Origin of the sequence: uncultured Clostridium sp. (assembly GCF_947072515.1) — a bacterium.
GTDB lineage: Bacteria > Bacillota > Clostridia > Clostridiales > Clostridiaceae > Clostridium.
This window is the reverse complement of the sequence record NZ_CAMTIG010000014.1, coordinates 1-57,671: the sequence shown is the minus strand read 5'-3', so window position 1 is coordinate 57,671 and position 57,671 is coordinate 1. Positions and strand designations below refer to the sequence as shown.

The window sequence follows — 57,671 nt, the reverse complement described above, 5'->3', positions numbered from 1 at the left end:
GAATATAGACGACTTGTTATAGATGCCTACAAGGAATCTACTAAAAAAGACAATAAGAACGTTAAAGACGATGCTAATGCAACTGTAGACACTACCAAAACAGAATCATCTAATAAATCTGATTCTATAACTGAAAAAAATACAGAAATAAATGAAGTTAAAGCTAAACCTATTAAAGAAGAATTAAATGAATCATTACAAACTAAAGAAAAAATTGCACCGAAGGAATCAACTACTCCTGAAGTTGTAGAAATAAACAAAGAACCTTTAGTTTCAGAATCTAAAGAGGTTAAAAAGGAAGAACCATCTGTTTCTGAATCTGTAAAAGTTTCTGAGCCTAAAAAAGTTAAAGAGGAAAAAACTTCTGTTTCAGAACCTGTTAAAGTTTCTGAGCCTAAAGAAGTTAAAAAGGAAAAACCTTCTATTTCAGAACCTGTTAAAGCTTCTGAGCCTAAAGAAGTTAAAAAAGAAAAAACTTCTGTTTCAGAACCTGTTAAAGTTTCTGAGCCTAAAGAAGTTAAAAAGGAAAAAGCTTCTGTTTCAGAACCTATTAAAGTTTCTGAGCCTAAAGAAGTTAAAAAGGAAGAACCTTCTGTTTCCAATTCTACAGATGCTAAAAAAGAAGATTCTCAAGCTGAAAATACTCAATTTGAGAAAATTTCCGTTGCAAACAGACGCTCTTCATCCGTTAACAGAAAAAATACCTTTAACAAAAAGATAATTGCTGTTATCGTAGCCGTTATAGTTGTTGTAGCTGCTGGTGTTTTAATCTATAAATCATCCTCTTCTACATCATCTAAGCCAAAAACTGAAGCTACTAAACCAGCTCCTGAAGCCCCAAAGATTGATTGGAACTCTTTTAATAGTGATATGAAAAATGCAATAAATTCTCAAAATTATAATGAGATTTATACATTATTAGATAAAGCACCTCAAAATGAAGTTCCACAAGCAGAATCTGCTGAATATCAAGCCGGTCTTCAAGCAATGCAAGATAACGGAATTGAGTATTTCTATAATCAAGGTATGACTGCTTATAATAATAAACAGTATAGCCAAGCTGTAGATTTATTTACTAAAGGATTAAAATATGCTAATGGTAATTACTTAGCACCTCATTTAACTTATTATATAGGTGCTTCTTATTCTGGTCTTGATAATCACGATAAGGCTGTTGAATACTATAAACTATATTTAAAGAATTTCCCTAATGCAAATATTTATAATTCGGGATGTCTTTATATCTTAGCTAAATACTATTATTCACAAGGTCATGTTAAGGAAGCTCAACAATATGCTCAAGAGTTACAAAACCAATTCCCTAACTCTCCTTATAATAATAACGATATAGCCAATATTTTAGCTAATAAATAGAAAATTTAAAACTACTTCCTAATCTGGAAGTAGTTTTTTTATTTTCATGTAATAAAATAGCCTAAAAAAATTAACACTATTATAAAGTTTTGTTTTATTTTAATAAGGAAATATATAGTATAATTTATCTTATGCTTATTAAAAAAATGTCTATATTTATATAGACTTTCGGAGGTATGAACTTATGGATAGAAATATTCAACGTGAAGAAATTGAAAAAATATATGGGAAGATAAGTCCCTTTGAATTTAAAAATAAACTTATAGGCCTTGCCACAGAGGAAAAAGGAGCACGTACTCTTTTAGATGCTGGAAGAGGTAACCCTAACTGGACATGTGCTACTCCTCGTCAAGCCTTTTTCACTTTTGGGCAATTTGCTGTTAATGAAACTCAAAGAACTTGGCAAAACTGGGATTTAGCTGGAATGCCAACAAAAGAAGGTATCTATGAAAGATTTTTAGATTTTGCAACTGAAAACCCTACTCTACCTGGAATTGATTTACTAAAGGAAATGATTCATTATGGTGTCGAACAAAAAAACTTTAATCCTGATGATTGGGTTTTTGAATTAGCAGATGGAATAATTGGAGATAACTATCCATTTCCTGATAGAATGCTTCACCATATAGAAGAGATAGTTCATGACTATCTTGTTCAAGAAATGAAATACAGAAGCAATCCAGACGATAAATTTAATATTTATGCAGTTGAAGGAGCAACTGCTGCAATGTGCTATCTTTTTGATTCCCTTAAAGTTAATCATATTTTAAATGAGGGTGATACCATTGCAATTATGACTCCTATTTTTACACCATATTTAGAAATTCCTATTTTACCTAACTACAACTTAAAAGTAGTTACAATAAATGCAAGTGAAAGTAGAAAAGGTGAACATACTTGGCAATACCCAAAAGAAGAGTTAGATAAACTTAAAGATCCAACTATTAAAGCATTATTTATTGTAAATCCAAGTAATCCACCATCTATCTCAATTAGTGATAGATGTAGAAATCATATAGTTTCTATAGTGAATGATCACAATCCAAATTTAATAATAATTTCTGATGATGTTTACGGTACTTTTGTTAAAGATTTCCGTTCCTTAATGAATGATCTTCCATATAACACTATTGGAGTGTACTCTTTCTCTAAATATTTTGGTGTAACAGGTTGGAGACTTGGAACTATAGCCTTACACGAAAATAATATTTTAGATAAACTTATAAGAGAATTACCAATTGAACATAAAAATACTCTTAATAGACGATATGGAGATATGTGTAAAGATCCTTCAACAGTTCCATTTATCGATAGAATCGTTGCCGATAGTAGACAGGTAGCTTTAAATCATACTGCTGGTCTTTCTACTCCACAACAAGTCCAAATGGCATTTTTCTGTATGTTTGCAGTATTAGATAAAAATAATAGATATAAAAATAAAACAATGGATATTTGTCATCACAGAAAAAAATTACTTTTTGAAGGTTTAGATTTAGTTTTACCAGAAGATAAGTATGATGCAGCTTATTATACTCAATTTGACCTTTTAGAATGGGCTAATAAATATTATGGTGCTGAGTTTGCAACTTACCTTCAAAAGTATCATAAGCCATCTCACATCCTTTATCGTCTTGCCGAAGAATCATCAATAGTTCTTTTAAGCGGTAGTGGATTCCAAGGGCCTGAATGGTCAATAAGAATATCTTTAGCTAATTTAGATGATAATTCTTACTCTAAGATTGGTAATATTCTACACAATATCTTAGAAGAATTCGTTAAGGCTTGGGAAAATTCAAAAATGACAAAATAATAAGGAACTATTTTTAGTTCCTTTTGGATTTATTATAAATAAAAAAAGATAGAAAACCTAGTTTTCTATCTTTCTTTATTTTATTGCATAGGTGAATTTTCAATAACTTTAAAGCTATATCCATGATCCTTATACCACTGAATTACCTGTGGTAATGCTTCAACAGTTGTTTTCTTAGCTGCAGCATCATGCATTAATAATATAACATGATTTTCATTTGTTGATTCTTTTATAGCTGTACTTACAAGCTTATTTACTGGTAAGTTATTTCCTGTTGCATCTCCTGTTTCAGCATCCCAGTCTATTGAAACTATTCCAGTTTCTTTAAAGGCTTCATTTAAAGCATTTAAATTTTTATCATGATAATATGCTCTAGACATATATCCTCCTGGCATTCTTATAACTCTAGTATTGAAATTACTTCCTAGAATATTTCTCATCATATCATCAGTTTGTGCTATTTCTTTCATAAATACATCTACATTTACATTATTTCCTGGATATAATTTTTTGAAATTATGTGAATATGTATGGTTTCCTATAGCATTTCCGTCATTATAAGCTTCTTTCAAGTAACCTCTATTTGCCTCTGAGTTTAAATTATTTCCCATTGCAAAAAATGTTGCATGTACACCATACTTATTTAATATATTTAAAATTTGTGGTGTATTTTCACTTGGTCCATCATCAAATGTTAAGAATACTTCTTTCTCATTATTAACCTTATTTTTAGTTTCTATCATATCAAATACTTGATTTGCTGGAACTGCATAAGATTTAGCTGATGCTATAATATTATCTCCATTCTCTGGATAACCAAATTTATTTTTTGCTACATCTGTATTCGTATTTTTACTACTATCTTCCTTATTATTACTACTATTAATTGATTGTTCTGTAGTTTTACTTACAGTAGAACTGTTTTCTTTTGCTTGAACTGTTTTATTTTTACTAGCAAAATATACTACTCCCCCTACAATGATAACTACCACTATTAGAATTGCTATTACCAATCTAATATTACCTTTTTTTCTTTTTCTTTTGTATCTGTGCATTATTTTCCCCTCCACAAGATAATTCCGTCTTCCTAATCATTGTACTAACTTTTTAAAGATAAAAAGTTAAAATTTTAAGACAAACAGGCCTTTTTTTATTAATATTTTGTAATTTTTTCTACAACTTTTGTTTGATAACGTTTTTATTCATTTTAATATCCTTTATTTCCTTTATAATTATAATTAATTAATATTTATTTAAATATACACTATCAAAGGAGGTGGATAATTAATGAATCGACCAATGTCATTATTACTTAATTTTCTTATAGTTTTAATAATTTCATTTGGATTATTTTACTTTTTTAAATCTACATATCAACCTAATAATTTTAAGTCTCCTTCTCATACTCAGACCGAAACTTATTATAATACTACTAATACCACTTCAATTGGCAGTGCACAAAATTTCAGAATGCCTTTATTTAATTTTAGTATTTATCATCCACGAAGAATTCATCATTCACTCTTTGGCGGAACTTTCCTTTTTAAATTTGTAACTTTAACAGCTCTCTTTATAGTAATATTACTATTTATTTATTTTTGTTTTTTTTAGTTGATAAAATTCTAAGAAGATTTTATCAACTTTTCAAACATAATGCATAATATTATGTTAATATTCAATTAACTTATTTTCAGTATCGATTTTTATATTTATAAGAGAACAACTATTTTTATCATTATTTTTTCCTCTCTATTTTTCTTTATTTATTTACTATTTATATTTTATTTATTAACTTTATTTACTTACATACCCATATTATATATTTTAGTAATTTTATTCATTAAAAATTATCATTATCCATTTTACATTCTTGACTCTTCTTAAACCCTTACTCTCACTTGTTTATCCACCCCTCTCCATACCAATTTCAATAGCATTCTAAAGTATTTCTATGTTTTTCAAAGTATTCCTGCTCTTTTTCCTTTTTTTTCACCTTTTTCACTGTATTTTAGCCTTTTTTTTATTTTAATTAAACTTTTATAGCAAGGTATAATCTTGTTATGTTATGTTAATAATTCTATATGGATACATATAATTTTAAATTTAAACAAGAGGTGAATAAAATGGCAATGGATAAAGTAATTGTTAAATCATTCTGTAAAAAACTAAGTGATCAACCATTTACACTTAAGTTATGGGATGGAGAAGAAATAAATTATGGAGAAGGAACTCCAAAATTCAAAGTAGTAATTAATGAATTTCCTACTAAAAAAGAACTTTTAGCTGATGCAAGTATTGCACTTGGTGAAGCTTACTTAGACGGAAAAATAGATTTAGAAGGAAATCTTCAAGAAATATTTGAAAGTATAATGAGACAAAGCGATAGTTTCTTAAATGAAAGTATTCTTTTAAAATTTGTTGGTAAAATAGCTTCAAACTCAAAAGCTAAATCAAAAGCTGATATTGCTAGCCACTACGATATCGGAAATGATTTTTATAGTATTTGGTTAGATGAAACTATGAGTTATTCATGTGGATATTTTAAAAATGAAGATGACTCTCTTTATGATGCCCAAATGAATAAAATACACCATATCTTAAAGAAATTAAATCTTAAAGAAGGCCAAACTCTTCTTGATGTAGGATGTGGATGGGGTTACCTTATAATAGAAGCTGCTAAACTTTACAAAGTTAAAGCTATGGGAATCACTTTAAGTGAAGAACAATATAAGAAAGGTCAAGAAAGAATTAAAGAACAAGGTTTAGAAGATTTAGTAGAAATCAAACTTATGGATTACAGAGACCTTAAGAAAAGTGGACTTGAATTCGATAGAGTTGTAAGTGTTGGTATGGCTGAACACGTTGGTCACAACAACTTACCATTATACTTTGAAAACATCCACGCTGTTCTTAAAAAGAGCGGATTATTCCTATTACACAATATAACTAACCCAATTGAAACTGAAGGAAATCACTTTATCACTAAGTATATTTTCCCAGGTGGATATTTACCAACAGGAAGAGAAGAAATGCATATTGCTGCTGACTTAGATTTCAGAGTAATTGACGTAGAAAGTTTAAGACTTCACTACATGAAAACTCTTATGCACTGGTTAGATAATTTTGATGCAAATATCGATAAAGTTAAAGAAATAGAAATGTGTGACGAAAGATTCATAAGAATGTGGAGATTATATCTTGCATCTTGTGCTGCTGCTTTCCATTACTGGACTATAGATATACATCAAATGTTATTCTCAAAAGGAACTAACAACAATCTTCCAATGACTAGAAAATATCTTTACGAAGATTAATTTTTAAATAAAAGATACATCAAAAGATGTATCTTTTTTCTTTTTCCTTATTTTTTAACTATTTATTAATTCTCTAGATATTTAATTAAAATATCATCTATTTTCTACAATGTTTGTTCAATTAATATAATTTCTGCCACTACTTTTCATATATTTTTAACTATTTCTATTTGCATATTTTTCTTTTTGAGTTATACTACTAATTAGAGAGGAATTCTATGATTTATCAGAGAATTCCTAATATTAAATTTTTAAAAGTATATGGAGGTTTTGTACATGTTAGTTTCAGCAAAAGAAATGTTACAAAAAGCTAGAGAAGGTAAATATGCTGTTGGTCAATTCAACATAAACAACTTAGAATGGACTAAAGCTGTACTTTTAACAGCACAAGAAAATAATTCACCTGTTATCTTAGGAGTTTCAGAAGGTGCAGGAAAATACATGACAGGATATAAAACAGTAGCTGCTATGACTACTGCTATGATAGAAGAATTAAACATCACTGTTCCTGTTGCTTTACACTTAGACCATGGTTCATATGAAGGATGTTTTAAATGTATTGAAGCTGGATTCTCATCAATTATGTTTGATGGATCACACTACTCAATCGAAGAAAATATCGCAAAAACAACTGAATTAGTTAAAATAACTAATGAAAAAGGATTATCTTTAGAAGCAGAAGTTGGTTCTATTGGTGGAGAAGAAGACGGAGTTGTTGGTGCTGGTGAAATAGCTGACGCTAATGAATGTAAACAAATCGCTGATTTAGGAGTTACAATGTTAGCTGCTGGTATCGGAAATATCCACGGTAAATACCCTGCAAACTGGACTGGATTAGATTTTGACGCTTTAGCTAAAATCAATGCTGCTACAGGAAACATGCCTTTAGTATTACACGGTGGAACAGGAATCCCTGATGACATGATTACTAAAGCTATATCTTTAGGAGTTGCGAAAATCAACGTTAACACTGAATGTCAATTAGTTTTCGCTGATGCTACTAGAAAGTATGTCGAAGCTGGTAAAGATTTAGAAGGAAAAGGATTTGACCCAAGAAAACTTCTTAACCCTGGTTTTGAAGCTATCAAAGCTATCGTTAAAGAAAAAATGGTTCTTTTCGGATCAGTTAACAGAGCTTAATTTAAGTTATAAAAAAGCACCTAATTTTAGGTGCTTTTTTTATTTCCTTTTATTGTCCTCTATCCCTTTATTTTAGGCTTCTTTTCTCTTAGCTATATAATTGCCTATCTTCTCTCTTTATTCTCCAATATGCCCCTATATTTGAGTTTTTTCAACTACTCTAGCTATTTACCTATATCTTTTCTTAAAATCGCTCTTTTAAGACCACCATATTTTAGTTTTTCTTTTTCTATTTTAAATCCATTTTTCAAAAATGTATTTAAACTATATGGATTATCTGGAGAAGCTGTTGCCATTAGAATTTTAAAACCATCTTCTATAGCTAATTCTTCCATCACTTCACAAATTATACCTTGTAATTTATTTCCTCTATAATCTTTATGAACTACTGTAGCTTCTATTTGTGCTATTTCTAAAAGTTCATCTCCTTCAATTTCTATATCATATCCATAATTATGCCCATCTTTTCCATGATAGCAATATGATCCCATAGCAATAAGGCTTTCCTCTTCATTAAAGCACCCTATAAGTTTCCCTCTTTTATTTTCTCCATTTAAAAGATTATAATATTCTTCTTCCTTTGGTGGTGAATATAAATCCTTATCTGATAACCATTCCATTACTTTAGTTTGTAATTCTATAATTTTCTCTAATTCTTCTTTTTTTATAAACCTTATATTTCCTACTTCATTTATATCATTTTCTCTATTTATAATTTCTATTTCTCTAAGCATACTCTCATCCTTTCTACATTTATTAACTATCAATTATACTTCTATATTAATTTATTTTTCAAAAATAGGAATGTATATTATACATTCCTATTAAAGTTATTTATTTTTATTACTTACAATAAGCATTTCTCTTAAAACCTTACATGCAACAGCCGTAGATGTTCCTGATGTGTCATATTGTGGTGATAATTCATTTATATCTATTCCCACAATATTTTTCAGCTTAGAAAATGTCATTATTCCATTCATAAGCTCTTTAAATGTCACTCCCCCAGCCTCTGGTGTTCCTGTACCTGGGAATATTGATGGATCTAAAACATCTAAATCTATTGTTATATATACTGGCTTATCTTTAATCTTCTCTACTATATCCTCTAAAGTATCTAAATTAAATTTATTTGTATACATATGATCTTTTGCCCAATAAAATTCTTCTCTTTCTCCTGAACGGATTCCAAATTGAAATATCTTATTATCTCCAGTAAGATCCCACACTCTTCTTATAACAGATGCGTGTGATAATTTTTCACCTAAATAATTATCTCTTAAATCTGTATGTGCATCAAAATGTATTACATGTACTTCAGGATACTTCTCATATATTGCTCTAAAAGCTCCAAGAGTTACTAAATGTTCTCCTCCAATCATAAGAGGTGTTTTATTATCATTTAATACTTCTCTTGTATATTCTTCTATCATATCTAACGCTTTAGGAGGATTCCCAAATGGTATATCTAAATCTCCTCCATCATATATAGATAAATCTTCTAAATCTACATCTTGGTAAGGGCTGTAAGTTTCAAGTCCATAAGATTCACTTCTCATTACTTTGCTTGCAAATCTTGTTCCAGGTCTAAAAGATGTAGTCCCATCAAACGGTGCTCCGAAAATTACTGTAGTTGCTTCTTTATATTCTGCTTCACACCCTAAGAATGTTTCTATATTTCTATTCATTAACACTTTGGAGCATTTCCTTCACATAGTTTGGTAACGCGAAGCAACCTCTGTGTAAGTCTGTATTATAATATTTAGTTTTTAATCCTAAATTATTCCATGACTCAATTTCAGCTGTTAATGGATCATATTTTTTCGATGCAAATCCAAATAACCAGTGTCCTGATGGATAAGTTGGTATATGTGCTTGATATACTCTACAAACTGGGAAACACTCTTTAATTCTTTTATGTGCTCTCTTCATTGATTTTGCATATCCTTCATAATATGGACTTTCATGTTGATTAACAAGTATTCCATCTTCTTTTAAAGCTTTAAAACAATTTCCATAGAATTCTCTTGTAAATAATCCTTCTCCTGGTCCAAATGGATCAGTTGAATCAACTATTATTAAGTCATATTTATTTTCTACAGATCTAACAAATTTTAATCCATCTTCAAAGTATAAAGTAACTCTTTCATCATCTAATTTTGCTGCTGTTTGAGGAATAAACTTTCTACAAACATCTACAACTAATTTATCTATTTCAACCATATCAATTTTTTCTATAGTATTGTATCTTGTAAGTTCTCTTACAGTTCCACCGTCTCCAGCACCTATAACTAAAACATTTTTAATGTTTGGATTAGTTGCCATTGGAATGTGAACTATCATATCATGATAGATAAACTCATCTTTTTCAGTTACCATCATTAATCCATCTAGTGTAAAGAAAGTTCCAAATTCTTTTGATTTAAATACATCAATTCTTTGAAATTCACTTTTATCACTATATAATTGCTCATCTACCTTTATTGAAAAACGTGCCTCTGGTGTATGTTCCTCTGTGTACCATAATTCCATATTAAAATCACTCCTTAAATAAATTATTTATTTTAAAACTTGTAGTTTATCAATATCCATATCTTCTGGCCCTGTTACTAAGCTTCCTTTTTCCTTAGCTGCCATAATACATTCTATAGATTCTTTCGTAATAAGCTCTCCTGGTGCAAGTATTGGAATACCTGGTGGATAACACATTACAAACTCTCCCGAAATTCTTCCTTCACATTTTTCTAAATCAATACTTTCCTTAATTGCATAGAAAGCTTCCTTAGGAGACTTTTTAACTATAGGGTTTATATATTCATGATCGAATATACCTTTTTTATCTTTAGTATGAATTCTTTTTATTTCACTTAAAGCCGATACTAATCTTTCAATATTATATCTAGTATCTCCTACTGAAATTATAGAGAGTATATTTCCAATATCTCCAAGTTCAATTTGAATTCCATAATCATCTCTTAATATATCATAGGCTTCAATTCCTGCAAGCCCTATATCTAGAGTATTGACTGTTAATTTAGTTACATCAAAATCATATATATTATCACCATTCACTATTTCTTTTGAAAATGCATAATAACCTTCAATCTTATTTATTTCAGTTCTTGCATATTCTGCAATAGAAACAACTTCTTCAAAAATTTCTTTTCCATGAAGTGCTAAATTTCTTCTTGCTATATCTAATGATGATAATAAAAGATAAGAACCACTAGTAGTTTGAGTTAAATTTATAATTGTTCTAACATAATGTGGATTTACCCTATTATTTTTCATAAGTAACATAGAACTTTGAGTTAAAGATCCACCTGTTTTGTGTATACTTACTGCTGCCATATCCGCTCCTGCTTCCATAGCAGATACAGGTAATCTTTCATCAAAATAAAAATGTGTTCCATGAGCTTCATCAGCTAATACATACATCCCATGCCTATGTGCAAGCTTAACTATTTCTTTTAAATCAGAACAAATTCCATAGTATGTTGGATTATTTACAAATACAGCCTTTGCATCTGGATTCTCTTTTATAGCTTTTTCTATATCCTTTAAAGACATTCCTAATGAAATTCCAAGCTTACCGTGTATACCTGGATTTATATATATAGGATTTGCCCCAATAAGAATAAGTGAATTAATAGCTGATCTATGAACATTTCTAGGCATAATAATCTTATCCCCTTCTTTGCATACACTCATAATCATAGCTTGAACTGCTGAAGTTGTACCATTAACCATAAAGAAAGCATTGTCTGCACCAAAAGCTTTTGCTGCTAATTCTTCTGCTTCTTTTATGACCGATGTAGGATGGCAAAGATTATCTAACGGTTTCATTGAATTTACATCTACTGAAAGACAATCTTCCCCTAAGAATTGTTGAAGTTCTTTATTTCCTCTCCCTTGTTTGTGTCCTGGTACATCAAAAGGAACTATCCTTTGATTTTTATACCATTTTAATGCTTCATATATTGGAGCTTTACTTTGAAGAGACTCATTCTTCATTTTCATTCCCCCCTTAATAAATATTCACACCACCATAAATTTCTATCATTTCTTTTGATAATCTATCTCTAATTTCTCTTCTTTCATGTGGAGATAATTCATACTGGTCTGAATTAAATAAATAATTATTTAATTTAATATCATTAACCATCATCTTAGTGTGGAACATATTTGCTTGATATACGTTCATATCTATGCAATCATAATTTCTTAGTGTTTCATTATCTATATAATCTTGTATTGATCTTATTTCGTGATCAATATAATATTTTCTACCTGCTATATCTCTAGTAAATCCTCTTACTTTGTAATCCACTGTAATCACATCTGAATCAAAGCTAGAAATCAAATAATTTAAGGCATTAAGTGGTGATATTTTTCCACATGTAGATACATCAATGTCAACTCTAAATGTTGTTATATCATTATTTGGATGACATTCTGGATAAGTGTGTACAGTTAAATGACTTTTATCTAAATGTCCCATAACACTATCTCTTAATCCCATATATGAAAATTCACCTTTATTACATGAAGGGTCTATAAGTGCTACTGGTAGTGCTTCTTCTGTAATTAAAACATTTACGCTAGCTCCCTGAGGCTCATAGTCCTGTTTTGAAATATTTAAAACATGGGCTCCTATAATCTCAGTTACATCACATAATATTTTGGTTAATCGTTCTGAATTATAATGCTCATCAATATACCTTATATAATCTTCTTTTTCTTTTTCAGTTTTGGCATAACAAACATCATAAATATTAAAACTTAAAGTTTTAGTTAAATTGTTAAAGCCATACAATGTTATTTTTTCTTTCAAAACTAACTTCAAATCCTTTCATTTTATATTTTTTCCAAAGTTTCAGTTCCTTTTAAGTAAATTTTCTTCTAATTTTCTTAATATTACTAAACACTCCAAAGTTTAGTATCTATACTATTTTCAGTATTCCTCTTAGTTTTTAAGCTAGAAATACTAAATATAAAACTTGATATTACTAAACTTCTTTTCAAAAATTTTTTTTAATTATTACTATTTCTTTAATACTTCATCTATTGTTAATTTTTTCAATACCTTCGATAATTATATAATAGCCCTTTTTATTAGTCAACGCAAAAAAATAAAGTTTTTTTTTTATTAAAAAGAATAACTTTTTAGATTTATTTCTCACAAATTATATACATTTACTAAAGCTTTTTATAAAGAAATTAGATGTATAATTTCTTTATACATCTAATTTTACTCTCTCTTTATTCTATTATACAATAAATACTATTTATTGTGCTAAAAATCTTCTTCTTGCATTATTTGCAATTGGTGCAAGTGGTATTGCTATAATAAGTCCTACTACAACTTCTGATAAATCTCCAACAAAATGTGATGCTGCATAAAGAATACTTCCCATCAATCCTGTTGTAGCTCCTGTAATAACTCCTCCCATTATTGCATTTCCAATAAAATATCCAATTAAATTAACTATTGCTCCTACTATAAATGCACCTATGTATAATTTCATACTTCTTTTTTCTTTTCTATCTAATATAGCTGCTACTGTTAAAACCATAAGTCCTTTTATTATAAATGTAAATGGAGCCCACATTAAATATCCTGCTCCTATATCTACTAAAGCCATTCCTACAGCTCCAGCTACAAATCCTTTTTTCTTGCCAAGTAAAACTGCACTAGTAAATACCATACAATCTCCTGGTTGAATAAATCCATTAAAAGTTGGAATTCTTATTATACTTCCTGCTATAAATACTAAAGCTATCATAAGAGCTGTTAATATAAGTCCCATAGTTTTAGTGTGTTCTTTACTTCTTCCGCTTCCCATCTTTTTTCCTCCTCATTTGTGTATAAGGTTAATATAACTGTATAAGATTTTTTTTTCAATCCTCTCCCCCCTCCATCATAGTTTGTTTACATTTTTTTAAAAATAAAACCTTCTATCTTTAAGTAACTACAAAGCTTTTCTACTACTGTATAGTTTATCTCTATAGTTTCATTTTTATTTTAGAAACATTTTTGTACCGGTTCAATTTCAAGTGTAAAAAAACACACCTTAAAATTTTAAGGTGTGTTTTTGTCTTTAATAATTACATATCTTTTAAATCAGCTGCTGGTCCAAACATTTCATAATTTATATCTTCTTCTTTAACTCCCATAGCAGTAAGAGTATTATAAATGTGTTTCATAAATCCTAAAGGTCCACAGAAGTAGAATTCTGCATTTTTAGGTAATGATTCAATCCATTCTTTTGACATAAATCCTTCAAAATCATAATCTTCACCTTTAACATCATTTTCAAGTGGTGTTTGATAGAATATTGCAGATTTTACATTTGAATGTTCATCTTTAATCTTCTCTAATTCTTTCTTGAATGTATGCGCTGTTGAATTTAATACTGCTTGTGCAAAAGTCACATCTCTACCTTCTCCTGATGCTTTATATAACATTGACATCATTGGAGTAACACCTATTCCACCGCTTAATAAAACAAGTGGTCTATTATTATTTCCTTCTTTTAGAATAAATTCTCCAAGTGGGCTAGTTGCTTCAACTATATCTCCAACATTTAAATTTTCATGTATATATCTAGAAATTAAACCTTTTTCTTCTTTTTTAATACTTATTCTATAAAAATCTGATCCTGGTCTCATAGATAAACTATATTGTCTTACTTCATCTATATTTTCTCCAGATTTTACTGGTTTAATTGAAAGGAATTGTCCTGCTTTATGTGCTTTTAAATTTTCTCCATCTACTCTTTTAAAATAAAATGAAGTTATTAAATCATTTTCTGCCTGTCTTTTTATTAATTCATATTTTTTAAATTCAAAAGGATCTTCACTATCTACTCCAAAGTATCTATCTAAAAGACCTTTAAATGCTCTTCCATGTCTAGCTTCGTCTTTACACATTTCATGTACAGTATCATGAATTGCATCTAAGTTTAATTGTTTAGCTAAAGTTGCTAAATCTTTCTTTCCTTGACATGCACCAAATTCTGCATCTACTCTCGCTTGTAGATTAGCTTTAGTATCCGCAACAACTACTTCTCCTAAAAGCTCAGCAAATTTTGCTGCATGTTCTGCTTCTTCAAATGCAATTCTTTTATATGCTTCTCCAACTTCTGGATGTCCTTCTCTATCTGCTTGTCTTGACATAGCTAAATACATTCCAACTTCTGTACATTCACCCATAAAATTAGCTCTTAATCCTTCGATTATTCTTTCATCTACACCTTGTGCGACTCCAACTTTATGTTCATCTGCCCATGCCATTTCTCCAATTTGTTCTTTAAATTGGTCTGGTCCTACACCACATACTGGACATTTTTCTGGTGGCATATCACCTTCATGTATATAACCACAAACTACACAAATAAATTTTTTCATATTCTTTTCCTCCTGAACTTTTTATTTATATTAATTTCTTTATTTTCTTAACCTATAGTCAAATTATATTATAATAATTATTTTCTGTCAATAATTATTATTTATTAATAAAATTAAATTTTCTGATTTTTCAAACTAAATAATTAAAGGAATCAAGTGAATTTGATTCCTTTAATTTATTATTCTATTATTTTTTTATTATTCCTAAAATATATGATTTAAATTCTTCAAATGTGCTATCAACTATTGATGCGCCCTTATTTAATTTTTCACTTTGAAAATTATATTCTGCTGAACCATAATTAAATGCAGCACTTAGTACTAATAATGATAGTTCATTTAATCTATAATTTATTCTAGCAGTCATTAATTCTTTTAAGAAAAGAACTAAGCTTTCTAATGTTCCAACTCTACCTTCTTCAGTTAAAACTACTGCTGCTTTGAAAAAGCTAAATCCACCTAATAGAGGAATCATCTCTCCATTTTTCATAAAAAATACTTTATCTGTCTTTAAAAAGTATTTTAACCCTTCAAATTCTAAACTTTTAAACTCATTATTGATTATTATTTTTTCTTCAACATTTTTAAGAGTTACTAGCATATTTTGCCATTTACCTTCTTCACTATTATCTAGTTCTTTTATTTTTGCTTCAAATGCTTTTAAAGCATCTTCATATTTACTAAATTCTTGTATCATCTCTCCTGATATATCTAATCTATAAGTTTTATTTTCATATATTAACGCAATCTTGTTATCCATACTATCTTCTCCTCTTTTAACTAATAATAATTATTATATAATAAAAAGAGTTGCAAATGCAACTCTTTTTTATTTTTCCACTTTTATTCTTTTATATACTTATTTAAGAAAGATTTAACAGAATTCCAATATACTTCTGGATTTGTAGTCCCAGCCTCAGCATGTCCAGCTCCATGAATAGTTATCATTGCTTTTTCACATTCTGCTGCATTATACAACTCTTCCATCATCTCATAAGGTACAAATTTATCTTCATCTCCATGAATGAAAAGAATCGGAGTTTTTGATTTTGCAACTTGATCAATTGCTGATGCCTGTTTTATAGAATATCCTGTTTTGGCTTTGCTAATAGCATTAGCTCCATCCATTAATGGAAAACTTGGTAATCTATACAACTCTTTTAATTGATATTTAAATTGTTCCCACGCTGATGTATATCCACAGTCTTCAACTATTGCTTTAATATTCTCAGGTAATTCTTCTCCTGAAACCATCATAACAGCTCCAGCTCCCATAGAAACTCCATGTAAAACTATTTCTGACTCCTTGTCCATTTTAATTAGATAATCTATCCATAATAAAATATCTAATCTATCTGGCCATCCCATTCCTATATAGTCACCTTCACTTTTTCCATGCCCTCTTAAATCTAACATAAGAATATTATATCCCATTTCATAATAATATCTTGCTATTCTTGACATATAAATCGCGCTACTCATATATCCATGAACTACAACAACCCACTTATGAGTTTCTACTTCATTATTTATTTTATAACTATGAAGCTTTAAATTATCATCAGATAAAATATAAACATTTTTTTTATCTCCACGACTTTTAAACCATTCTAAATCTTCTTTGTTTAGCAGTCCACTAGTTTCATCTATACTAACGTCCTTTTCTGATGGTCCAAAGACTTTATCTTTATTTGTCTTTGTGCTAATTGCTAGTTTAAAAAGGTAATTGCTTCCTATTGCAAATGCAGCTCCACCTACTGCAAGTCCTCCTAATGCTAACTTTGCTATATTTTTCTTTTTCATTTAAATCGCTCCCTTCCATTGACTAATGTTTTTAGCCATACAACTCAGTATATATTTTAAAGTTATCTAGCACTTTAGTTACATATCCTCTTGTTTCTGTAAATGGTATATAAGTTAAATGTATTCCATCTGGTGAATACTCAGAATTACCTAACCAATTTACAACATTTCCTCTTCCTGCATTATAAGCTGCTGATACTAAAGTTGGATCATTATTAAATTGGTTAACTAAACTTGCCAAATAATATGTTCCAAATTCAATGTTTGTCTGTGGGTTATATAACATACTTGGTGTAAAATTTTGCACTCCTAATTTTTCTGCTATATCACTACCCGTTTCATCTGTAATTTGCATAAGTCCTTTAGCCCCAACATTAGATGTTGCATTTGGATTAAAGTTACTTTCTGTTTTTATTATAGCTCTAACAAACATAGGATCTAGTCCATATTCATTGCTATATTTTATTACATACGAACTATATTTTTCTGGATGTGTTATATACAGATATTTCGTATAGGCCTTTTGTATAATCCATTTCCCTGCAAATATCGCTAAAATAATTATTACAATAACTAAAATTAATCTTCTTATTTTTTTCATTTGTTTATAAACCCCATATAGTTATAGACTTTTGTCTATATAAATTTCTTTAATTTAATAGTATCATATTTATTTGTTTTTTTGTTATTTACTACAATATTTTTATAAATTTATTTAAACAAATTTTATTTTTAAGTATAAAATCTCATTTTATTAAAATCACTTCAATACTATTTTTAATTTAATAAAAAAATAATCATAAGAAGAAACATTCTCCTTATGATTATTTTATAATTTTAGTGTTCGTATTTATCTACATTTTGGATTAAACTTTGGATTATTTCTGTTGCATCCATAAATTTAGCAATAGATTGTCCTTTATTTAATCTTCTTATGATTCTAGCTATGAATTCTGACATATCAACTTGCTTGAACCATTCTGCTTCTCTTAAATTTTGTGGCACATAAGTTAAGTTTGTACAATAAACTCTCTTTAAAGTACCATTATTATAATACTTATTAAATTTTTCTAATCCTTCATTGAATAAACCAAATGTTGTTGCTACATATACATTTCTTACATTTCTTGATTTTAACTCTTTAGCTATATCAAGAACTGATTCTCCTGATGCTATCATGTCATCAACTATTAAAACGTCTTTTCCTGCAACATCTCTTCCCATATATTCATGTTCAACTATTGGATTCTTTCCATTTACTACAACAGTATGATCTCTTCTTTTATAGAAAAGTCCTACATCTACACCTAATACACTTGAATAGTAAATTGCTCTATCCATTGCTCCAGTATCTGGACTAATAACTAAAAGTTTTTCTTTGTTTAATTCTAAATCTTTTTCTTCTGTAACTAAATTCTTAACTATATCATATGTTGGATATATATTTTCAAAAGAAAGTAAAGGTATTGCATTTTGAACATTAGGGTCATGAACATCAAATGTGATTATTTCATCAACTCCTAAGCTTTCTAATTCTTGAAGTGCCAAAGCACAATCTAAAGATTCTCTTCCTTTACGTCTATGTTGTCTTGATTCATATAAAAGCGGCATAATTACAGTAATTCTTGCTGCCTTTCCTTTTATAGCCGAAATAGTTCTTTTTACATCTTGAAAATGTTCATCTGGTCCTTTATGATTTTCAAACCCAAACATTTTGTATGTGCAGCTATAGTTTCCAATATCACACAGAATATAAATATCTTTTCCTCTCACTGTTTCAGAAATTTTTACTTTTCCTTCACCATTAGCAAATCTTACTTGTTCTGTTTCTACAAGATATGATTCTGTAGTATTGTTTTTTTCTGCAATGTACTTATCAATAGCACCTCCAACTTCTTTAAAGCTGTCTAATACTATTAATCCAAGATCATGAGTTAGTTCCATAATTAATCTTCTCCTTTTAGGCATTAAAAATTTATTAAGTTTCTGTTTCTAGTATATATTAAAAATTCCTCTTAATAAATATTTTTCGATAAATTTCTTCATTTTTTTCATATTTTTCTTTTATAATATATACTATTTGTTTTATTAAGCTATCTTAAGTACTTTATAGTATATACTATAAAGGCAAATAAATAAATAAGTCAAATTTATTCTATCTCTTTTCTAAAAAAAACTATCTTATTTTTTATTTATGACTTCAATTTTATTTTTATTTAACTTTTATACATATTTTTTCTCTTTACATTTCCGCTTTAATGAATTAAAGTATTAACATACTAAAGAACATTTTGAGGTGATTATTATGGAAAATAAAAATTTGAAAAAGGATATAGGCATTTTTATAGCAACCGCTTTAGTTGCTGGTAATATGATGGGATCTGGTATTTTTATGTTACCTTCTTCCCTAGCTGCTGTTGCAGGGCCTGGTTCTACATTACTTGCATGGATATTAACGGGAATAGGTTCTATATTTTTAGCTCTTTCATTTGCTAAACTTGGTTCTAAAATCCCTAAAACTGGGGGACCATATGAATATTCTAAATTAGCATTTGGAGATTTTATGGGATTTATAAATGCATGGCTTTACTGGAATGGTTGTTGGATTGCAAATGCTGCAGTTATTATTACAATAACAAGCTATTCAGCTGTAATCTTCCCTATTTTAGGAGTAAACCACCTTTATTCCTTTATATTTGGTTCAGTTATTCTTTGGCTAGTTACACTTTTAAATATTTTTGGCGTAAAAAAAGCAGGGCAAGCACAACTAGCTATAACTATTTTTGAAATCATACTATTTATATTTTTTATAATAATTTCATCACTTCATTTTAATACATCAAACATTGGACCATTATTCCCAGCGCATAAAGGAATTGGGACTCTATCATCTGCTGCAACTTTAACTCTTTGGGCATTTATAGGTCTTGAATCTGCCTCTGTAAATGCTGGTGAAATAAAGAATCCTGAGAAGAATGTTAAAAGAAGTACTATTTATGGAATAGTTATCGCTATTATCTTGTATCTTTTAATAAACTTCTTTGCAATGGGTGCTATGCCACAAGCAGAACTTGCTAAAAGTTCATCTCCTATTGCTGATATTTTATCTAAATATCTTGGAAGTAATGTAACAAAATATATAACTATAGCAGCCGTTGTTAGTGTCCTTGGAACTGCTGTAGGTTGGATTTTATCAACTGCTAGAATATCTTTTGCGGCAGCTCAAGATAAAGTTTTTCCTGAGATATTTGGAAAAGTTCACCCTAGATTTAAGACACCATATATGTCTCTTATAATACCCGCAATACTTGTAAATATACTTTTACTTATGAATTACACAAAATCTTTTACAGCTGCATTTAATTTCATAGTAATTCTTGCTACTCTATCTTATTTACCTGTATATGCATCAACAGCAGCAGCTGAGATTATGCTATTAGTAAAAGTAGATAAAAAGTTTAATCTTTTTAAATTTATAAAATCATCAATAATTCCATTACTTGGATTTATATATGCTGGTTGGACAATTTATGGTTCTGGAGCAACAACTGTTTTATGGGGATTTATTTTAATCCTAGCTGGAGTTCCATTCTACTTATATATGAAACTAAAAAATTATGACAATATTACCAAACTTAGAAAAGATAATAATTTAATAGATATGTAAAAAAAAGCACCTACTTAAATCTTTATTTTAAAGTAGGTGCTTTCCTATATCTTTTTATCTAAAATTCTATTCTTACTCTATCTACTATTCCCCAAGCTGCTAGTATAGGAAAAATCCATGCTATCACAAAGGCATATCTACTTTGCCTTTCTGTTATCATATAAAATCCTATAAAACCAAGTAATATTATAATAAAAAACAATATTTCTAAATTAAATTTATTTTTCAAATTTTTTATTCCTATGATACTAAAAATTAAAAGAATTAAATAATAAATCCAACTTATTACAGTCATTACAATTGCAAAATTATCCGTCGCTACAATAGGCTCATTATTATTTATAACCCATCCACAAGCACCAAAATCTCCTATGCCCCACTGCAATCCAATTTTTTCTCCATAAAATTTTATTATTTCTAAGGGAGTGTGGTTTTTAAATCGCCTAATAATCTTTTCTCTTGAAGCTTTTTCTATTAGCACTTTATTGTAATCATAATCTTTAGGAATAGCTGAATCTTCTTTATTCCATGCTCCTATAGTATTAAAATTAGTTCCTATTAATACAGTAACTATTGTTGGCTCTCCAGGATTCCATAATTGATTTTCTAAAATTTTTTTATTCACTAAAATATTGCTTATACATATTGTTGGTAAAATAAACGTTATAATTAAAATTACTATTTTAATTATACTCGTCTTTATTTTTCCCCTTTTATATAAAAATACATTAGCTAAATAATATATTATATATGCAATAATAACTACTTCTCCTACAGGTCTAAACAAATCTCCTAAACCTAAAAAAATTCCACTTAAAATTAATATTAAACTATTATCTTCTTGTACAAATCTAATAAATAATAAAATACTATATAAAAATAAAGGAATTGCCATATTTTCTGCCATAGCCTCCGCTGTATATATTATAAACGGTGGAAAACAAGTTAATAATATTGCAGTAATAACTCCTAATTTTTTATTATATATTCGTATCCCTATTTTATAAATTAAATAAACTGATGCTGTTCCATATATACAATTTAAAAATTTCAATAAAAATAATGGATATTTACTTATTTTAAATAATAATGCAAAATACAATACAGTTATACTATCATGTGGAAATCTTTCAAAATAATTGTGCCCATAAAAGCCTGTGAAATTTCCACTTGCAACCTTCTGTCCAGTATCATATATCAATTTAAAATCTGATACTGGATATGCCTTTATAGTACATATCCATATAATCCTTAATATAAATGTAACTATTAAAATATATATTATTGTCTTTTCTTTTTTTAAATACTTCTTCATAATTAAGTCTCCCTTATTTGCTACTAATATCTAAACTTAATTATAAAAAATTTCTAACGAAAAAAAGTCTGCTGGTGGCAGACTTTTTCTATATCATATATACCATATTAAAAATCCATAAAATAATTATAGGCATAATTATTCCTACAACAATTCTTAAAATTACTTTTTCTTTCTTATTCTCACTATTATAAAAAGGAATATGCCTACCGAACCCAAAGAATTCTCCAATTACAATTTCTGGCATTAAGATTAAACAAATAGCAACTCCTAAGTCTACTGCTTGATTATAGAAAATATATCCTAATAGCATACAAATACTTATAAAATACCATACTATTGCAATTAAACTATTTATTAATTCTCCACTTCTAAACCCAACTATTTTTTTAATCGATATCTTAGATTTTAATATTTTTCTATTTTTCACTTTTAATTCATCTATATCTGTCCCTCTTTTTAAATCTTCTTTTACTTCTTGAAGGTTATTATACCTTTTTTCTCTATCTATTTCTGTAGCTTTTTTTATTACATATTTAAGATTCCCTTCATATAGCTCATCTTTAGGTAACTTTTTGACTAATATATAATTTAATAAAATTCCTATACTATATATATCACTTCTCTTATCAGTTTGAGCAAATCCAAATTGTTCTGGAGATGCATAATTTTTAGTTCCTAAAAGAGTTGTGTCCTCTTCTTTCTCTAAATTTACTATTCTACAGATATCAAAGTCAATTATTTTAACTATTCCATCATTATTTATCATGATATTCTCAGGCTTTATGTCCCTATGAATAATTTCTTCAATATCTGAATGTAAATCAATCAATCCATCACATATATTAGAAATTAATTCAATTCCTTCTTTTTCATTAAAGTTTCTTTTTTCTAATATCTCCATCAATGTCCATCCATTAATATACTCTTCAATAACTATAAGTTTTTCTTGATAAAGAATAAGTTCTATAATCTCTACTCTAAACTTATTCTTTTTATCCTTTAATCTAAAATAAATTTTTTCATAACCTTTATCTAAAATTTTTTTAATATACACTTTATTATCTAATCTATTAATAACTATATAGATTTTATTTTTAGATATTTCTCTTACTTCTTCATATAAATATACTCTATACTCAATTGAAATTTCTTTCATATCTATAAACCTCTTTCTTGCCTTTACATATGTAACATTATATCATTACTATATAATCTACTTAAATATTTTCCTAGGAGATGATTACTTTGAAGAATAAAACTCAAGCTTTTGAACATGCTATTTCAAAAGCTAAAGATATACATAAACTTACCGATATTTTAAAAACTTTAGATAATTCCTCACTATCCTTTTCTAATTACTTTAAAGAACTTTTTTATTCCAAAAATTATTCCATAAAAGATTTTCTATCCTTATCTAATATAAGCAAAGCATCTTTTTATGAATTCTTAAATGGCTCTACAATTCCTAACAGGGATACTATTTTCAAGCTTGCTTTTGCACTCTCTCTTACTCGTGATGAAACAGATAGATTTCTAAAACTTTGTAATAAAGGTGCTTTATATCCTATGAATCCTAGAGATTCAATAATTATTTTTTGTTTAAATAATAATTATACACTAATTGATACTGATATTATTCTATATGATAATGATTTATTACCACTAACAACAACCAAATAAAATTCAATCTATTTATCTAAATTTATTGATTTATTTAAAATTTTATTATATTATATATTAGCAAAAAATATTTTTTAATTTTAGGAGCGTTAAACAAATGAAAAAGTTTATAGAAGAATTTAAAGCCTTTGCTTTAAAAGGTAATATTATCGATTTAGCCGTAGCCGTTGTTATAGGTGGTGCTTTTAATACTATAGTAAAATCATTAGTTTCCGATATTATAATGCCACTATTTGGTGTTATAACAGGTGGAGTTAATTTTAATAGTTTAAAAATCGTACTTGTACATGCAGCAGGTAAAAAACCAGCAGTAACTCTAAACATAGGAATGTTTATTCAAAATGTAGTTAATTTTCTAATTATAGCCCTTTCAATATTTGTAGTTATAAAATTATTTACTAAGTTACAAAGAAATAAAGCTGATGAAGAAGAAGTTGTTGAAGAAAAAATCGAAGAAAATACAGCTCTTCTAAGAGAAATTAGAGATCTTTTAAGTGGTAAAAAACCTTCTGAAGAAGATGAAACTTCTACTGATGAAGATACAGTACTAGATACTAAAAAAGAGGAAATAACTAAGCCTTCTTCAAAAGATAAATAGCATAAAAGACAAGCAAAATTAATTTGCTTGTCTTTTTATTATTCCACATTTTTTAAGTTTATTTTTATACTGTCTTCTATTCGTGCTTCTTTATTATCTAGATAGTATATTCCTAGCTTTAAATTATCAATATCTACATCCTTACTAACTTTAAATATACTTTGTTTCTTTCCCTTTATATCATAGTCCTTTAAGCTTTTTGCTACCTTTTCCCATTCCTCTTGTGAAACTGTCAACCCTACAACATCTATAATTTTCCCATTATCCTCTAGAAATAATATTGATGGATTTTTTAAATTTAAATTTAAATTTCCTTTTACTTCTGTTTCATAATTTATTATTATATATTCTCCCTCTCTATAAATATTATCTATAATAGCTTTTGTATTTTCATCTATTACTAATTCTTTTCCTTTCATATTCTCTTCTAGTAGAATAGTTTTACTTTTTAAATCTTCTTTCACCTTCTCTTTTATAGGTATTAAAGTTATCTCATCCATATTTTCATTTATTTCAAAATTATATTCACTTAAATTTTTACTGCCATCAAACCCCGTAAAGCCTCCTAAAATTTCATTTCCCTTTGAATCCAAAACTTTTAAATCATTTATATCTTTATTTATACCTAAAATGGTCATTCCAAGTGGTGTTTTAGAAATTTTTTTTATATCAATATATTTATTCTCTTTATTTATCTTTTTTAAATACTCATTTTCTTCTGTGAAATTATCTAAAACTATAGATTCTCTGCCTATTTTTTCTTTATTCAATTTAAATTTAAAGCCAAAATCACCTTTAACTCCAAGAATTTCTTTATTCAGTATTTCTACTTCTACTTCATTTTCATATTTTTTATCTGCTAAATCATAATGATATATTCTTTTAAAATGTTTATTACTAATAATCTTCCAATCCCCACTACCACCTCCAAAAAACTCCTCTCCATTTATATATAGTCCACTTCCTATTCCAATTGCTAAAATCTCAGGATTTTCTTCTGATATCCTTCCCTTTTCATCATAGATATCAAAACTAACAGATAAGTTATTTTCATCTATTACAGCACTATTTAAAGTTACTTTTACACCCCTATGTTCCTTTGTTTCACCTATCACTTCTGCATAGTCTTTATACGCATTATTCTGAATTTCTTTCTCTAAAAGCAAGTCTCCTAGTATAGGAATATTGTATGCAAATACTGGCTCTACAGTAACGGCTCCTATTCCAACTGATAAAACTATTCCTGCTGCTAATGCATATTTCTTATAATTTTTCTTTTTTATAGATTTCTTTAACTTCTTTTTAACTTTCATTCTTTCTAATTCTGAAACTTCCACCTCTGCAAAATCATTTTCATTTATCTCTATACCATTTAATAACTCATAAATTTCTCTATCATCTCTCATACTAATAAACCTCCAAAGTCTTTAAATTCTCTTTTAATCTCTTTTTACTTTTAAAGAGTCTATTATTTACTGCTGACTCTGAAATGTTCTTTTTAGCCCCAATTTCCAAGCTTTTCATCCCTAAAAAGTATTTCATTATAAAAATTTCTTTATCTAACTGCTCTAGTGTATTTATGATTTTCAATAATTCCTTTTTATTTTCTATATTTATAACTCTATCTTCTATAGAAATTTTATCTTCAATCTCTATTGTTTCTTTAAACTCATTTTTATTTTTACTTCTTTTTCTGTAATAATCTATAGCTTTCATTTTAGCAACTTTACAAACCCAACTTTTAAAATTGCTTTTATCTCCACTAAAGCTTTTAGCATTTTTCCATATACTTAAAAATATATCATTAATACATTCTTCTATTAATCCATCATCTTTAAATATTCCTAATACTTTAAGTGTCACTCCTTTTACTAAGGGTAAGTACTTGTCTACAACAAAGTTCAATGCACTTTCCCGACCTCTTTGCAATTCTTTTATATGATTTTCCTCATTTATTCTCATATTCCTCTCCCAACTTAAGGTTACTTTATATATTACTTTAAATTTTAACCCCTCACACTTTATATAACGATTATAAAATAAATTTCTCTCTTAAAATATGTAATTTTTTCTATTTTCCTATGTATAATTTGACTTATTTATTCTTATTAAGTATTATTTTTATAGATTAAAATAAAGGATGATGACTAATGGACGAACAATATTTTGAAAATCTTCTCTCTATAAAAACCTCTGGAGAACAAAATGTAAGCGAAGCTACAGAACACTATAATAGATATGAGCCTACTTCTTATTTAGCTCTTGAAAAGTTTTTTTCTGAATATACTTTAGCAGCTACAGATTCTTTAGTTGATTTTGGCTGTGGCATGGGAAGACTGAATTTTTATTTGAATAATAAATTTAAAATTAAAACTACTGGTATAGAAATGAATCCTTATTTTTTTAATGCTTCAATTTCTAACCTTAATTCATATTTAACTAAATATAACGATGGAGAAGATAAAATATCCTTCTTGAATATTCTAGCAGAGGATTATACTCCAACTAATACTGACAATAAATTTTATTTTTTCAATCCTTTCTCTGTCCAAATATTTATGAAGGTTTTAGAGAAAATTTTAATTTCTGCTTGTAAATCAAAAAGAAACATAGATATTATATTATTCTATCCCTCTGAAGATTATATTTTCTTTATTGAAAATTGTAACTTATTCACTTTAACTCATGAGGTTAAATTACCTAACTTTATAAATGATACAAGTGAAAGATTTTTAGTTTATAAATTAACTGCTTTCTAACTAAATAAAGCCATAGAAAAATATACTATGGCTTTATTTTTTATTTTATTTAATTTTTGAATTCTGTTATTGCTAAAGCTAGTGCTCCTATTACCCCTGCTTTTCCACCTAACATAGCTTTATCTATTTTACAATGATTTAATACAGGCTCTAAACATCTTTTTTCCATCTCTCTTTTTATTTTGTTAAAGACAATATCACCACCATTTGATACGCCTCCACCTATTACTATTAAATCTGGATCTAATATATTTGCACAGTTAGCTGCAAGCACTCCTAAATATTTTAAAGAATCTTCTAAAATTTCATTTGATACTCTATCTTCATTATTAGCCTCTATAAAAACTTCCTTTGCAGTTACTTTTTTATATTTCTTTAAAGATGTTTTTACTGAGCTCTTTACTGCATCTTCTGCTAATCTTTTTATTGCTGTCCCTGATGTCATGGCTTCAAAACAGCCTTTATTTCCGCATCCACAACGCTTTCCATCCACTTCTATAGTAGTGTGTCCAACTTCTAAAGCATTAAATGTACTTCCTCTATAGATTTTACCATTCAATACAGCTCCACCACCAACTCCAGTACTTGCTGTTATAAAAACCATATTATCCGTTCCTTTTCCAGCTCCAAAAGCATATTCACCTATAGTTGCAGCATTAGCATCATTATCTAAATATACTGGAATATTAAAATCTTTCTCTATCTTTTCTACTATATTATAATTTTCAAAAGGTAAGTTTGGAGGATTTAATATAATTCCTTCCTTTATATTTAATGGTCCTGGAGAGCCAATTCCTATAGCTCTTAACTTTTCTTCTCTACCTTCACTAACATGCTTAATAGTATACTTAATCTTTTCTACTATTGCCTCTGGCCCTTTTTCAGCTTCTGTCTCTACAATTATTTCATTTAAAATATTTCCTTTTTCATCTCCTAAAGCTGTATAAATCTTTGTCCCACCTAAATCTACACCTACAAATAACTCCTTCATATCTCACCTCTAATTAACAAATAGTCATTTGCTCTTCCTTGTCAAATATATGAATTTTTTCTTCATCTACAACAAATTTTGCTTTTCCTTCTGTTGGAATACTATCTGATGTGGCAGTTTTTACAACTATATTTTTATCACCATTTTTTAAATATAAATATGTTTCAGCACCTAAGTTTTCAGCAATATCTATATTAAGCTCAAATATGTTATTTCCTTTTTCTAAATCATTTCTCTTACAGCTCATATTTTCTGGTCTTATTCCCACTAAAACTTCTGCATTAGTTTTTTTAGCTGCCTTTAACTTTTCAACCTTTTCTTTAGATAATTTAATCTCTTTTCCTAAAACTTCTAAATAAATATCATTTTCTCTCTCCATAGTTTTTCCATACATAATATTCATTTGAGGGCTTCCTATAAAGCTAGCTACGAAAAGATTTACTGGATTATTATAAATTTCTTTTGGTGATGCTATTTGTTGTGCAACTCCATCTTTCATAACTACGATTCTTGAACCTAAAGTCATTGCTTCTGTTTGGTCATGTGTTACATAAATAAATGTTGTTTTTAATTTGTTATATAATTTAGCTATTTCTGTTCTCATTTGAACTCTAAGCTTTGCATCTAAGTTTGATAAGGGCTCATCCATTAAGAATACTTGTGGTTTTCTAACTATTGCTCTTCCCATTGCAACCCTTTGTCTTTGTCCTCCTGAAAGTGCTTTTGGCTTTCTATCTAAAAGATGCTCTATATCTAATATTTTTGCAGCTCCTCTAACTTTTGTATCTATTTCACTTTTTGATTCTTTTCTAAGTTTTAACGCAAATGCCATATTATCATATACTGTCATGTGTGGATATAATGCATAGTTTTGGAATACCATTGCTATATCTCTATCCTTTGGAGCTACATCATTTACAACTCTATCTCCAATATAAAGCTCTCCTCCTGAAATTTCTTCAAGTCCTGCAATCATTCTAAGTGTAGTAGATTTTCCACACCCTGATGGTCCTACAAATACAATAAACTCTCTATCCTTTATTTCTAAATTAAAATTATTAACTGCCTTAAACCCATTTTCGTATTGTTTTTCGATTCCTTTTAATACTAACCCTGCCATTTTCAAAATCCCCCTTTAAATTTAAGCTTTCATAAATCCAACTGAATTTATGCTTTTACATATATGTGTCATTTTTTTATCCATAGTCATTTTATATCCTATTAATTCTTTATCAGTTGAAACTAGTATTATTTTACTTTTTTCTTTTTCTTCTAAAGATACATTAATTATTTTTGCTCCCCTTCTTTTACATTCCTCTTCTGTTAAGACATCTATTACCTTGTTTACATCAAGTTTTCCTACTATCTTTCTTTTTCTTTTACTCATTATCTTGCTTAAAACTAATTCACTTTCTGTTAGCTCATATTCATATTCTAAAAACATTTTATTTTCTATTTTACCAAGTATTAAATAAATCACTCCAAATATTAATGATCCTATTATTCCTATAGTAAAAGTAGACATTATAGCAAGTACAACCATAGTACTTCTTATAACTGTCATATTTTGAACCTTTGATCCATAATCCTTTGTTAAAAATTGCTCATAAAACATTTCTCATCACCTACTGTTTTTTATTTATATAAATTTAAAATTTATTTTCTAATTAATTATATTCATTTAAGAAGTTTGCTAAAGCTCCAATTAAATTTGCATCCCCTTTATGAGTACACGCCTTTACTATTGGCTTTACTTTTGCTATTTGAACTTTTTCTAATATATAATCTAGTTTTTCATTTATTCTTTCTATGAAATCCTCTCGCTCTGATATAGCTCCTCCTAAAAGAATAAGTTTTGGATCATAAATATACTGTAAATTGAAAATACCTTTGGCTAAGTTTAAATAAAACTTGTCAATTACTTCAATACATTTCTCATTTCCTTCTTCCGCTTCTTTAAATACCTTTTTTCCATCCCACGACTGATCATTATACTGTTTTCTTATCTTTCTAACAAAAGACATAGTTGATGCTACTTCACTAAAATTTTTAAACTCTCCATTTTCTTCCTCCATTAACATGTATCCAAATTCTCCACCATGTAAGTTTTCTCCATGATGAACTTTTCCATTCTTTAAAATTGCTCCTCCAATTCCTGTTCCACATACTACAAATAACATACTATCTATATTTTTTCCTGAACCATTAAAGTTTTCTGCAAGTGCTGCACAATTTGCATCATTTTCTATACTTACTGGTAAATTAAATCTTTCACTTAAAATCTCTTTAAAGTTAGGTCCATGAATACATGGAATTGCACTCATTCCTCCAACTATTCCTGCCTTTGTATCTACTGCACCTGGTGAGCTAATCCCTATTCCTTCAATATTAAACTTTTCCTTTAATTCTTCTATTCCTGTTATTAATTCTTGGATAAATCTATCCCATTCTTGATAAACATTTAAGCTACTTTTAAATTTAATATTACCTTCTTTATCTAAAACTCCTATTTTTATCGAAGTTCCTCCAATATCTATACATGCAATCATTTTAAACTCCTCCATAATGCCCTTAATTTCTTTTTAATAAAAGGGAGATTTAACTCCCCCCTTTATATCTTTGTATTTTTCTAATTATTTTGAAACTTTCCATTCATCAACTTGTTTTTGAACTTCAGCAATTACTTTATCTATTCCCTGTTCTTTTAATTTAGTATTTAACTTACCTAAATACTCATCAACATCAACAGATCCACTATAAATTGTTGCTTTAAACTCTTCTAAAACATTATTTATTGCAGCTATTTCTGTAGTTACTGCTGAAGGATTAAATCTAAATCCTAAAGTTGGTGCTAATTGAGCTGAATCATTGAATTCTTTAAATTCATCCCATTTAGTTTCTGGTTCACCTTCTAAAACATAAGTTTTGAACATATTTCCAATTCCGTAATAAACCATATCGTAATCTTTTTTCTTAGCTTCATTTATTTTTATAGTCTTATCTCCAACTTTTTCGTAATGCTCACCTTCAATACCGTAGTTTAATAAGTTTCTTAATTCTTCGTCAGTATTTACAAGGTTTAAGAACTCAATAGCTTTTTCTGGATTTTTTGAGTTTTTAGAAATAGCTGTCATAGCTCCTGTAGCTGAACCATTAGTTACAACTGGTTTAGTAATTTCTGAGGAAACTACTTCATATCCTAAAGTTTTTGACCAAATCTTATCTGCATAAGGTTGTCCATCTCCTTTAGTTACAAATCTTTTAACAGATTTATCATCTTGAGCTGTTGCTGAATCTGCATTTATATATCCTTTTTGATAGAATCTTCTTATAGTTTCTAAATTCTTTTTCATTTCAGGCTGTTCAAACATATTAACTGCTTTTAAATCTTTATCATTAACATTAAATCCTACTGGTGGAACTACTGCATCAAAGAATACTTCCCATGAGAATCCTTTTGTAATATATAGTGGAGTTACTCCTGGCTCTTCTTTCTTTATTTTTTCAAGCCATGGCTCTAAATCCTCTAATGAATGAATATCTTCATATGGTATTTTATATTTATCTACATACTCCTTAGTAAATGCCCACATTGGTGCTGCTCCTATTTCCTTTTGGTTTGGAACTGCATATATTTTATCATCTACTTTAGCTGCATCCCAAAATCTTTGATCTATAGCTTCTTTCATATCTTTTCCTTTATCATCTAAGTAAGGTGTTACATCTAAAAATGCTCCTTTACTTGCATTTCCAAAATAATCTCCTGCCCATGAACAAGTGAAGGCTAAATCATAACTTTCTCCTGAATTTATTATTACAGACATTTTTTGATTGTAATCTCCAAAGTCAATAAAACTCATATCTAAATTTACATTTATTTTTTCCTCTAAATAAGCATTTGCCTTTTCTAAAACCTTTTCCATATCTTTAGGTTGTCTACCTACTGTGTACCATTTTAATGTAACAGGTTTCCCATCAGCTGATCCTTTACCGTTGCTTCCACCACACCCTACAAAAAGTGATGTCGCTGTAATAGCTGTTAATGCTAATGCCATAATTTTTTTTAGTTTCATAGTTCTTTGTCCCCCTCAAATTTTATTTTATACCCTTTTGTTTTTAAAAAATTTATTTTATTCTTAGAAAATTAATAACGTTTACAATTTTATTATAATTTATCATTTGTAACCTTTATAGTGTACATTTTTCATATTTACTTGAAATTTTATATATAATTTATCCACTATCAAAAAAAATAGGATAAATCTTTTAATTTATCCCATTTTCTTATTATTTTTAACTACTTGCACTAGTATAATTTTTAATTCCGATTTTCCATATCTTTAATGTTATCCATAAAAATATTGCTGGTGCAATTACACCTACAATCATATAAAATAAACTTTTTTCCTTAATTATCATCCCTGGTAAATTTGTAATTAAAAATATAGGAATAATAAAAGTACCTATATTTTGAATTATTCTTCCATAAATTCCTCTAGGCATATTGTTAAAGTCCCATAATGAATCACAAATTTGGGATATTCCATTAGTTGAAACAACCCAAAAAGAAAGTAATCTTGGAAGTAAAAATAATGCATAAGTTAATATACTTCCAAGTATTAAAAATATTATAAATAAACTAATATTTAATAAGCTTACAGCTATACTACACTTAACCCAACCTATACCTATCATTATTACACCTGATATTAAGCAAGGTATTGGCATTGCAAAATCTATATTTTGAAAACTTAAAATAAATAAAAGAGAAACAGGTTTTGTAATTAAAACATCTAGGTTTCCTGTCTTTATTTGATTACTTATATTTAAAAAGTTTCCATAGAAGCTCATATAAATTCCTGTCATAAATACATAGGTTCCAATAAATATAAGCATATAATCTGGCGTCATTCCATTTATATTAATATCTGTCTCATAAATTAAAAATACATAGGTTAATTTAGCAAAAGTAAAACCAATTTCTACAAAAATTCCTGCAAAAAAATTTGTTCTATATTCTAAATTAGTTAAAAAAGAATTTCTTGCAAATACACATAATACACTAAGATATCTTTTAATACTCTCCATAGTTATCCTCCAATTGCCACATATTTTTTAAGCCCTTTATTAAATAAAAGTTTTAAAAATATAAATATTAATACTGCCCAAACTAATTGAATACTTATTCCACATAAAACATCACCATTAGATACCTTTCCTATTAGTACATCTACAGGAAACTGCAACATATACTTAAACGGAAGTATATTTAAAAGCTTCATATAGCCTTCTCCTAATATATCTAAAGGAAATATTCCTCCACTTATAACAGTAAATATTATAGATACAGCAGGAAATATCTTAGATGCCTCTGTAAAATAAAATGCTGAAATTCCTAAAATAAAATATATAAAGAAATTTAAAAGCATTGCTAATATGAAAGACATCATAATCCCTATTATTCTTAATACAGTTACTCTCTCTTCATTTGGAAATACCATCATAATAATCGTTATAAAGAAAATAACTACTATAGATAAAGAAATTCTTCCACCTAAAAAGCAACTTAATCTATAATAAATATAATTTAAAGGTCTCACTATATATTTACTAAGTCCCCCCATCTTAATATCTTCATTTATTTCCCATTCAAATCCTGTAGATAAAAACTTTCCAACTAGTCCTACAAGTAATGTATACATAATCATTTGTTTATAACTATAACCGTATACTACTCCTGTTCCTGTAGCTTTATATATAGCACTCCATAAAGACACTTGAATAATTATTGGAAATATACAGCTTATTAAGCTAAATAAAAAATCTACTCTATATTCTAATGCATTTTGAAATCCCATAAAAAAACAATAATAATATTTATCTAAATACTTTTTCATGTCTAACACCCAAGCTTATATAAATTTTCAATACTATTTTCTATTGGTGTATCTTCTATAGTAAAATCTATAACATTAAATTTTTCAAATATTTCAGATACAGTAAACTTTAAACTTTCTTTTTCTACTTCTAAACTTACTTCTATATCTTTTATCTCTAATATTTTTCCATAGCTCTCTAAAAGATTTTTCTTTTCTAAATCTGCTAATTTTATTTTTAAAATCTTTGTATTATCAAGACTTCCTAAGGATTCTAGCTTATCATCAAAAACAACTTTTCCCTTAGCAATAACTATACATCTTTCACATAAAGACTTTATATCCTCCATATAATGACTAGTTAAAATAATAGTAGTTTTTTCTTTTCTGTTATAATACCTTAAAAATTCTCTTATCTTTTTTTGTGACACTATATCAAGACCTATAGTTGGTTCATCTAAAAATAAAACTTTAGGATTATGAAGGAGAGCTGCAATAATCTCCATTTTCATTCTTTCCCCTAATGAAAGTCTTCTAACCTGTACTTCTAAAAGATGAGTAACATCTAAAAGCTCAGCCATTTGATCTAATCTTTCTTTGTAATCCTCATCTGAAATATTATAGATCTTTTTAATTAAATAAAATGATTCTATGGAAGGTAAATCCCACCACAATTGATTCTTTTGTCCCATAACAATAGATATTTTTTCCTTAAACTTGTTTTCTCTTTTTGATGGATTAAATCCTAAAATTTTTATGCTTCCTGATGTAGGAAATAATATTCCCGATAGCATTTTTAATGTTGTAGTTTTTCCAGCTCCATTTGGTCCTAAAAAGGCAACTATTTCGCCTTCCTCAATTGAAAAGCTTATATCTTTTACAGCTTCCTTTTTTAACATTTCTCTTTTAAAAAGATTTTTTAATGTTCCTTGTAAACCTTGTTTCTTCTTATAAAACTCATAATTTTTACATAAATCTTTAACTTGAATAACTTTTTTCATGTTCTCACCTCTTTTTAATTTTTAAATTTTTCATAATCTATTACTTTAAGAAACTCAAAAAGTTTCTACCTCCACTATTAATTCCTTTCTATCACCTCTTCCCTCCTTATTTTCTTTTCTAAAACAAATCTATATTTTTATGAAAAAAGAAGAACCTATAGAGTCTCTATACGTTCTTCTAAAAATAAATTTATATTATTTTAATTTTACTTTAAATGTTTTTATTTCAAATGGCTTAATAGTGAAACTTACTTTATTTCCTTCTGGATTCAATTGTTCTAAATCTCTTTCCATTAAGTTACATTCTGAAATTTCTTCAATTTCTTTAAAGAATTCCATATTTACATTTGTTCTAGCATTGTGGAATTCATACATTCTAATAATTAAATGATCTGAATCTTCAGCTTTTTTAATTACTTCAATAATTACATTTTCTTTATCTACATTAACTAAACTTAATTTGCTTTCTAAATTTCCATTTTGAGCTTCACAAACTTTTGTAAATAAAGGTGTATTTAATTCATAAGCTTTATTAGTAGTTTTAGCCTTTTTAAAGTTTCCTTCATGAGCATAAATTGAGTAAGTGATAAAGTGCTCTTCTTTATCTGCATCTGGATTTGGATCACAACTTGATTTAAGTAGAGTTAATCTCATATTTCCATCTTTGATATCATGTCCATATTTACAGTTATTCATTATAGAAACTCCAAAGTCTCCTTCTGATAAATCTGCCCATTTATGTCCACAAACTTCAAAACTTGCTACATCCCAAGATGTATTATTATGAGTTGGTCTAGTAACATTTCCATATTGGATTTCAAATGAAGCTTCCTTAGTATTTACATCTACTGGGAATGCTGTTTTTACTAAAACATCTCTTTCCTTCCAATCTACATAAGTATCAAAATCCATTCTTTCTAAGTCATTATAAACATATATCTTTTGAACTATAGTTGATTCTAAGAATCTTCTTTCAATTTTTAAAGAACTTCTAACAGGTCCTACTTCTATTACTTCAATATTCTCTACATTATCAATTTTCCACATCTTTTCTTTATAGTAAATATCTATATCCCAGTTATCGAAACACATTGGTTTATCTTCAAAAGCTTGAATCTCATTTCCTATAGCTCCATTTTGTAAGATTTCTCTATTTTGAGCTTTATTTATAAATGAAACTATTTGTCCTTTATCATCAAATTTAACTTTATAGAATTTATTTTCCGCGAAGTCTTTTGATAATTTTACATCTTCAACATTTTCTATAGTTTTTTCTGTTATTACAAATGATTTATGTCCATTTGCAGGAATTCCATTTGCAAAGAAAATAGCTTTTCCATTTTCAATTCTTTGACATATAATCTCTCTTCCATCTTTATCGATTACAGCTGGATTTTCTATATCTTCTGGAACCTCAAATGTAGCTATATCACTTCTTTCAAATCCTAAAGTATTTGTAACTACTACACTTCTCTTTTCTAAATTTATAGAATTTCCTACTGTATCTATTCCTTTATTAACTAACTTTTCAGCATTTTTCTTTAACGCTTTATATTCTATGTCAGTTACATCATAAACTTCTTTAATTGATGATCCTGGAATTATATCATGGAATTGATTTAAAAGAACTGTTTCCCATGAGTCATTTATATCTTTTTGTGGATATTCATTTCCAAGTAGCATTCCTAATGAGTTTACCTTTTCTGCTGCTGTATACATGTTTTCACAGATTCTATTATCTCTTTTATTTCTTCCCATTGAAGTATAAGTTCCTCTATGATATTCAAGATATAATTCACCTACCCATTTAGGTAATTTTGGATTATCCTTAACTTTTTCTTCTAATCTTTTAAAATAATCTAATGAAGTTCCCATTTGAACTCTTGGCGCTCCTGGAATTCCTTTTGATAATCTTCTTGCATTTTCAAGCATTTCTAAAGTAGCTCCTCCGCCACCATCTCCCCATCCAAAGGAAATTAAAACATCATTATTCAGATTTTTATTTTGGTATCTTCTCCATGCTCCCATAACTGCATCAGGTTGAACATGTCCATTATATGTCGTAAAGTGACTTTCTCTCTCTTGTCCTGGTCCTGTAGTTGTTATAAAGTGAGTTAAAACTTCTGATCCATCAATTCCTTGCCACATAAATGTATCATTTGGAATTTTATTAAATTGATTCCATGCAATCTTTGTAGTCATAAAGTAATCTACATCTGATTTTTGTAAAATTTGTGGAAGTGCTGCTGAGTATCCAAATACATCTGGAAGCCAAAGTATCTTATTATCCACATTAAATTCTTCTTTAAAGAATCTTTTTCCATGTAAAATTTGTCTTACTAAAGATTCACCTGATGTTACGTTACAATCAGCTTCAAGCCACATAGCTCCTTCTGGTTCCCAAACTCCCTCTTCTACTTTCTTTTTAACTTTTTCATAAATTCCTGGGTGATCTTCTTTTAAGAATTTATAAAGTTGAGGTTGTGATGACATAAATACATACTCTGGATATTCTTCCATTAACTTAAGAACAGTTGAAAAACTTCTAGCTACTTTTTCTCTAGTTTGTGCTACAGTCCAAAGCCAAGCTACATCAACATGGGTATGTCCTACACAAGTGGCTGTTACATCACTGTGTCCACATAGTTTTCCATAAAATTCTTCTTCTATAAATTCATTTGCTTTTCTTATACTTTCATCATACATTTCATTTTTAGGTCTTCTTAAATCAATTAAGTTTATTCCTTCATTTAAAACAGTTATCATATCAATTCTGTTTTTATCTTCTTTTTCAAGTTCTTTACATACATCAACTGGTACTTTTAAATTCCAGTATAATCTTCTAGCTTCCATATCGATTACTACTAATTTACCATGTAATGTAGCAAGTTTATCTGCAAGCATTCCTGCATATGCATGTAAATCTATTTCATATTTAGTTCCCGGAATAGCTTCATGAGTTAAAATTATTTCTCTATGATTTATATCTACTCCTTGAATTTGTTCTCCATTTACATAAAGAATAAATTGTGGATTTGTAGCATCCCATCCTTCTTCAAATGTTGAAAGATTTAAAGCTATAGTTTGTCCTGCAAATCTTTCTGGAACTTCTACTTCACATTTGAACCATCCATGACAGTCACGTCCACCCCAAAGATCTCCATTTTTAAATTCTCTCCATCCATCTTCAGATGCTTCTTTTATTCCATCTATATTGTGGTAGTTCCCATCTATATATCTATAATTCTCTAATTTAACCTCGTCTCTATAAACATGTTTTGCAATTTCTCCACAAGTTTTGTCAATTCTCTCTAATAAATAATGCATATTTAACATCCCCTTTTAAAAAAATTTCTTTATCTTATTTAAACTTTATTATCTAAGATTTTTATCTTTAGATAATTAAAACTTAAATTTTTTATTCTACACAGGCTTCTATAGCCTGTGTAGATATTTATTATTCTTTTACTGCTCCAACTGTTAATCCACTTACAAAATATTTTTGGAAAAACGGATAAGCAAATAATATTGGTAGTGTAGTTATAACTACTATAGCCATTTTGGCACTTTCTTTTGGTAAATTTGCAGCTGCTTCAATTGCTGCTGTTCCAAGACTTGCTGAATTAGTTGCCAAGAATTCCATTGATGTCTCAAGTCTTATTAATAGATACTGAAGAGGCACTAAGCTTTCTTTATCTATATAAAGCATTGCGTTAAACCAATCATTCCAGAATCCTAAAGTTAGGAATAAAGCAATTGTAGCTATTGCTGGAAGTGATATTGGTAAAACTATCTTTAAAAATAATGTCCATTCTGATGCTCCATCAATTTTAGCTGATTCAATTATTGCATCTGGCACTGTTGTTTTAAAGAAAGTTCTTAAAATTATAATATGGAAGGAACTTACACATATAGGAAGTATAAGTGCTAGTATATTATTTTTAAGATTTAAAAACTGAGTTACTACTAAGTAAGATGCAACCATCCCACCTGAGAATAACATTGGAATAAATATAAGCTTTGTAAAGAACTTTTTATATGCAAATGATTTTCTTGATAATGCATATGCAAAAGTTGTCATTATAATAAGCCCTAATATCGTTCCTGCAATTGTTACAAATATTGTTACCCCATATGCTCTTGGTATATTACTTCCTCCACCTAAAATATATCTATAAGCATCTAAACTCCATTCAGATGGCCAAAATTGATATCCATTCATATCTAGTGACTTTTCACTTGTAAATGATATTATAGTTACAAATATAAATGGTATTATGCAAAGTGCTGCTAGTATTCCAAACAATGCATTAAATAATATATTTGTTTTCTTTGATATTGAATTGAATTTTGTTTCCTTTTCTTCAACCTTTTCTTTTTTAAATAATCCTTTTAAACTAAATTTTTCTTTTCTTAATTCTGCCATACCCTCTCACCTCTATTTAGAAGAATGCATTTTCTTCATCTACCTTTCTAACTATTCCATTAGTTACTAATATAAGTACTAGTCCTACAAATGACTGATAAAGTCCTGCTGCTGAACTCATTCCTATATTTCCTAAATTAGTTAACGCTCTATATACATAAGTATCTATAACGTTTGTTACTGGATATAATGCTCCTGTATTTTTAGGTAATTGATAGAATAATCCAAAGTCTGATCTAAACATTCCTCCAACTGCTGTAATAAACATTATTATTAGTACAGGTTTTAAAAGTGGAAGAGTTATATATTTAACTTGTTGCCATTTACTAGCTCCATCTATCATTGCTGCTTCATAATAAGACTTATCTATTCCACAAATTGAAGCTAAATAAACTACTGTTCCATATCCAACTGCTTTCCATTGACTCATAAAAATTATTATAAATGGCCAAACTGTAGGTTCTGTATACCAAGATACCTTGTCCATTCCCATTTTAAGAAGCATGCTATTTACAAATCCTTTTTCTGGACTTAAAAATGCATATAAACAATAACTTACTACAACCCATGATAAGAAATAAGGTAAAAACATTGAACTTTGATAAAACTTTGAAAGTTTTTTATTTAAAAGCTCCTTTAGTAAAATTGCTAACGTAACCGGTAATACTATTCCTAAAATTATAAATACTAAATTATATAAAACTGTATTTCTTGTAATTAACCAAGCATCACTACTTTTAAATAAGAACTCAAAATTCTTAAATCCCACCCACTTACTATTTATTAAACTCTCAATAAAATTTCCATGAATAGTCCATTCCTTAAATGCTAATGTAACTCCAAACATAGGTAGATATGCAAATACTAAAAACCATACAGTTCCTGGTATTGTTAATATCAACAATTCTTTATTCGCCTTGATCCTATTTATGAATCCACTCTTTTTTGACTTCTCTTTTTTCCCTTCATTTAAATCAGCCTCTGCTAATTTATGTATACTTTTTTCTTTTAATGCTGTTGCCATACCATATCTCCTCTCCTCAATTTGTAAACGTTTCTTTCTATGAATTAAATATACCATGGTAACTATTTCCTTTATAGTTGAATTAATTCAGTTTTAGTGTAAAAATTTAATATACCCATTTTTTTATAATAATTAATCCATTAAAACAAAAAAATGAAGCCTAAAGGCCTCATTTTTTAATAATTTTTTAATTCTCTAAGCACTGATGGTGATACACCATAATACTTTTTAAACTTTCGATAAAAGTAGCTTGTATCTACAAACCCAACTTTTTTAGCTATATCATTTATCTTCATATTTGTAGTTAATAGTAGTTCTTTAGCTTTTGAATTCTTTACATTATTTAAATAATCTGAAAAAGACATTCCAACTTCTTTTATAAATAATTGTCCTAAATAAGAACTATTTATATTGTATTTATTTGAAAGAAGTTTTAAGCTTAGTTCTTCATAATATTTATCATTAATATAGTTTACAATCTGTTGAATTACAGGACTATATTTTGTTACTCCTATATACATGCTTTGAATAATTTCTTCGATCTCTCTAATAATGAATAACTTTATATTTTCTGTTGTACTCTCATTACATAATTCAATAATAGTTGTACTTAAGCTTTCTTTATTATAATTCTCACCTTCAATTTTAAACTCCTCTGCAATCTTATATAACATTACAATAATTCCTATAGAAAAATCATAAATATCCTTTGGTGTTAAGTCATCTCTTAAAAATATATTTTCTATATACTCCTTTGATTTCTCAAAATCTTTTTCTATAATATATTTATTTATTTTTTGAAATTCTAAATCAAAGGTTTTTATTTTACTATCTAAATACTTTAAATTATCTTTACATAAACAAATATTATTTCCTTCAGTTAACATATATTTATTTATATTGCTTCCCTCTTTATAGCTTTCATTTATTTCATAAATACTATGAACTATCTTTCCTACTGCAATAAATACATCTAACTCATACTTCTTATTTAATAATTCTTTTAATCTATAGAAATACTCCATTACCTCTTTTCCATTAACTTCTGTATTCCATTCTTTTATAAATAGAAATCTTCTTTCTAAAATATAAGCAATCTCATAATTTTCAATATTATTTTCATGAAATATCTCTCTTAAATCTATATTAGATATTATTTCCCCATTTCTACTTAAAGTAATACTTCCCGCTACATAAGACTTTCCGTTTAAGCTTATATTCATAACACCTTGTATATTTTCTAAATGCTCTGTATGCCCTCTTAACAGTTCTAATATACTTTTATTTTTATCTACTGATAATAACTTTTTCTTTTCTTCTTTATCTATGTCTATAACTATTTTTTCTAAAACCTCTTCTAACTCTTCTTCGTTTATTGGTTTTAATAAATAATCAGCTACCCCAAATGCTATAGCCTTTTTAGCATAAGAAAATTCATCATATCCACTTAATATAACTATTCTTACAGAACTATTTATCTCCCTTAATTCCTTTATAAATTCCAACCCTGTCATATTTGGCATATTTATATCTGTTATTACTACATCAACTGGATTTTCTTTAAACTTTTTTAAAGCCTCTTGTCCATTTTCTGCTGACAGTTTAACTTCTAAATTTAAACTTTCCCAATCTATTAATACTTTTAATCCATCTCTTATTAACTTTTCATCATCAACTAACATTACGCTTCTCATTTATTCTACCTCTCTACAAGGAATATTTACTATAACTTTAACTCCTTGCTCCTCTCTTCTTTTTATTTTTATACCATATATTTCTCCATAAGCTATTTTTATTCTTTCATTTGCATTAGCTACTCCTATAGATTTTCCTACAGCTTGACCATCTTTTAAGCATTTGTTTATCTCATCTATTCTTTCTTTTGATATTCCTTTCCCATTATCAATTATTTCTATTATTATTTCTTTATCTTTTTGAAAAATATTTATTTCTAAATAATTATCTTTTTTATCTAATCTTATTCCATGAACAAAATAATTTTCTATTAACGGTTGCAAAGAGAATTTTATTATTTCTTTATTTTTTATTTCTTCTTCGCAATTTATATTAAACTCAAAAACTTCTTCATATCTAAACTTAAATATTTCTATATATTTTTTACAATATTCTATTTCATTTTTTATATGAATTCTTTCATTATCCTTTATTTGACTTCTAAATAAAAATGCTAATGAATATAACATTTTACCGACTTCCTTATCTCCATTGCACACAGCCTTCATTCTTATTCCCTCTAAAGTATTATATAAAAAATGTGGATTAATTTGACTTTGAAGTGCATTAAGCTCTGCCTTTTTTCTTTTTATTTCAGCCATATAACTTTTTTCTATATGCGTATTTAATTCTTTACACATACTATTAAAATTCTCAGCAATTTCTTTTACTTCATCTTCTGCATCATTAGATGTATCTATTTTAATATCTAACTCTCCTTTTTTCACCTTTTCCATAGCAAAAAGAATTCTATCTGTTCTTTTATTTAATTTTCTAAGTTTATTTATATAAATAAATATAGCTATAAGAAGCACTAATACATCAATAAATATAATAGAATACATATAACCTCTTGGCATATCCATAACTTTTGATGCTAAAAATTTAGATATTACTGTTACTCCAAGTTTGTTAGTTGTTTTATATACATAGTATTCGTTTTCTAAATCATATTTATCATTTAAATCTCCTGTTTTTATCTTTTCATAGTACTTATATTTTTCATAATTTAATTCTTCTTTTGAATCATAAAAAACTTTTCCATCAGGATCTAATAAAATTAATTCATAATTATCATCATATTTATCTACTAATTTATTAAAATTATCTAAATGATAGGTTATAATTATTTTTCCTTCTAACTTAAAGGTTTTTGGATTTGTTATATTTCTAGTGAAACTGATATTGTCTTTGCTTATCATTATATTATTTTCTGTTAATTTATCTATTTCACTCATTACTTTTATTTTTTCAACTTTTATTTGATTTTTATTGTTGAATACACTTATTTCGTTTCTAGGATAACTAACAAAAGTTATACTATTAATTTCTTCATTCATTAAAAACCCATTTTTCACAAACTTTTCTACACCATTAAAATAAATCGCATCTTCACTAGAAAAAGTATCTAGTTTATTTTTTAAATACGTTACAGTATTCATGTTTAAAAAACTTGAAACATCATTCATTAAATTATGATCTGAATACATAGTGTTTATCATTGAATTACTATAATCATTCATTTTAATTAACCCATTATTTACTTCATTCCCAATTTTCTCATTTATATACAAATTATTATTTAAAGTATTTTTAAATACTAATGCTATAAAAAAGATATCCAATACTAATATAAGTGACACTATTATCATTACGTACATATATGTCATCTTTTTATAAATATTTACCCTTTTCATTCCACACCTCCCATATATATATTAAAACATTCAATTTATGACATTTAAAGTTTTTTTTTGAAATTTTTAAATTGTTCTATTATAGGTTTTATGGATTTATTATAGTTTTAGCTAGTATAATTTCATAATAAATTGAATTTAAAACTTTTTTTAAATATACTGATACTATGATAACGAAAATGTTTTCACTTTATTTATGAGGGGGTATATTATGTCAGAAATTTTCAACATTGAAAAAATATTAGATGTATGTAATACAATTTTCAACTTTTTTTTACTTAATTTATTTTTCTTAATTTTAAATATTCCATTAGTAATTTTCTTTTTCACTTTAGGAATTAGTAATGTAACAACTTATTTTCCATTATTTTTACTGTGTTCTATTCCTTTAGCACCAAGTATGTGTGCATTATTTCATGTAATGAATTCATTTTTAAGAACAAAAAGCTTTAATATCTTTTTTGATTTAAAAAAGGGAATAAAACTTAATTTAAAGCAATCTTTAAGTGTTTGGATTCCTGAACTTCTTATAATATTAGTTCTACATTCAAATATTAAGTTCTTTTCATCCATATATAAGAATACAATCTTTGCCTGTTTTTTTGTAGGTATTTTACTTATTATACTTCTATCTACTCCATTTATTTTTTTATTAATGACTAAATTTAAAATGAACAATATCCAAACTATTAAGGCAGCTGTAATTTTAACAATTACTCGACCAATACTTACAATAACTAACTTCTTATTACTTATTGTCTCTTTAGTTATTTTTGAAGTATCACCTGGAACTACTGTAATATTTATCTTTAGTTTATTAGCATTTTTTCTTGTATTTAGTAATAGAGTTTTATTTAAACAACTACAAGAAAATTCAAATATAGAATAATCTTAGTGAAAAAATTTTAAGATTTATATAATAATTCTAGAAACTATACTCCTCCCTATTTAATCTTCCATTGTAAACTTATACAATAGTATTACAACGAGATTTAGGGAGGTATTTTTATGAGTTCAAACATAAATGAATTAAAAGATATAATAAGAAATTTAGGAAATGATTTATCTTTAAAAATTGAAAATGAAAAGCTTAGAAAATTATTTTATAATTGCTTTATAAATACTATGGAAACTACAGTTAAACTTACTGATGAAGACACATTTATAATAACTGGAGATATTCCTGCTATGTGGCTTAGAGATTCTACATCACAAATTGAACATTACCTTCCTTTTGTAACTGAAAGAGAAGAATTAAAAGATATTTTTAAAGGGTTAATTAAAAGACAAATTAAATGCATTAATATAGATCCCTATGCCAACGCTTTTAATATAGAAGCTAATGGTCAAAAATGGGACAATGATTTAACTAAGGATAGTCCTTGGGTATGGGAAAGAAAATATGAAATTGATTCTCTTTGTTATCCTATCCGTTTAATCTATAAATACTATGAAAAAACTAAAGATACTTCTATATTTAATGAGGAAATGAAGGAAACCTTTTTTAAAATTATAGATTTATGGACTATAGAACAAAAACATGTAGAACTTTCAGATTATTTCTTTAAAAGATTAAATTGCTCTACTACAGACACTTTACCTAATGGTGGTGTTGGAAATCCTGTAGAATACACGGGTCTTACTTGGTCAGGCTTTAGACCAAGCGATGATACTTGTATTTATGGATATCTTCTTCCATCTAATATGTTTGCTTCAGCAGTTTTAGGATATATAGAGATTTTATCAAGAGATATTTTTAAAGATCCTATATTAGAAAAAAAAGCTATTGACTTAAAGGCATCCATAGATTCTGGTATAGAAAATCACGGTGTCGTTTATAACGAGGAATTTGGTGATATTTATGCTTATGAAACTGATGGGCGTGGAAATTATACTTTTATGGATGATGCAAATGTTCCAAGTCTTCTTTCAATTCCATATTTGGAGTTTAAAGATAAAGATGATGAAATATATAAAAATACTAGAAATTTCATTTTAAGCAAAGGTAATCCGTTCTATTATGAAGGCAGCATTGCCTCTGGAATTGGTAGTCCTCATACCCCAAAAGATTATATATGGCATATATCTTTAGCTATGCAAGGACTAACCTCTTCTTCAGAAGAAGAAATTAAATCTTTAATCAAAACTTTAATAGATACAGATGGGGATACAGGTTTTATGCATGAAGGATTCCACTGTGATAATCCAAAAGAGTTCACTCGTGATTGGTTCGCTTGGTCAAATTCTTTATTTGCTCATTTTATCTATGAAAAAGTTATTTTAGCTAACATGCAAATTTAAAATATATAAGTACACAACCAAAAGAAAGACTGCTAAACCTCTTTATAGCAGTCTTTTATCTATTTAAAATTTTATATTTTTGATATAAAATCATATACTATGTCATTTTCTTCTTGATTCAATTTTAAATAATTAAATTCCTTCTCTAGAGCAGAAAATTTAAGTATTTCTTTTAAATTATTAAAGTACACTTCTCTATCAATCTTTTTATTACTTAAAATTATTTTTTGAATACAAGGTTTACTACTAGCATCAGATGGCAACATTAAAATTCCAACTCCGCCTAAATATTTATTTTTATTTAATGGAGGTTTAATCATACTTATACTTACATTCCCATCTGAAGTGCTTTCTAAGTTAAAAGATATAATATTTTCAGATACAGAAAAATTTCCTTTAAAATATTTTAATATTCTATCTGAAGCCACAATTTTAAATATAGCAATATTATCTTTAATTTCTAAAATTCCTTTGTGAATACTCCCTTTTGCACCTAAATTAGTAACTGAAAAATATAAATAATATTTTTCTAAAAATATACTTTCATCTTGATATAAACTATTTTCTAAATTTTCTATATCAATTGCATTTAAAGGTCTATTTAACAAATTATCTAATGATAAATTATAGACTTCACAAATATACATTAATGTTTCTATCGTTGGAAATGTTTCTCCTGACTTATATTTAGATAATAAATCAGGAGACACTCCAATAATTTTAGCTAAGTTTTTTTGTGTCTCTTCAATTTGAATTAACTTTTTTAAATTATATATAAATATCTTAGATGTCTTTTCAAAAATATCATTTTTTATATTTTTGATTTCTAAATTAGTAGACTTCTTATTATTAAGTTTATATTCTAAATTATCAGATAAATTTTTTATCTCTAATAATTCTTTTTTCAATTTCTTCACCTCAATATAATAATAAAATATAAAGTTGAATTTTATTCAACTTTGTATTGAACAAAGATATATTCTTTTTTTAAATTCCATATAACCATTGTCCCATTTAATTGCTTATTATATTATAATGTAAAAGTTTTAAATGCGCAAAAGGAGATTATTCACATGAAATTTTCAGTACTTCTTATAAGTTTTTTTCTATCCTTTATAATTGGAAAACTTATAATTCCACTCTTCAAGAAATTAAACTTAGGTCAAAACATCCGTGAAGAAGGCCTTCAAACTCATCTAAAAAAACAAGGTGTCTTAACTTTTGGTGGAGTAATATTTATTTTCTCAACAATAATAACATTTCTGATTTTTTTCACTTCATTTAAATTAAATGGACTTATATTATCTATAATTTTATTATTATTTGCACTAGTTGGTTTTTTAGATGACTATCTAAAGAAAGTAAAAAAAATAAATGAAGGTCTAAATAAAAAGCAAAAATTAATTCTTTTAATTCTTGTATCTATTATCTCGTTAGTACTTATATCTATCATTAATGGTACTACAATTACAATTTTCAAATATCATATTACACTTGGATTTTTATTTATCCCTTTAGGTATTTGTTATTTATCAGGATTTGCTAATGCTGTTAATTTTACAGATGGCTTAGATGGTCTTTGTACAAGTCTTAGTATTATTGTTCTTATATTCTTATCAACTGCAAGTTTTATATTAGACAAACCTGAAATCGGTATGTTCTCATTAATTTTAGTTGGAAGTTTATTTGGTTTTTTAATTTTTAATTTCTACCCTGCTAAAATAATAATGGGTGATACAGGTTCCCTTGCTTTAGGAGGTATAATTTCCTCTATTACTATTATGCTTGGCCATCCCCTTATATTAATTATTGTCGGTATTATATATGTCATAGAAATTCTTTCTGTCATAATTCAAATTGGAAGTTTTAAACTATTCAAAAAAAGAATTTTCAAAATGGCTCCCATACACCATTCTTTTGAAATAAAAGGATACAGTGAAATTAAAATTGTAGTTTTATTTAGTCTAATAACACTTATCTTTTCTATTATTTCTTATTTAATTTTATTTAAATATTAATAACTTTCTATAAGACAAAAAGTATCAGTTAAACAATTTTCTAATAATGATTTTATTTTTCAAACTAATCATTATTAAAAATCAAAACTGATACTTTTTTTCTATTTTATTATTTCTTCTTCTAATCCTTTTACTTTATAATTTAATTCTAACTTTCCATGATTATAATGAATGTCTATTAAATTAAACTTTCCTTTTTTATAATCCATAGATATTCCATCATCATTATATAGTTTTCCAGTAGCCTCAGCACCAAATATTTTCAAATAAAATTCTTTTGGTTTGTTTTCCATATTAAAATATTTTTCTTTATAAATCGGAATTACACTACCCTCTTTAACAAATATTAATATTTCATTTAATGGACACTTTAGCATATATCCTCTATTTCCTTCATACATTTCTTCTGTAAAATAATTGTACCAATTTCCTTTCGGTAGGTACACATATTTTTCTCTTTCACCTTCATTCATTACAGGTGCAATCATTAAATTATCTCCAACCATAAATTGTTCTTTAATATTAATAACATTAATATCATCTTCAAATTCTAATATTAAAGGTCTAAACATTGGAATGCCACTATTATATGAATCATAAAATGCTGTATAAATATATGGCATAAGTTCATATCTAAGGTCTATAGCTTTTTTACAAATCTCTTCACAGTTTTCGCCAAAAGCCCATGGTTCTTGTCTTCTTGTATACATATTAGAATGATTTCTAAATATAGGTAAAAATGTTCCAACTTGAGTCCATCTTATAAGGAGTTCTTCATTACAATCTCCTCCAAAGCCACCCACATCATTTCCTACAAAAGAAAATCCACTCATTCCTAAATTAGCATTCATAGAAATAGACATTCTAAGTTGACTGAAAAGACTAATATTATCTCCTGTCCAAACTGATGAGTATCTTTGTCCGCCTGCATAAGTAGCTCTAGTCATAGAAAATTCTCTTATATTTTCTTTAAGCTCTTTTTGTGCCTCATGAGAACATCTACTCATTTCAAACCCATATCTATTATGAAACTCTTTATGTTCCATAACACCATAATCCCCTTTATGAATACAAGTATCAGGCATAGTTTTATAATCTGTATTAAAGACACATGGTTCATTCATATCATTCCATATACCATCTATATTATATTCCTTTATAAATGATTTTAACTCTTCTTTCCACCATGTTCTAACTTCACTATTTGAAAAATCAGGGAAAGCACTATCGCCTGGCCATACTGCCCCTATAAAAGTTTCTCCATCAGCTTTCTTAGTAAAGTAATTTCCTTCTTTCCCTCTTTTATAAACTCCATATTCTTCATCAACTTTAACTCCTGGATCCAATATAGTTATAGTTTTTATTCCTTTAGCTTTAAGTTCTTCTATAAGCTCTTTAACTCCATCAAATTGTGGAGATTTAAAAGTCATAACTCTAAACCCATCCATATAATCTATATCTAAATAAATTACATCTATTGGAATCTCTCTTTTTTCAAATTCCTTAATAACTTCTCTTACTTCATAGATATCAAAATAACTAAATCTATTTTGTTGATATCCAAGACTCCATAAAGGAGGCATGTCCATTTTCCCTGTAAGCTTTGTATAGTTACAAACTACTTCCTTTAAACTTCCACCATAAATAAAGTAATATTGTATTTGACCTCCATTTGCTCCAAAAAATATTCTGTCTCCATATTCCTTACCCATATCAAAAAAGCTTCTGTAGCTATTGTCAAAAAATAATCCATACCTTTTATTTATTCCAAGTCCTAAAAAAAACGGTATTGTTTTATAATACATTACTGAATTATCATCTGTTTCTGGGTCATCAGTATTAAAGTTTTCTGTATAATAACCTTTTTTGTTAAGATCTCCACCTTTTTCTCCTAATCCATAATATGCAATAGAATCATTTATTTTTGATATATATATATTTCCTTCTTCATCTTTAAAAGATGGTTCATAATCACTGCATAAAAGAGTATTATTACTATCATAAAAGGATATTTTACTTGTCTTTTTTGAAATTTTAGTTATTACTTTTTCTCCAATTACTTCAATAAATTCATTTGTCTCTAAAACTTTTAATTTAATATCTTCTTCTTTTAATACAACTGCATTTGTTTTTGTAGCTTTTTCATTTTCTGATATGAATATTTTAACAATGTCTTCATTAAAATATTTTATTTCTAATTTGACACTTACAAAATCAATTACTATTCCATTTCTAATATTTTTAAATCCATCATAAGACCTAACCATTCCTCTAAATAACTTAAAGTTTTTATTTAGTGTTTCTCTATAATTTAACCCTTCCATAATGATGCCTCCTAAATATAAATTCCTATATTTATAACTTTATATTAAATAAAAATTTTTTAAATAGTTTTCAAATTTAAAGAAGTATATTTCCACTTAATGTAGAGTTTTTTCACAATTTAAATTTTCTAAATCATGAAATAAATGTTCCCAGTTTTCTGTTCTTATTGAAACATCCAAATTTTTAGGTATTTCTAATAGCTTCTTTTGAAAATGATCATGTATCTTACTAACATTTTTTCTTTTAATACTAATTTTTTTATGCTTTGTATCAAAATCTAATCTTTTTATATGATTAAACCCAATACTTGCTACCTCTATAATTTCATTAAGCTTTCCAAGTGAAAAAATTATTAATCTTTTTTCTGTTTCGATTATTAAATTCTTTTCCCCAAATTTAGTTAAAACCCTCTTTGAGACTGTCTCCGTTGCTGAAAATGGGTTTATTTTATTTGTTATTCTTTTTAAATTCACTTCATATCTATCTTTTATAGTCTCATCTATCTCTAAATTTTTAATTAAAAATTCTTCTAATATTTTATTATTTGATTCTAAAACACTATCGCATATTTCTTCTTTTTTTTCTTCTTCTTCGTTCATTTAAATCTCCTCCTATAAAAGGGTTTATTCCTTTAGTTTGTTTTCATATACTATTATAATACTTATTTTTCAATTTATCTTTTCTAATCTAATATATTATGGAAAATTTAAGATTTTTTTCTTTCCGCTAAAAAAAATGAGCATTATCTGCTCATTTTTTTAATTTTTCTAATTTTTTTTATTTAAAAATTGAATTACTTTTTCATATAAATATGGCTGTATAGATGGATATGTTAAGTTTTCTGGTTGCTTAGAAAATAACTTTACTTCACCAATTTCAGATGTTGGTAATATATCAAATTCTTCTATTTCTGCAAAAAATACTTGCCCAAAATCATTTCTATATCCTCCAATATCATCTTTTTCAACTTCATATATACATATAGGTGTTAATTTATATTTTTTAGCTCCCGTTTCTTCAAATAATTCTCTTTTAGCTGTTTCTATGATATCTTCACTAGCTTCTCTTTTTCCTCCTGGAATCTCCCAAGTATCTCTTTTTCTATGCTTTACATATACAAATTTTTCTTTAAACCTAGCTATTATTACTGCAAAAATTAATTTTTCATTTTCTATGGAATTCAAATCATATGTATTAACTTTTATCATACTATCACTTCCTTTTTTCATTTGTACTTTTATCGAATCTCTTCATTTCAATTTCTTCTATATTCTCAGATATTTTTTTAATATTGCCAGTTTTATAAAACTTATATTTCAAATAAAATTTATATGCTCTATTATTATTATTTAATATCCATAACTTTGGTTCATTTTCACATTTTTCAATAATAAATAATAATAACTCAGCTCCATATCCTTTTCCTTGTTCACTAGGTAAAATATATAAGTTTTCAATAAGATTATTATATAATGAAATAATTCCTATAGGATAGTCTTTAATTAATATGTAAATTTTCTTTCCTTCTTTTATTTCACTTTGTAAATAGTTAATTTGATTTTTAATATTATGTTTTTTAAGAAATTCTTCACTACAAAAATTTTTATGTGAATCTATCCATGATATTGAATGAATCTCTGCAGCTTGTATAATATTTTTATCAGATACTTCTATTATCATCTGTATTTCTCTCCTAACTTTATAGGCTCATCTCATATTATCCTTTATTTTACTTTACTGTTATAATTATATTATACTATAAATAATCTCATAGAAGAGAAATACATTTTAGGAGTTTGTTATGCTTGACTTAAATAATTTGAAAAATTATCTCATTAAAACTTATAATTGCCATTCTATGATTTTATATGGTTCATACTCCAACAATACTCAAACTAATGAAAGTGATTTAGATGTCATTTGCTTTTCTGATGATTTTCATTTTAAAACAGACAATTCTGTTTTTCAAAACGTTCAATTAGATTGCTTTATTTATGATACAGATAAAATGAATGATATAGAAAATTTAACACATCTTTATGGAGGAAAAATTTTATTAGATAATCGAAATTTTTGTTCTTCTCTTTTAACTACTATCGAGAAAAGCTTAATTTCTAAAAATACTTTTACCTCTTCTGAAATTCAGCATCAAAAAGCTTGGCTTAGAAAAATGCTGAAAAGATCTAACAGAGGAGATATTGAGGGAAACTTTAGATATCATTGGCTTTTAGTTGATAGTTTAGAAATTTACTTTATGGTAAAAGGCTATATTTATTTAGGTCCTAAAAAATCTTTAAATTACTTAGAAGAAAAAGACCCTATAGCTTTCAAATACTTTAATACAGCTTTAAATCCTAGCTCTAATTATGATAATTTAGAAGCTTTAATTATGTATATTCTTAATATCTAGAAAAACCATTTGCCTCTATTCTATTTTTTTACAACTAAAATAGATACTTATATTATATTTTACATTGAAAGGATTTGTTTCAAATGATAAAAGAATTGTTATTTTCTTGTCAAAACTGGGCTAAAAATAAAGGCTGTTTAGAATTTGCTAGTGATTGTGAAATTGACAATTTAGATAGCTTTAATTTTCACTTAAATCTAGGTTTTATAGAACCTAACAAGATTATATGCTTCAAAAAGAATATCTAAGGGAGGCCTTTTATGAGTAATGTAATTTTTATAGGCGGTGCTACTGCCACTGGAAAAACTTCTCTTATAAAAGAATTAGAACAAATTACTAATATTAAACGTTATAAAATAAAATGGGCTTTAAAGGAAGCTGCTACGCGAAAAACTTTCCTCTAAAAAGTATTGGAGATAACTATTCAGCTTTAATATGGTCAGCAAAGAATATTTTAATGAATGAAATAATTCCTAAAGAAAATTTTTTAATTATAGATGTTCATTATGCTATTCAGCTCAATTTAAATTATTCTTTATCTAAAAAAGAATCTTATGTTGAAAATATTAATGAACCTTATATAGCCGGTATAGAACCTTTTATATTAAAAACACTAGGTAAAACTATAGACTCTATATCCTTTGTTTTTATCCAATCTCCAGATAAGGATATTCTTTCTAGACGATTAATCCGTAATAAAAAACATTTACCTTATAGAAGTTTAATTTTAAAAAGTATCGTTAATGAACAAAACTCTGAAAAAGAATATTTCCTTGAAGCTATTTCTCTAATTAATAAAGAACGTATTAATTTAAATTTACCTCAATGTAACACTTTAATTTTAAACAATCAAAATGATACATTTTTAAATCAAATAGGTATTCTTAAAAATTTTATCTTTACTATTACAAAAGGAGTTGAGTAGTATAATGATTAATTCGCTACAATCATTTTTACAAACTAAATATAAAAATATATCACTTAAACCTCTTTTAGGTGGATATACCAATGAAGTTTTTCTTTTAAAAAATCCAACGCTATCTTTAGTTGTTAAAGTCTCTCAACTTTCTAATGTTGATAGTTGCACAGAATATATCTGCTTAAATTTATTAACCCATTTCAAATGGATTCCTAAGATAAAAGAAAACTTTAAATTTAAAGAAAATAATGTCCTTATTATGGATTATATAGATGGAATAAACGGACAAACTTATCTTGGCAATAATAATATCCATACTAGTGAAAAAATCTACAAACTTCTCGGTGAACATTTAGCACAAGTACACTCAATTAATTTATTAGATTCATCTGTTTCGCTTCCATCATTTAAACTTTCTGATATAGATATCACTAAATTAAAATGTCTACCTTCTAAATCTTTTAATGAAGTACAACAATTTTTATCTATATATGAAGAAGATAATTATGTTTTAACCCATGGTGATTTTGGTTGCCATAATTCTATTCTTACAGATGATTCATTGTATATTATAGATTGGGAATGGGCTGGTTTAGGAAATCCTCTTTTAGATATCTCATGGGTTGTATGGCTTTTTAAATTCCATTATCCCAATTTTTCCAATATTCTTCCCCAAATTTTTATCCAATCATACAGAGAAAATTCACCTCAAACTATCGATTTATCAAAAATTAAATCATATGCACTTTTTAAAATTATATCTATAATAAATAAAATTCCGATTAGTAATTCTATTTCCTTTAATGAATGGATAAAAAGATTACATTGGACATTAAAAACAGACTTTTGTTTTACTAATTAACTTTAATTTAGAAAGGAGATTTACAAATGATAACATATGGACGTAGTATTCGTTGGTTTAATAATTTAACTGATGAAATTAACTTTTCAATTCAAAATAATTTTAATTTTATACAGGTTTGGTTCAAGGATGGAAAGCTTTTGCTTGATAATATTCCTGAGCCTATTGAAGAAAAAATTTTAAATGCAAGTTTTCCAACTATAATTCATGTGGTTTATGATATCTATGATTATAATAAATACAATTCTGAATTACTTCGTATATTAAAATATTTAAAGCATACAGAAGTTATTATTCATCCTATTTGTAAAGCAATTCCCATAACTGCTGAAACTATAAATATACTTGCGGAGAATATTTACAACACTAATCAATTACTGAAAGAACAAAACATTAAGCTATATGTTGAAAATAATAGTATTATTGATCCAATAAATTATTCTGTCTCTGATTTAAAAATATTTTTTGATAAAAATCAAGATGTTGATTTACTTCTTGATCTTGCACATATAGATAACTATATTCATCTGCAAAATATTATTAATATAAAATTTCCTACATGTCTTCACATTGCTGATAAACATTTTTCTATAAAACATGAACATTTACCTATTGGACAAGGTGACCTTGATTTTAATTTAATTTTCAAAAATTATTTGAAAAATTTTGATGGAAAAATAATTTTTGAGGTTATTGGCTCTGATGAAGAAATTATTCATTCTAAAAAAATTATCTCTTCAATTCTAGAAACTAAATAAGAAGGTATTTATATGAATATATTAAATTTTGCTATATTTACAGATTTACATTTTGATCATATTCCTGATGGATATGAAAGACTTAGTCAATTTATTCAAAAAATAAAAAATCATAATTTAAATTTTGTTATTCAATTAGGTGATTTATGTATTCCTAAAGATGAAAATAAATATTTACTAGAACTTCTAGAAAGTATTAATATTCCTATTTATCATGTTTTAGGAAATCATGATTCAGATTTATTTTCTAAAAAGGAGATTTTAAAATTTTTCAAACTCAATAATAGCTATTATTGTTTTAAGTATGGAAATATTAAGTTTATTGTTTTAGATACTTGCTTTATAAAAAGAAATAATCAGTATTTTTCTTTTAATATTGATAACTATAATAAATCAACTGATATTTATCCTATTTTACCTGATTATGAATTTGATTGGTTACAAAATGAATTAAATGATGATGAAAACTTGTTTTATATTATATTTTCTCACCATAGTTTAGAAAATAATTTTAATAATAGAGGAATCTTTAACAGAGTAGAAATTCAAAATTTAATAAATAATGTTAATACACCAAAGAAAAAAATTCTCTGTTGTATTAATGGACATGATCATGCTGACTCTATAGATTTAATTCATAAAACTCATTATATTAGTCTTAATTCTATGTCCTATATTTGGTGTGGTCCTGAATATGAGCATTTTGATTACTCTCAAAAAACACACGAGCAATTTCCATTCTTAAAAGATTTAATTTTATATAAAGATCCCTTATACGCTACTATAACTATTAATAATATAGGTACGTTATTTTTAAATGGCCTAACAAGTGATTATAAATCAAATTCACCTTTAACTCTTAATATGCCTAGCTCTTGGAATGGAAGAGATCTTTCTTCTAAAATTTCTTCTTTTATTATATAAAATACTTAAAGGAGTTGTATTTATGAAAAATTTAGTTTTACTAATAATTGATGTACAAAATGAATTAATTAATTCAAACCCATATAACAAAGAAAATGTTATAAATAATCTAAAATTGTTAATTGCCTCTGCAAGAAAACAATTTGTAGAAATAATTTATGTTCAACATACCTCCTTAGAATCTAGTCCTTATTCAAAAGGATTGTCTACTTGGGAAGTTTATAATGAAGTTAAGCCAATTAAAAATGATACTATTTTTTATAAAAATTATAATAGTGCTTTTTATAAAACTTCTCTTCATCAATATTTACAAGATAAAAACATTTCAAACTTAATTTTAACAGGACTTCAAACTGAGTATTGTATGGATGCTACTTTAAAATCTGCTTTTGATTTAGGATATAAAATATATATTCCTAAAGAAACCAATACTACATTTGATAATGAATTTTTATCTGGTGAAAATCTATATAAATTTTATAATTATACTATTTGGAATAATCGCTTTGCTAATGTAATATCTTTAGAAGAGTCTTTAAATTTTATAGCTAATAGTTAATTTTTTATATTATAAAAGGGAGTGCTTATGCACTCCCTTTTACTCTTCTTTTTCTCTTTTAAATAAAATATACCCATCATCTAATCCAACTGCTTCCCATCCTTCTTCTCCCATTTGATTGCAGATTTTTAAGATAGCCTTTTTACTTTGAATTAGAACTACTTCTACTCTATATTCATATTTTTTCATAAATTCTCCCCCTAAGTTTAATTCCCCTACTATTCTATAATATTCTTCTAGCATTTGTATATGGATATAAATTCATTATAGTAACAGTTGTGCCTGTATGAGGTGCTACTAAAATTTGTCCATTTCCTATATATACTGCTACATGATATGCAGGCTCTCCCCAGAATACTAAATCTCCTGGTTGTAAGTTTCCTTGTGATACTGGCGTTCCACATTGTTGCTGTGCCGCTGCTGTTCTTGGAAGGTTTACTCCATAATTTGCAAATATATATTGCATTAATCCTGAACAGTCAAATCCACTTGGACTTTCTCCACCCCAAACATAAGGTGTTCCTATGAACTGTTCTCCATAAGATATTATATCTTGTATTTTTTGTTGCATATTTTCATTTTGTTGTGCACTCCAGTTAGATGGCGTTGTAACTCTCATTTCTGGTATCCATGCAGTATTGCCATTATATTGTATTTCATCCCACCCATTAGCTTGTCCAATTACTTGTACACTAGTTCCATCAGATAATGTTCCTGCAACACTTGTATCCCAAGTTGGTCCATTCATTATATCTGTATAGCTTAATCCATTAAAGTCCACTGTCTCAGTTTCATTTTCTCCAACTACAGTATTTACTCTTGATTTTGGTACCCATACATTTTGATTATTATATACTAACTCATACCAGTTAGAGTTTTGTCCTACTATATTGACTTCTGTTCCATTATTTAATGATCCTATTACATCTGAATACCATGTTCCTTGACTCATTACATCTGTATAACTTAATTC

General features: G+C 27.1%; 54 protein-coding genes and 2 pseudogenes (1 of these 56 running past the window's edge). 19 read left to right on the top strand and 37 right to left on the bottom strand.

Features of this window, described 5'->3' with window-relative positions:
- Together Q0W06_RS07305 and aspD are read left to right on the top strand one after the other, a co-directional pair.
- On the top strand, positions 1 to 1,374 hold the 3' portion of the coding sequence (locus Q0W06_RS07305) for a tetratricopeptide repeat protein (protein ID WP_297633347.1). 297 nt of this gene lie to the left of the window's left edge; 1,374 of the gene's 1,671 nt are visible here — the last part of the coding sequence; its start codon lies off the left edge, out of view; the stop codon is at positions 1,372 to 1,374.
- A 184-nt stretch (positions 1,375 to 1,558) separates the two neighbouring features.
- A complete protein-coding gene (gene aspD, locus Q0W06_RS07300) occupies positions 1,559 to 3,184 on the top strand; it encodes an aspartate 4-decarboxylase (RefSeq protein ID WP_297633345.1) in 1,626 nt (541 codons plus the stop codon).
- 80 nt (positions 3,185 to 3,264) lie between these two features.
- On the opposite strand, the gene Q0W06_RS07295 is transcribed toward aspD, so the two are convergent.
- A complete protein-coding gene (locus Q0W06_RS07295; RefSeq protein WP_297633343.1) occupies positions 3,265 to 4,239 on the bottom strand; it encodes a polysaccharide deacetylase family protein in 975 nt (324 codons plus the stop codon).
- A 1,068-nt stretch (positions 4,240 to 5,307) separates the two neighbouring features.
- On the opposite strand from Q0W06_RS07295, the gene Q0W06_RS07290 reads away from it, so the two are divergent.
- Both Q0W06_RS07290 and fba read left to right on the top strand, forming a co-directional pair.
- Positions 5,308 to 6,498 (top strand): cyclopropane-fatty-acyl-phospholipid synthase family protein, encoded by a 1,191-nt coding sequence (locus Q0W06_RS07290; RefSeq protein WP_297633341.1) that lies wholly within the window; start codon positions 5,308 to 5,310, stop codon positions 6,496 to 6,498.
- Between the two features lie 276 nt (positions 6,499 to 6,774).
- Positions 6,775 to 7,638, top strand: coding sequence for a class II fructose-1,6-bisphosphate aldolase (gene fba / locus Q0W06_RS07285; RefSeq protein ID WP_297633339.1), 864 nt, complete (start codon positions 6,775 to 6,777; stop codon positions 7,636 to 7,638).
- A gap of 164 nt (positions 7,639 to 7,802) precedes the next feature.
- Here the strand turns inward: fba and Q0W06_RS07280 are convergent, their stop codons facing one another.
- The 12 genes and pseudogenes from Q0W06_RS07280 to Q0W06_RS07225 form a co-directional block, all read right to left on the bottom strand.
- Positions 7,803 to 8,372: a GNAT family N-acetyltransferase gene (locus Q0W06_RS07280; RefSeq protein WP_297633337.1), complete on the bottom strand. Its 570-nt coding sequence runs from the start codon at positions 8,370 to 8,372 to the stop codon at positions 7,803 to 7,805.
- Positions 8,373 to 8,468: 96 nt separating this feature from the next.
- Positions 8,469 to 9,326, bottom strand: a complete 858-nt coding sequence (speB, locus tag Q0W06_RS07275) for an agmatinase (RefSeq protein ID WP_297633382.1) — start codon at positions 9,324 to 9,326, stop codon at positions 8,469 to 8,471.
- Entirely contained in the window at positions 9,319 to 10,170 is an 852-nt protein-coding gene (gene speE, locus Q0W06_RS07270; protein WP_297633335.1) for a polyamine aminopropyltransferase, read from the bottom strand. The genes speB and speE overlap by 8 nt, the downstream gene beginning before the upstream one ends.
- 27 nt (positions 10,171 to 10,197) lie before the next feature.
- A complete protein-coding gene (locus Q0W06_RS07265) occupies positions 10,198 to 11,652 on the bottom strand; it encodes an aminotransferase class I/II-fold pyridoxal phosphate-dependent enzyme (protein WP_297633334.1) in 1,455 nt (484 codons plus the stop codon).
- Positions 11,653 to 11,665: 13 nt separating this feature from the next.
- Positions 11,666 to 12,484, bottom strand: coding sequence for an adenosylmethionine decarboxylase (gene speD, locus Q0W06_RS07260; protein ID WP_297633332.1), 819 nt, complete (start codon positions 12,482 to 12,484; stop codon positions 11,666 to 11,668).
- Positions 12,485 to 12,926: 442 nt separating this feature from the next.
- Positions 12,927 to 13,484, bottom strand: coding sequence for an ECF transporter S component (locus Q0W06_RS07255; RefSeq protein WP_297633330.1), 558 nt, complete (start codon positions 13,482 to 13,484; stop codon positions 12,927 to 12,929).
- A gap of 262 nt (positions 13,485 to 13,746) precedes the next feature.
- Positions 13,747 to 14,451, bottom strand: a pseudogene (locus tag Q0W06_RS07250) (FAD-binding oxidoreductase); the annotation flags it as partial.
- 60 nt (positions 14,452 to 14,511) lie between these two features.
- A pseudogene (locus tag Q0W06_RS07245) lies at positions 14,512 to 15,048 on the bottom strand (NADH peroxidase); the annotation flags it as partial.
- A gap of 187 nt (positions 15,049 to 15,235) precedes the next feature.
- Entirely contained in the window at positions 15,236 to 15,808 is a 573-nt protein-coding gene (locus tag Q0W06_RS07240; protein ID WP_297633329.1) for a hypothetical protein, read from the bottom strand.
- Positions 15,809 to 15,891: 83 nt separating this feature from the next.
- A complete protein-coding gene (locus Q0W06_RS07235) occupies positions 15,892 to 16,851 on the bottom strand; it encodes an alpha/beta hydrolase (RefSeq protein WP_297633327.1) in 960 nt (319 codons plus the stop codon).
- A 31-nt stretch (positions 16,852 to 16,882) separates the two neighbouring features.
- Positions 16,883 to 17,452 (bottom strand): lytic transglycosylase domain-containing protein, encoded by a 570-nt coding sequence (locus Q0W06_RS07230; protein ID WP_297633325.1) that lies wholly within the window; start codon positions 17,450 to 17,452, stop codon positions 16,883 to 16,885.
- Positions 17,453 to 17,688: 236 nt separating this feature from the next.
- A complete protein-coding gene (locus Q0W06_RS07225) occupies positions 17,689 to 18,798 on the bottom strand; it encodes a ribose-phosphate pyrophosphokinase (protein ID WP_297633378.1) in 1,110 nt (369 codons plus the stop codon).
- 358 nt (positions 18,799 to 19,156) lie between these two features.
- On the opposite strand from Q0W06_RS07225, the gene Q0W06_RS07220 reads away from it, so the two are divergent.
- Positions 19,157 to 20,518: an amino acid permease gene (locus tag Q0W06_RS07220; RefSeq protein WP_297633323.1), complete on the top strand. Its 1,362-nt coding sequence runs from the start codon at positions 19,157 to 19,159 to the stop codon at positions 20,516 to 20,518.
- Between the two features lie 58 nt (positions 20,519 to 20,576).
- Here the strand turns inward: Q0W06_RS07220 and Q0W06_RS07215 are convergent, their stop codons facing one another.
- Together Q0W06_RS07215 and Q0W06_RS07210 are read right to left on the bottom strand one after the other, a co-directional pair.
- Positions 20,577 to 21,833, bottom strand: coding sequence for a glycosyltransferase family 39 protein (locus Q0W06_RS07215; RefSeq protein ID WP_297633321.1), 1,257 nt, complete (start codon positions 21,831 to 21,833; stop codon positions 20,577 to 20,579).
- Between the two features lie 88 nt (positions 21,834 to 21,921).
- Positions 21,922 to 22,992, bottom strand: a complete 1,071-nt coding sequence (locus tag Q0W06_RS07210) for a protein kinase (RefSeq protein WP_297633319.1) — start codon at positions 22,990 to 22,992, stop codon at positions 21,922 to 21,924.
- Positions 22,993 to 23,081: 89 nt separating this feature from the next.
- Between Q0W06_RS07210 and Q0W06_RS07205 the strand changes: the two genes are divergently transcribed.
- Together Q0W06_RS07205 and mscL are read left to right on the top strand one after the other, a co-directional pair.
- Complete coding sequence (locus tag Q0W06_RS07205; protein WP_297633317.1) at positions 23,082 to 23,516, top strand: helix-turn-helix transcriptional regulator; 435 nt, start codon at positions 23,082 to 23,084, stop codon at positions 23,514 to 23,516.
- Positions 23,517 to 23,613: 97 nt separating this feature from the next.
- Positions 23,614 to 24,114 carry a large-conductance mechanosensitive channel protein MscL gene (gene mscL / locus Q0W06_RS07200; protein WP_366516761.1) on the top strand — a complete coding sequence of 167 codons (501 nt, stop codon included), beginning with the start codon at positions 23,614 to 23,616 and terminating at the stop codon, positions 24,112 to 24,114.
- A 38-nt stretch (positions 24,115 to 24,152) separates the two neighbouring features.
- On the opposite strand, the gene Q0W06_RS07195 is transcribed toward mscL, so the two are convergent.
- Together Q0W06_RS07195 and Q0W06_RS07190 are read right to left on the bottom strand one after the other, a co-directional pair.
- Complete coding sequence (locus Q0W06_RS07195) at positions 24,153 to 25,520, bottom strand: DUF4179 domain-containing protein (RefSeq protein ID WP_297633315.1); 1,368 nt, start codon at positions 25,518 to 25,520, stop codon at positions 24,153 to 24,155.
- Position 25,521: 1 nt separating this feature from the next.
- Complete coding sequence (locus Q0W06_RS07190; RefSeq protein WP_297633313.1) at positions 25,522 to 26,076, bottom strand: sigma-70 family RNA polymerase sigma factor; 555 nt, start codon at positions 26,074 to 26,076, stop codon at positions 25,522 to 25,524.
- 188 nt (positions 26,077 to 26,264) lie between these two features.
- Here Q0W06_RS07190 and Q0W06_RS07185 point away from each other — a divergent pair, with 188 nt between their 5' ends.
- Complete coding sequence (locus Q0W06_RS07185; RefSeq protein WP_297633312.1) at positions 26,265 to 26,873, top strand: SAM-dependent methyltransferase; 609 nt, start codon at positions 26,265 to 26,267, stop codon at positions 26,871 to 26,873.
- 49 nt (positions 26,874 to 26,922) lie between these two features.
- On the opposite strand, the gene Q0W06_RS07180 is transcribed toward Q0W06_RS07185, so the two are convergent.
- The 13 genes from Q0W06_RS07180 to Q0W06_RS07120 form a co-directional block, all read right to left on the bottom strand.
- A complete protein-coding gene (locus Q0W06_RS07180; RefSeq protein WP_297633311.1) occupies positions 26,923 to 27,864 on the bottom strand; it encodes an ROK family protein in 942 nt (313 codons plus the stop codon).
- Positions 27,865 to 27,877: 13 nt separating this feature from the next.
- Positions 27,878 to 28,984 carry a sn-glycerol-3-phosphate ABC transporter ATP-binding protein UgpC gene (gene ugpC / locus Q0W06_RS07175; RefSeq protein WP_297633310.1) on the bottom strand — a complete coding sequence of 369 codons (1,107 nt, stop codon included), beginning with the start codon at positions 28,982 to 28,984 and terminating at the stop codon, positions 27,878 to 27,880.
- Between the two features lie 21 nt (positions 28,985 to 29,005).
- Complete coding sequence (locus tag Q0W06_RS07170) at positions 29,006 to 29,479, bottom strand: hypothetical protein (RefSeq protein ID WP_297633309.1); 474 nt, start codon at positions 29,477 to 29,479, stop codon at positions 29,006 to 29,008.
- A 52-nt stretch (positions 29,480 to 29,531) separates the two neighbouring features.
- Entirely contained in the window at positions 29,532 to 30,413 is an 882-nt protein-coding gene (locus Q0W06_RS07165; RefSeq protein ID WP_297633308.1) for an ROK family protein, read from the bottom strand.
- Between the two features lie 84 nt (positions 30,414 to 30,497).
- Positions 30,498 to 31,919, bottom strand: a complete 1,422-nt coding sequence (locus Q0W06_RS07160) for an ABC transporter substrate-binding protein (RefSeq protein WP_297633376.1) — start codon at positions 31,917 to 31,919, stop codon at positions 30,498 to 30,500.
- 238 nt (positions 31,920 to 32,157) lie between these two features.
- Positions 32,158 to 32,952: an ABC-2 family transporter protein gene (locus tag Q0W06_RS07155; protein ID WP_297633307.1), complete on the bottom strand. Its 795-nt coding sequence runs from the start codon at positions 32,950 to 32,952 to the stop codon at positions 32,158 to 32,160.
- A 2-nt stretch (positions 32,953 to 32,954) separates the two neighbouring features.
- On the bottom strand, positions 32,955 to 33,761 hold the full coding sequence (locus Q0W06_RS07150; protein WP_297633306.1) for an ABC-2 family transporter protein: 807 nt from the start codon (positions 33,759 to 33,761) through the stop codon (positions 32,955 to 32,957).
- 2 nt (positions 33,762 to 33,763) lie between these two features.
- Entirely contained in the window at positions 33,764 to 34,741 is a 978-nt protein-coding gene (locus Q0W06_RS07145; RefSeq protein ID WP_297633305.1) for an ABC transporter ATP-binding protein, read from the bottom strand.
- A 195-nt stretch (positions 34,742 to 34,936) separates the two neighbouring features.
- On the bottom strand, positions 34,937 to 38,068 hold the full coding sequence (locus Q0W06_RS07140; RefSeq protein WP_297633304.1) for an alpha-mannosidase: 3,132 nt from the start codon (positions 38,066 to 38,068) through the stop codon (positions 34,937 to 34,939).
- Between the two features lie 130 nt (positions 38,069 to 38,198).
- A complete protein-coding gene (locus Q0W06_RS07135) occupies positions 38,199 to 39,167 on the bottom strand; it encodes a carbohydrate ABC transporter permease (RefSeq protein ID WP_297633303.1) in 969 nt (322 codons plus the stop codon).
- A gap of 16 nt (positions 39,168 to 39,183) precedes the next feature.
- Positions 39,184 to 40,191, bottom strand: coding sequence for an ABC transporter permease subunit (locus tag Q0W06_RS07130; protein ID WP_297633302.1), 1,008 nt, complete (start codon positions 40,189 to 40,191; stop codon positions 39,184 to 39,186).
- A 176-nt stretch (positions 40,192 to 40,367) separates the two neighbouring features.
- Positions 40,368 to 41,885, bottom strand: coding sequence for a response regulator (locus tag Q0W06_RS07125; protein WP_297633301.1), 1,518 nt, complete (start codon positions 41,883 to 41,885; stop codon positions 40,368 to 40,370).
- Complete coding sequence (locus tag Q0W06_RS07120) at positions 41,886 to 43,622, bottom strand: histidine kinase (protein WP_297633300.1); 1,737 nt, start codon at positions 43,620 to 43,622, stop codon at positions 41,886 to 41,888.
- 211 nt (positions 43,623 to 43,833) lie between these two features.
- Between Q0W06_RS07120 and Q0W06_RS07115 the strand changes: the two genes are divergently transcribed.
- Both Q0W06_RS07115 and Q0W06_RS07110 read left to right on the top strand, forming a co-directional pair.
- On the top strand, positions 43,834 to 44,511 hold the full coding sequence (locus Q0W06_RS07115; RefSeq protein ID WP_297633299.1) for a hypothetical protein: 678 nt from the start codon (positions 43,834 to 43,836) through the stop codon (positions 44,509 to 44,511).
- A gap of 119 nt (positions 44,512 to 44,630) precedes the next feature.
- Entirely contained in the window at positions 44,631 to 45,923 is a 1,293-nt protein-coding gene (locus tag Q0W06_RS07110; RefSeq protein ID WP_297633298.1) for a glycoside hydrolase family 125 protein, read from the top strand.
- Positions 45,924 to 45,994: 71 nt separating this feature from the next.
- Here the strand turns inward: Q0W06_RS07110 and Q0W06_RS07105 are convergent, their stop codons facing one another.
- Complete coding sequence (locus Q0W06_RS07105; protein WP_366516760.1) at positions 45,995 to 46,840, bottom strand: helix-turn-helix transcriptional regulator; 846 nt, start codon at positions 46,838 to 46,840, stop codon at positions 45,995 to 45,997.
- Between the two features lie 156 nt (positions 46,841 to 46,996).
- Between Q0W06_RS07105 and mraY the strand changes: the two genes are divergently transcribed.
- The gene (gene mraY, locus Q0W06_RS07100; RefSeq protein WP_297633296.1) at positions 46,997 to 47,941 is read left to right on the top strand and encodes a phospho-N-acetylmuramoyl-pentapeptide-transferase; all 945 of its coding nucleotides are present in this window, start codon (positions 46,997 to 46,999) and stop codon (positions 47,939 to 47,941) included.
- Positions 47,942 to 48,042: 101 nt separating this feature from the next.
- On the opposite strand, the gene Q0W06_RS07095 is transcribed toward mraY, so the two are convergent.
- The 4 genes from Q0W06_RS07095 to Q0W06_RS07080 form a co-directional block, all read right to left on the bottom strand.
- Positions 48,043 to 50,265, bottom strand: coding sequence for a glycoside hydrolase family 31 protein (locus Q0W06_RS07095; RefSeq protein WP_297633295.1), 2,223 nt, complete (start codon positions 50,263 to 50,265; stop codon positions 48,043 to 48,045).
- 96 nt (positions 50,266 to 50,361) lie between these two features.
- Complete coding sequence (locus Q0W06_RS07090) at positions 50,362 to 50,865, bottom strand: hypothetical protein (protein ID WP_297633294.1); 504 nt, start codon at positions 50,863 to 50,865, stop codon at positions 50,362 to 50,364.
- 168 nt (positions 50,866 to 51,033) lie between these two features.
- The gene (locus Q0W06_RS07085) at positions 51,034 to 51,474 is read right to left on the bottom strand and encodes an NUDIX domain-containing protein (protein ID WP_297633292.1); all 441 of its coding nucleotides are present in this window, start codon (positions 51,472 to 51,474) and stop codon (positions 51,034 to 51,036) included.
- 4 nt (positions 51,475 to 51,478) lie between these two features.
- Positions 51,479 to 51,946 carry a GNAT family N-acetyltransferase gene (locus Q0W06_RS07080; RefSeq protein WP_297633290.1) on the bottom strand — a complete coding sequence of 156 codons (468 nt, stop codon included), beginning with the start codon at positions 51,944 to 51,946 and terminating at the stop codon, positions 51,479 to 51,481.
- Positions 51,947 to 52,067: 121 nt separating this feature from the next.
- On the opposite strand from Q0W06_RS07080, the gene Q0W06_RS07075 reads away from it, so the two are divergent.
- The 8 genes from Q0W06_RS07075 to Q0W06_RS07040 all read left to right on the top strand — a co-directional run bounded on the left by Q0W06_RS07075 (position 52,068) and on the right by Q0W06_RS07040 (position 56,698).
- Positions 52,068 to 52,676 carry a nucleotidyltransferase domain-containing protein gene (locus Q0W06_RS07075; RefSeq protein WP_297633288.1) on the top strand — a complete coding sequence of 203 codons (609 nt, stop codon included), beginning with the start codon at positions 52,068 to 52,070 and terminating at the stop codon, positions 52,674 to 52,676.
- 83 nt (positions 52,677 to 52,759) lie between these two features.
- On the top strand, positions 52,760 to 52,924 hold the full coding sequence (locus tag Q0W06_RS07070; RefSeq protein ID WP_297633286.1) for a hypothetical protein: 165 nt from the start codon (positions 52,760 to 52,762) through the stop codon (positions 52,922 to 52,924).
- A gap of 12 nt (positions 52,925 to 52,936) precedes the next feature.
- Positions 52,937 to 53,080 carry a hypothetical protein gene (locus Q0W06_RS07065; protein WP_297633284.1) on the top strand — a complete coding sequence of 48 codons (144 nt, stop codon included), beginning with the start codon at positions 52,937 to 52,939 and terminating at the stop codon, positions 53,078 to 53,080.
- A 53-nt stretch (positions 53,081 to 53,133) separates the two neighbouring features.
- Positions 53,134 to 53,601: a hypothetical protein gene (locus Q0W06_RS07060; RefSeq protein ID WP_297633282.1), complete on the top strand. Its 468-nt coding sequence runs from the start codon at positions 53,134 to 53,136 to the stop codon at positions 53,599 to 53,601.
- 4 nt (positions 53,602 to 53,605) lie between these two features.
- Positions 53,606 to 54,457 (top strand): phosphotransferase, encoded by an 852-nt coding sequence (locus tag Q0W06_RS07055; RefSeq protein WP_297633280.1) that lies wholly within the window; start codon positions 53,606 to 53,608, stop codon positions 54,455 to 54,457.
- 26 nt (positions 54,458 to 54,483) lie between these two features.
- On the top strand, positions 54,484 to 55,215 hold the full coding sequence (locus Q0W06_RS07050; protein ID WP_297633278.1) for a sugar phosphate isomerase/epimerase: 732 nt from the start codon (positions 54,484 to 54,486) through the stop codon (positions 55,213 to 55,215).
- A gap of 12 nt (positions 55,216 to 55,227) precedes the next feature.
- A complete protein-coding gene (locus Q0W06_RS07045; RefSeq protein WP_297633276.1) occupies positions 55,228 to 56,139 on the top strand; it encodes a metallophosphoesterase in 912 nt (303 codons plus the stop codon).
- A gap of 22 nt (positions 56,140 to 56,161) precedes the next feature.
- Positions 56,162 to 56,698, top strand: a complete 537-nt coding sequence (locus tag Q0W06_RS07040) for a cysteine hydrolase family protein (protein ID WP_297633274.1) — start codon at positions 56,162 to 56,164, stop codon at positions 56,696 to 56,698.
- Between the two features lie 39 nt (positions 56,699 to 56,737).
- On the opposite strand, the gene Q0W06_RS07035 is transcribed toward Q0W06_RS07040, so the two are convergent.
- Together Q0W06_RS07035 and Q0W06_RS07030 are read right to left on the bottom strand one after the other, a co-directional pair.
- Positions 56,738 to 56,887, bottom strand: a complete 150-nt coding sequence (locus tag Q0W06_RS07035) for a DUF4177 domain-containing protein (RefSeq protein ID WP_297633273.1) — start codon at positions 56,885 to 56,887, stop codon at positions 56,738 to 56,740.
- A gap of 34 nt (positions 56,888 to 56,921) precedes the next feature.
- The coding region (locus Q0W06_RS07030; protein WP_297633271.1) for a C40 family peptidase at positions 56,922 to 57,671 on the bottom strand (750 nt) is incomplete at its 5' end.

Bases quoted from the DNA above. Each gene is read 5' to 3' on its own strand.
- ugpC (WP_297633310.1), bottom strand. From the start codon at position 28,984: ATGGCAGGGTTAGTATTAAAAGGAATCGAAAAACAATACGAAAATGGG.
- Q0W06_RS07220 (WP_297633323.1), top strand. From the start codon at position 19,157: ATGGAAAATAAAAATTTGAAAAAGGATATAGGCATTTTTATAGCAACC.
- Q0W06_RS07280 (WP_297633337.1), bottom strand. From the start codon at position 8,372: ATGCTTAGAGAAATAGAAATTATAAATAGAGAAAATGATATAAATGAA.
- Q0W06_RS07215 (WP_297633321.1), bottom strand. From the start codon at position 21,833: ATGAAGAAGTATTTAAAAAAAGAAAAGACAATAATATATATTTTAATA.
- Q0W06_RS07290 (WP_297633341.1), top strand. From the start codon at position 5,308: ATGGCAATGGATAAAGTAATTGTTAAATCATTCTGTAAAAAACTAAGT.
- Q0W06_RS07095 (WP_297633295.1), bottom strand. From the start codon at position 50,265: ATGGAAGGGTTAAATTATAGAGAAACACTAAATAAAAACTTTAAGTTA.
- Q0W06_RS07055 (WP_297633280.1), top strand. From the start codon at position 53,606: ATGATTAATTCGCTACAATCATTTTTACAAACTAAATATAAAAATATA.
- Q0W06_RS07155 (WP_297633307.1), bottom strand. From the start codon at position 32,952: ATGGAGAGTATTAAAAGATATCTTAGTGTATTATGTGTATTTGCAAGA.
- Q0W06_RS07115 (WP_297633299.1), top strand. From the start codon at position 43,834: ATGTCAGAAATTTTCAACATTGAAAAAATATTAGATGTATGTAATACA.
- Q0W06_RS07165 (WP_297633308.1), bottom strand. From the start codon at position 30,413: ATGATTGCATGTATAGATATTGGAGGAACTTCGATAAAAATAGGAGTT.
- mscL (WP_366516761.1), top strand. From the start codon at position 23,614: ATGAAAAAGTTTATAGAAGAATTTAAAGCCTTTGCTTTAAAAGGTAAT.
- Q0W06_RS07295 (WP_297633343.1), bottom strand. From the start codon at position 4,239: ATGCACAGATACAAAAGAAAAAGAAAAAAAGGTAATATTAGATTGGTA.
- Q0W06_RS07125 (WP_297633301.1), bottom strand. From the start codon at position 41,885: ATGAGAAGCGTAATGTTAGTTGATGATGAAAAGTTAATAAGAGATGGA.
- Q0W06_RS07265 (WP_297633334.1), bottom strand. From the start codon at position 11,652: ATGAAGAATGAGTCTCTTCAAAGTAAAGCTCCAATATATGAAGCATTA.
- Q0W06_RS07040 (WP_297633274.1), top strand. From the start codon at position 56,162: ATGAAAAATTTAGTTTTACTAATAATTGATGTACAAAATGAATTAATT.
- Q0W06_RS07065 (WP_297633284.1), top strand. From the start codon at position 52,937: ATGAGTAATGTAATTTTTATAGGCGGTGCTACTGCCACTGGAAAAACT.
- Q0W06_RS07190 (WP_297633313.1), bottom strand. From the start codon at position 26,076: ATGAGAATAAATGAGGAAAATCATATAAAAGAATTGCAAAGAGGTCGG.
- Q0W06_RS07045 (WP_297633276.1), top strand. From the start codon at position 55,228: ATGAATATATTAAATTTTGCTATATTTACAGATTTACATTTTGATCAT.
- Q0W06_RS07085 (WP_297633292.1), bottom strand. From the start codon at position 51,474: ATGATAAAAGTTAATACATATGATTTGAATTCCATAGAAAATGAAAAA.
- speB (WP_297633382.1), bottom strand. From the start codon at position 9,326: ATGAATAGAAATATAGAAACATTCTTAGGGTGTGAAGCAGAATATAAA.
- Q0W06_RS07130 (WP_297633302.1), bottom strand. From the start codon at position 40,191: ATGGCAACAGCATTAAAAGAAAAAAGTATACATAAATTAGCAGAGGCT.
- Q0W06_RS07255 (WP_297633330.1), bottom strand. From the start codon at position 13,484: ATGGGAAGCGGAAGAAGTAAAGAACACACTAAAACTATGGGACTTATA.
- Q0W06_RS07195 (WP_297633315.1), bottom strand. From the start codon at position 25,520: ATGAGAGATGATAGAGAAATTTATGAGTTATTAAATGGTATAGAGATA.
- fba (WP_297633339.1), top strand. From the start codon at position 6,775: ATGTTAGTTTCAGCAAAAGAAATGTTACAAAAAGCTAGAGAAGGTAAA.
- Q0W06_RS07140 (WP_297633304.1), bottom strand. From the start codon at position 38,068: ATGCATTATTTATTAGAGAGAATTGACAAAACTTGTGGAGAAATTGCA.
- Q0W06_RS07060 (WP_297633282.1), top strand. From the start codon at position 53,134: ATGAATGAAATAATTCCTAAAGAAAATTTTTTAATTATAGATGTTCAT.
- Q0W06_RS07170 (WP_297633309.1), bottom strand. From the start codon at position 29,479: ATGTTTTATGAGCAATTTTTAACAAAGGATTATGGATCAAAGGTTCAA.
- Q0W06_RS07090 (WP_297633294.1), bottom strand. From the start codon at position 50,865: ATGAACGAAGAAGAAGAAAAAAAAGAAGAAATATGCGATAGTGTTTTA.
- Q0W06_RS07035 (WP_297633273.1), bottom strand. From the start codon at position 56,887: ATGAAAAAATATGAATATAGAGTAGAAGTAGTTCTAATTCAAAGTAAA.
- Q0W06_RS07110 (WP_297633298.1), top strand. From the start codon at position 44,631: ATGAGTTCAAACATAAATGAATTAAAAGATATAATAAGAAATTTAGGA.
- Q0W06_RS07240 (WP_297633329.1), bottom strand. From the start codon at position 15,808: ATGGATAACAAGATTGCGTTAATATATGAAAATAAAACTTATAGATTA.
- mraY (WP_297633296.1), top strand. From the start codon at position 46,997: ATGAAATTTTCAGTACTTCTTATAAGTTTTTTTCTATCCTTTATAATT.
- aspD (WP_297633345.1), top strand. From the start codon at position 1,559: ATGGATAGAAATATTCAACGTGAAGAAATTGAAAAAATATATGGGAAG.
- Q0W06_RS07120 (WP_297633300.1), bottom strand. From the start codon at position 43,622: ATGAAAAGGGTAAATATTTATAAAAAGATGACATATATGTACGTAATG.
- Q0W06_RS07050 (WP_297633278.1), top strand. From the start codon at position 54,484: ATGATAACATATGGACGTAGTATTCGTTGGTTTAATAATTTAACTGAT.
- Q0W06_RS07180 (WP_297633311.1), bottom strand. From the start codon at position 27,864: ATGAAGGAGTTATTTGTAGGTGTAGATTTAGGTGGGACAAAGATTTAT.
- Q0W06_RS07145 (WP_297633305.1), bottom strand. From the start codon at position 34,741: ATGAAAAAAGTTATTCAAGTTAAAGATTTATGTAAAAATTATGAGTTT.
- Q0W06_RS07075 (WP_297633288.1), top strand. From the start codon at position 52,068: ATGCTTGACTTAAATAATTTGAAAAATTATCTCATTAAAACTTATAAT.
- Q0W06_RS07080 (WP_297633290.1), bottom strand. From the start codon at position 51,946: ATGATAATAGAAGTATCTGATAAAAATATTATACAAGCTGCAGAGATT.
- Q0W06_RS07160 (WP_297633376.1), bottom strand. From the start codon at position 31,919: ATGGCATTAGCATTAACAGCTATTACAGCGACATCACTTTTTGTAGGG.
- Q0W06_RS07150 (WP_297633306.1), bottom strand. From the start codon at position 33,761: ATGAAAAAGTATTTAGATAAATATTATTATTGTTTTTTTATGGGATTT.
- Q0W06_RS07230 (WP_297633325.1), bottom strand. From the start codon at position 17,452: ATGAAAAAAATAAGAAGATTAATTTTAGTTATTGTAATAATTATTTTA.
- speE (WP_297633335.1), bottom strand. From the start codon at position 10,170: ATGGAATTATGGTACACAGAGGAACATACACCAGAGGCACGTTTTTCA.
- Q0W06_RS07210 (WP_297633319.1), bottom strand. From the start codon at position 22,992: ATGAAAGAAATTTCAATTGAGTATAGAGTATATTTATATGAAGAAGTA.
- Q0W06_RS07185 (WP_297633312.1), top strand. From the start codon at position 26,265: ATGGACGAACAATATTTTGAAAATCTTCTCTCTATAAAAACCTCTGGA.
- Q0W06_RS07135 (WP_297633303.1), bottom strand. From the start codon at position 39,167: ATGGCAGAATTAAGAAAAGAAAAATTTAGTTTAAAAGGATTATTTAAA.
- Q0W06_RS07235 (WP_297633327.1), bottom strand. From the start codon at position 16,851: ATGAAAAAGAAAAATATAGCAAAGTTAGCATTAGGAGGACTTGCAGTA.
- Q0W06_RS07070 (WP_297633286.1), top strand. From the start codon at position 52,760: ATGATAAAAGAATTGTTATTTTCTTGTCAAAACTGGGCTAAAAATAAA.